Here is a 54856-nt window from a genome sequence, read left to right on the forward strand (position 1 = left end):
TGTTCAACAAGGCCACCAAGCAGGCCGGCGCCGCCGGCGGCAAGGGCAGCATGGACCCCGCCGAGGGCCAGAAGCTGCTCGACTACATCGCCGAGATCGACAAGATCTTCTGGGAGACCAAGGCCGCTGCCTGACGAAGGCCCCCCCGTCACTGCCGGGCCCCGCGACCGCGGGTGCCCGGCAGTGCCGTCTCCGGGCAGCGCGCCACGCCGTCCCCGGGAGCGCTGACTGCCAGCCCGGTAGCCTCGGTGCGCGATGCGCATCGACCGGGCCGGCTGGCCCTTCCTCGCCGTTCCGTCGGTCACCGCGGCGGCGCTGTCCGCCGTGGGCCGCGCCACCGGGTCCCGGCCGGTCCGGCTGGCGGCGTGGCCGTTCCTGGCCCTCACCGGTTACATGGCGGTGTTCTTCCGCGACCCGGAGCGGCGGTGCGACACCGTGCCACCGCCGGACGACGAGGTCCTCTCCCCCGCCGACGGCGTGGTGATGGTGGCCGGGGAGCCCCAGCCCGGCGTCGCCCCCGAAGGCGACTGGCAGCAGGTCAGCGTCTTCCTCTCCGTCGTCGACGTGCACGTCAACCGCTCCCCCTACCGGGGCCGGGTGACGTCGGTCAGCTACCGGCCGGGCAGCTTCCTGGCCGCGTACCGCAAGGAGAGCGCGCACCGGAACGAGCGCAGCGAGCTGTGGCTCGCCGACGGCGAGCGCACGGTGGTGTTCCGGCAGATCGTCGGGGTGCTCGCCCGGCGGATCGTCACCCGGGTGCGAGAGGGTCAGCAGGTGGCCACCGGAGAACGGATCGGGCTGATGAAGTTCGGGTCGCGGATGGACGTCTTCGTGCCGCGCGAGTGCACGGTCACCGTCACCGAGGGGCAGCGGGTGCGCGGCGGCGAGACCGTCATCGCACGCTGGTCCCCTCCCGCCTGACATGCCTCCGGTGTCCGGCAGGCGGACGACGACGGTCGAGTTCGTCCGCGGTTCGATGCGCGGTGGACGGCGGCGGGCCCGGGCCTGGCTGCCCAGCCTGTTCACCCTGGCCAACATGCTGTGCGGCTTCGGCGCCATCCTGGTCTCCTTCCGCGGGGAGTACCGGCTGGCCTGCCTGCTGGTGGGGCTGTCGGTGGTCTTCGACATCGCCGACGGCGCGGTCGCCCGGCTGGTCGGCGCCGTGTCACCGTTCGGCCTGCAGTTCGACTCGCTGGCCGACCTGGTCTCCTTCGGCCTGGCCCCGTCGCTGGTCGTCTTCGCGCTCTTCTCCGACGGCCGCGACCAGTGGGACCCGCTGGGCTGGCTCGCCTGCTTCCTCTGGGTGGCGTGCGCCGCGATCCGGCTGGCGCGGTTCAACACCACGATCGACCCCACGGCGGACAAGCGGTACTTCACCGGGCTGCCCAGTCCCGGGGCGGCCGGCGTCGTGCTGGCCAGCGTGTTCGCCTTCGCCGACGCCATGCAGGGGCGCGACCGGCTGTGGGTGCTGCTGGTCCTGGTCGTCCCCGGCCTGCTGATGATCAGCAACGTCCGCTACCGGTCCTTCCGCTCGCTGGTGAGCCCGAAGAGCGGCAAGCCCTACGGTGTGGTCATCGCCGCGCTGCTGGTCGTCGCCGGGATGTCCACCGTGCCGGTGGTCACCGGCTGCGTGCTGGCCTACGGCTACCTGCTGTCCCCGCTGGTGATGCCGGTGGTCATGCCGCTGGGACGGCTCGTGCCGGACCGGGTGAAGGAGGCGCTGTCGTGACCGGGGTGCTGCCGTCGTGAGCGTGCGCCGCATCGAGCCCGACGACGTCCCGACCGTGCTGGGGCTGATCCGGGAGCTGGCCGCGTACGAGCAGGCCGAGCACGAGGCGCAGATGACCGCCGAGCAGCTGCACGGCGCCCTGTTCGGGGAGTCCCCGGCGCTGTTCGGGCACGTGGCGCTCGCCCCCGACGGCGCCGTGGCCGGCTTCGCGCTGTGGTTCCTCACCTTCTCCACCTGGCGCGGCACCCACGGCGTCCACCTGGAGGACCTCTACGTCCGCCCGGAGCACCGCGGCACGGGCCTGGGGCGCGAGCTGCTGCGCACGCTGGCCGAGGTCTGCGTAGAGCGCGGGTACGCGCGGCTGGAGTGGTCGGTGCTGGACTGGAACGCGCCGTCGATCGCGTTCTACAGAGCGGCCGGGGCCGTGCCGATGGACGAGTGGACGGTCTACCGGTTGACCGACGAGGCGCTCGGCTCCTTCGCCGCCGCCCGCCGGTGACCACCCCGACGGACGAGGAGGACGGCGTGACGACCGAGCGCAGCGAGTCCCTGTGCTGGCTGACCGACATGGACGGCGTGCTGGTGCACGAGGGCAACGCCCTGCCCGGTGCCGCGGAGTTCCTCCAGCGGCTGCGGGACCGGGAGCGGCGCTTCCTGGTGCTGACCAACAACTCGATCTTCACCCCGCGCGACCTGTCGGCGCGACTGGCCCGCAGCGGGCTGACCGTGCCGGAGGAGTTCATCTGGACGTCGGCGCTGGCGACGGCGGACTTCCTCTCCTCACAGCTGCCCGGCGGCTCGGCCTACGTGATCGGCGAGGCCGGGCTCACCACGGCGCTGTACGAGGCCGGCTACGTGCTGACCGACACCGACCCGGACTACGTGGTGCTGGGCGAGACCCGCACGTACTCCTTCGAGGCGATCACCCGGGCGATCCGGCTGGTCGGTGACGGGGCGCGGTTCATCGCGACCAACCCGGACGTGACCGGGCCGTCGCCCGAGGGCCCGCTCCCGGCCACCGGGTCGGTCGCGGCCATGATCACCAAGGCGACCGGCGCGGAGCCGTACTTCGTCGGGAAGCCCAACCCGATGATGTTCCGCAGTGCGATGAACCGGATCGAGGCCCACTCGGAGTCGACCACGATGGTCGGCGACCGGATGGACACCGATGTCGTGGCCGGCATCGAGGCCGGGCTGGACACCGTGCTGGTGCTCACCGGGTCGACCAAGGAGTCCGACGTGGCCCGCTTCCCGTTCCGCCCGGGCCGGGTGCTCCCCTCGATCGCCGAGGTCATCGACCTGGTCTAGTCCGGGGTCCCGGGGCCCACCCCCTCAGCGGTCCAGGAACGCCAGCCGGGCCTCGGGGGTGGCCAGCAGGTACAGCTCCAGCGCCACCAGGGCGAGCAGCGGCACCCCCACCAGCGGCTGGTCGGCCTGGAAGGCGGCGGTGTAGCCGATGACCCCCAGCAGCAGCTGCAGCACGATCACCGGCCCCCGCGCCCACCCGGCCACCCGCCACAGCCCGACGGCGGCAGCCCCCAGCAGCCCGGCGCCCAGCCCCACGTAGACGACCTCGGCCAGCGCCCGCGCCACGCTGCTCGGCTCCCCGGCGACGGCCAGGAAGAGCAGCAACAGGGCGAGAGCGGTCAGCCCCGCCGCCTCGACGGCCACCACCAGTGCGGCCCGGCGGACCGCGGGGGGCGCCTCGGGGCGGGCGCGCGCGGGCTTCGGCGCCGGCGGCTGCGCGGCGCCGCCGAGCAGCCCCTCGGCTCGGGGGCGCCGACGGCCGGGGGCGTTCGACTCCTCGCCAGACACGGCCCAGAGGCTACGCCGGGAGCCACCGGGCGAGTTGCCGGAGGACGCCGGAACGCGGCTGGCTATCTTGAGCCCATGCGTGCGCTGCTGGTGGCGAACCCGGCGGCGACGACCACCACCCGCAAGGTGCGGGACGTCCTGGTCCGGGCGCTGTCCAGCCAGCTCCAGGTGGAGGTCGTGGAGACCGCCCACCGCGGGCACGGACGCGAACTCGCGGCCCAGGCCGCGGCCGACGGCATCGACGTGGTGGTCACCCTGGGCGGCGACGGGACGGTCAACGAGGCGGTCAACGGCCTGCTCAGCACCGGTCCGGGCGACCGGGTACCCACCCTCGCCGTCGTCCCGGGCGGCTCGACCAACGTCTTCGCCCGGGCGCTGGGCCGTTCCCGCGACCCGGTCGAGGCCACCGGGGAGATCCTCGACTCGCTGCGCGCCGGACGGACCCGGCTGGTCTCCCTCGGCACCGCCTCGGCCCGGGTGACGGGCGAGGACGCCGCGGCGAGCCAGGACCGGAGCACCGGCCCGGAGGAGTGGACCGACCCGCGCTGGTTCGTGTTCGCCGCCGGCATGGGCTTCGACGCCGACGTGATCTCCCGCGTGGAGGCGCAGCGGGCCCGTGGTCGCCGGTCCAGCGGAGCGTTGTACGTCCGCGCCGGTCTCGACGCCTTCGTCGTCGGCCGCGACCGGCGCCGCCCCCCGCTGACCCTCACGGTGCCGGGTGAGCCGCCCGTCGACGGGCTGTTCCTGGCACTGCTGTCCAACGTGAGCCCGTGGACCTACCTGGGTTCCCGGCCGGTCAACCCGAGCCCGGAGGCGTCCTTCGACACCGGCCTGGACGTCTTCGCCATGGGGCGGGTCGGCGTGGTCCGGATGCTGCACCACGTCCGCCAGGTGATGGCTGCGCGGCCCGACGCCCGGGGTCGCGGCGTGCACCGCTGGCACGACCTCCCCGAGCTGACCCTGACCGCGACCCGCCCCCAGGGGTGGCAGCTGGACGGCGACCACCTCGGCACCACGACCGGGTTGCGGGTGCGCTCGGTGCCCGCCGCGCTGCGCGTCGTCGTCTGACGAAGGACCTCGTCCCTCCCCACCACTCGCTCCGCTCGCGGCGGGCCCCGGGAACGAGGCCGCTCCAGCACCTCACCCCCGCTCGCGGCGGGCCGGGAGGGCGGCCGGACAGCACGAGTGGCGAGGGCCGCACACCCGTGGTGAGCTTCCTCACGAGCACCGGTGAACAGGGTGGAGTCTGCTTGACAGCCCGGCGTCTCGTGAAACCATCACAAGCAAGCAACCTGCCGGTAACAAGGCAGGCGGTCGCCGTTCACGGCGCCGGACCACCGGTGCGTTGATCTGCGGGGGCGGTCTTCAGGGCCGGCGATCGGCTGCCCACCGGTAGCACCCAGACGAGATCGAGGAGTACACAGCCATGGACTGGCGCCACCGCGCGCTCTGCCGGGACGAGGACCCGGAGCTCTTCTTCCCGATCGGGACGACGGGGCCTGCGCACGTCCAGATCGAGCAGGCCAAGGCTGTGTGCCGCCGTTGCCCGGTCGTGGAGTCGTGCCTGGAGTGGGCACTGAGCTCCGGCCAGGACTCCGGCGTCTGGGGCGGCCTGTCCGAGGACGAGCGCCGCGCCCTCAAGCGCCGCACCGCCCGCACGAGGGTCCGCACCGCCTGAGCACAGCCCCCAGCCGGGTCGACAGGGGCCGCTTCGCATCCGCGAGGCGGCCCCTGTCGCATCTGCTCACCGCCGCGGGCGGCCGGCGCCCGGCAGGCTGAGCACGACCTCGGTGCCCGGCCCACCGCCGGCAGGCGGCCCCATCTCCAGCGTGCCGTGCAGCTCGCTGGTGACCAGCGTGCGAACGATCTGCAGTCCCAGACCGGTGCTCGCGGCCGGGTCGAAGTCCAGGGGCAGGCCCCGCCCGTCGTCGTGCACCCGCACCTCGAGGTCGGCGCCGTCCCGGCGGGCGTGGAGCACGATCGTGCCGGGCGAGCCGTCCTCGAACGCGTGCTCGGCGGCGTTGTGCAGCAGCTCGGTCACCGCCATGACCAGCGGCGTCGCCGCGGCCGCGGGCAGCTCCCCCAGCCGGCCGTCGCGCTTGATCCGCGCCGCCGGCCCCACCGAGGTCACGTCGCCGAGCATCGGCAGGACCTGGTCGAGGACGTCGTCGACGTCCACGACGTCCTCCCGGCTCCCGGCCAGCGTCTCGTGCACCACCGCGATCGAGGCGACCCGGCGCACCGACTCCTGCAGCGCCGCCCGGGCGGCCGGCTCGGTCATCCGGCGGGCCTGCAGCCGCAGCAGCGCCGCGACGGTCTGCAGGTTGTTCTTCACCCGGTGGTGGATCTCCCGGATGGTGGCGTCCTTCGTCATCAGCGCGCGGTCCCGCCGGCGGACGTCGGTGACGTCGCGGACCAGCACCAGCGCGCCCTCCTCCGCTCCGGGGGCCTGCAGCGGCAGCGCGCGGACCAGCATCGTCGCCGCGTCGTTCTCCACGTCCATCGGATCGGGGAACCGGCCGGCCACCGCCGCGTTGATGCTCGCCGCCACCGCCTCGCCGGCCACCCGGTCGGCCGAGACGCCGCGGGTCACCTCGGCGAGGTCCGCGCCGACGACGTCGCCGATGACCCCCATCCGCCGGTAGGCCGACAGCGCGTTGGGGCTGGCGTAAACGGCGCGACCGGCCGCGTCCAGCCGGACCAGGCCATCGCCGACCCGGGGGCTCATCTCCGCGTCGTCGAGCATCCGCGGCGGGAACGTGCCGGCGGCCACCATCAGCGACAGGTCGGCGGCGATGTCGAGGTAGGTCAGCTCGAGCGTGGACGGCGCCCGGGTGACCGCGAGGTTGGTGTCCTTGGCCAGCACCGCGACCACCACGCCGTCGTGCCGGACGGGGATGACCTCACGCCGGCGCGGGGCGGTCCCCGACCAGTCCGGCTCCCCCTCGGTGACCGGGCGCCCGTCGGTGTGCGCCTGCACCAGCTGGGCGGCGTCGTCGCCGCTGAGCTCGGTGCCGATCAGGTCGTCGGGCTGGCTGGTGGGCGCGGTCAGCGGACGGACCTGGGCCACGCACCACCACGCGCCGTCCTGCAGGGGCACCCACAGCGTCAGGTCGGCGAACGCGAGGTCGGCCAGCAGCTGCCAGTCGGCGACCAGCCGGCGGGCGTGGTCGACCTGGGACGGGCTCGCCGCAGAGCTCCGGGTCAGTCGTTCGGACAGGCTGCTCATGGTGACCCGGAGCCTAGGCGTGGGCCGGGACGGACGGGCCACCTACCCTGCGCTGGTGACTCGCAGCGCCGCCGTCGACACCGGCCTCGCCCGCCCCGACGAGCACGACCGGATCGGCCGGCTCACCGCCGGTGTCTACACCGCGGAAGGGCTGGCCTCGCCCGAGTACGCCCAGCAGCTCGCCGACGTCGCCGGCCGGGCCGACCGGGCGGAGCTGCTCGTCGCCCGGGACGGCGACGGCGAGGTGGTGGGCAGCGTGGCCCTGGTGCTCACCGGCGACTTCGGCCAGGTCACCGAGTCCGAGGACGAGGCGGCCTTCCGGATGCTGGTGGTCGACCCCGCGGCGCGCGGCCGGGGAGTGGGCGAGGCGCTCGTCCAGGCCTGCCTGGACCGCGCCCGGGCGGCCGGCAAGCGGCGGATGCTGCTCACCACCGGGCCGCAGATGACGACGGCGCACCGCCTCTACGAGCGGCTGGGCTTCACCCGGCTGCCCTCGCGGGACTGGAGCCCGGTCCCCGGCATCGACCTGCGGGTGTACGCGCGGCAGCTGTGACGACCGACCGGGTGCCCAGGCCGCGGACCACCGCCCGGTTGACGCTGCTGCCGTGGCGGCTGGTGACCGACGCCCAGAAGGACGCCCTCGTCACGGCGTGGGACGACCCCGCGGTCTGGCGGTACGTCGGCGCGGGCCGCGACGGCTTCACCCGCGCCGACCTCGACGGCGCTCTGCAGCGGGCGGCCGAGCGGGCGCAGCTCGACGACGAGTTCCTCGTCGTCCGCACCTCCGACGGCGCCGTCCTCGGGACGTGCGGCCTGTACCCGGCGTCGGTCGACGGTGGCGACGCCGACGAGACCGACCTCGGCTACCGGTACGGCCGGCTGTCCTGGGGCCGGGGCTTCGGGCTCGAGGCGGCGGCCGAGGTGCTGCGCTGGGCCGTGGAGGAGCGCGGTCTGGAGCGGGTCGGCAGCAGCGTGCAGGCACCGAACGAGGCCAGCCACCGGATCCTGCGGCGTGGGGTTCACCCACACGGGGACGCGGCCGGTCCCAGGCGATCCCACGCGCACCGCGGACTGGTACGTCTGGACGATGCCGGGCCGATCGGGCTAGGCGACGACGGTGGCGATGAGGTCGCCCTCCTGAAGCACCTCACCCTCCACCACGTGCATCTCCTCGACCACGCCGGCCCGCTCGGTGAGCACCGGGATCTCCATCTTCATCGACTCCAGGATCACCAGCGTGTCCCCGGCCGCGACCTGCGCCCCAGGGGCCACCAGGACCTTCCAGACGCTGGAGACCATCTCGGCGTGGATCTCCTCGACCGCCACCGGCGCGCCTCCTCGTGTCGACGTCCCCACCGACCGGCGGGGACGACCATGAAAGCACGCCCGTCGGTCAGCTGCGGTCGGGCACCAGCGGGCCGGCGATCCGGTGCAGCACCTGGCAGACCGCGGCGCCGTCGTGCGGCACGCCGGTGTCCGGCAGGCCGGTGAGCACGTCGGCGACCGCCCGTGCCGCACCCGTGACCTCCGGCGCCGCCGAGCTGACCGTCGCCAGCAATGCGTCGTACCAGCCGTCCAGCCGGTCCCCGGGGTCGTAGCCGCGGACCGCGACCACCTCCCGGTCGGCACCCAGCACGCTCCCCGGCCGGAGCTCCGGCAGGCGCCCGGTGACCCGGCCGGCGACCCCCGGCGCGAGGGTGGCGCGCAGCTGGACGGCGACCGCCGGTCGGGCCTCGGCGGCGCCCCCCTCGTCGGACGCGCCGTCGACGGACGCGCCGTCGACGGCGCTGCGGAGCGAGAGCTCGACCGCGTCCACGCCGTGCGAGCGCTCCAGGACGGCCATGTCCAGGGAGAAGCCGGCGGCCACCTCGGCCAGCTCCCCGTCGGGGTCGATGCCCACGGTGACCAGTCCGCGCCAGCCCAGCTCGGGCAGCCGGCGCGCCGCGGCGGGCAGCGGGCCGAGCCCCTCCGCGGGGGTCCAGCTGACCCGCGGGGTGCCGCCGGCCCGGTCGCGCACCACCGGGGTGACGTACCGCAGCGCGTCCTCGGTCACCCAGGCGAGGAAGCCGCGCTCGCTGGCCGGCTCGACCCCGTCGCCCCCCAGCCGCTCGAGCACCTCCGCGTGCGGGCCGATCCAGGTGAGCCCCGCCTCGGCCACCGCGGCGGCGAGCCGGGCGTTGCCGGCCAGCGCGGGCGGGACCGGCAGCACGGCGCGCACCCGGGTCCGGCGGGCGGCCTCGACGATGCGCCGCACGTCGAGGTAGGAGTCGGCCGCGGGCGCGGGCCCGAGGAGCACCGACTCGTCGGCCATCCGGACGTGCCGGGCGTCCTGCTCGACCTCGGAGCAGACCGCGACCGCCTTGACCCCCAGCCGCGTGCAGGCCGCGATCACCGCGCACGCCGCCGGCCCCCGGCCGGCGACCAGCACGCTCTCCACCGCCGTCTGGGCCACCCCGTCCCCCGTCCCCGGCCTGCTGCCGGCGTCATCGCCACGACTCGTCGCCACCACGCGCCCCGGAGCCTGGCAGGTGCCGGCCGGGCACCGCACCACCGCACGGCGGCAGCCCGGAGCGTGAGATCCTCGTCCGGTCAGCTTGGCCGGTCCGGGTGCTCTCCGCACCCTGCACCCGGTCGGCGATCACCGGCCGGGGCAGCACCCCGGCGACCCGACCCGGAGTGAGGAGGCAGCGATGTCCAAGCGTGGACGCAAGCGGCGCGCCCGCAAGAAGAGCGGCGCCAACCACGGCAAGCGCCCCAACGCCTGACAAGGCGGACAGGGCCGAGGGGCGCCCCTCTCGCCTCAGGCGGAGGGGCGCTCCCCCGGGAGCTGCTCGGTGTAGGTCTCCACGCTGGACCGCTCGACGCGGACCTGCGTGCCGTCCTCCTCGAAGGAGACGGTGGTCAGCTGCACCTTGATCCGGTCCCGCAGGCCGGGCGGCGGGGCGTCCCCGCCGCAGCGGCGCCGCACCAGCGCCTTGAACTCCTGCTCGATGCCGAACTGCCGCAGGCAGGGCGAGCAGTCCTCGAGGTGCTCGGCGATCACCGACCGGCGGGCGTCGTCGGTCTCGTGGTCGAGGAACTCGAACACGTGCGAGAGGACGTCGTCACAGGAGGCGATCCCGACGTCGTCGTGCCCGCCGTGCTCTCCCGGTGTCCGGTGCGTTCCGTCGTGAGCGTCGGTGCTCATGAGCGGGTCGCCTCCTCCGTGGCCCCCGCGCGGACGAAGCCGCGCTCCCGGGCGTAGTCGGCCAGCAGCTTCTGCAGTCCGCGGCGACCGCGGTGCAGGCGGGACATCACCGTGCCGATGGGCGTGCCCATGATCTCGGCGATCTCCTTGTAGGCGAAGCCCTCGACGTCGGCGAGGTACACCGCCAGACGGAAGTCCTCCGGCAGCTGCTGGAGGGCGTCCTTGATGTCGGAGTCGGGCAGGTGGTCCAGCGCCTCGATCTCCGCCGAGCGCAACCCGCTGGAGGTGTGCTCCTCCGCGGCGTACAGCTGCCAGTCCTGCACCTGGTCGGTGGGGTACTGCTGCGGCTGCCGCTGCTTCTTGCGGTAGCTGTTGATGTAGGTGTTCGTCAGGATCCGGTACAGCCAGGCCTTGAGGTTCGTGCCCTCGGCGAACTGGTGGAACGCGGAGTAGGCCTTGACGAACGTCTCCTGGACCAGGTCCTCGGCGTCGGCCGGGTTGCGGGTCATCCGCAGGGCCGCCGGGTACAGCTGGTCGAGGTAGGGCAGGGCGTCACGCTCGAACCGGGCGTCACGCTGCGCCCGCGACTCCGCGAGCTCGCTCCGACTGCCGTCGGCGCGGGCCTCCGGCGTCTCCTCACGCTGGTCCGGCTGCGCTGCAGCCGCGCCCGCCTCGACGACGGGGTTCTCGACCGTGGGCTCCTCGGGCACCGACCGTCCTCTCTGCGGCGCCCGGGAACGGGGCACCACGTCGGACGATCCTAGCCGGGACCGGTCGGGACGGCCGGGGGGACGACGGGACGGGGCGGCGCTGCGCGCGGTCCGCGCCGCCGCGCCCGGGGCTGTGCTGCTCACGGCCGGTGCAACCGAGCACCCCCCGGGAGGATTCCCGCGACGGTGGTCACCGGGAACTCCGTCGTCCCGGCCGCCCCGGCGCTCTAGGGTCACCGGCTGTGGCGGCGACCCCGGCGGTACGGGCCCTGGAACGGGCGGAGGCGGCGTTCGCCCTGCACCAGTACGAACCGGCCGACGGTGCCGCTGGGCACGGTCACGGCGAGGTGGCGGTGGCCGCGCTCGGCGCCGACCCGGCCCGGGTGCTCAAGACCCTGGTGACCCGCGTCGACGGTGCGCTCACCGTCGCGGTCGTGCCGGTCAGCGGGCACCTGGACCTGAAGGCGCTGGCCGCCGCCGCCGGGGGCCGGAAGGCCGCGATGGCCGACCCGGTCGACGCCGAGCGGGCCACCGGCTACGTGCGTGGCGGGATCAGCCCGCTGGGCCAGCGCAAGGCGCTGCCCACGGTGGTCGACGACTCGGCGCTGGGCTTCGCCACGGTGCTGGTGAGCGCCGGCCGGCGCGGGCTGCAGGTGGAGCTGGCACCGGCGGACCTGGTGCGGCTCACCCGGGCCCGTACCGCGCCGATCGCGCGCCTGTGACCGACCCGCTCGGCGGCGGTGCGCCAGCGGGCGGTGCGCTCAGCGGGCGGTGGTCGCGTAGGGGGTGAGCAGCTGGTCGACCGGGGCGAAGTCGTCGGTGAGCACGCCGGCGTCGCCGATGAACCGGTCCAGCTCCTCCCCCGTCGCCACCTGCCAGGCCAGCTGCCGCTCGTCGAGAGCGGCGGCGATCCTCTCGACGGGCAGCGGCTGCTGCGAGGCGACGGCGACGACGTTCCCGCCGTCCTCCCCGGCCAGCACCGGGGCGCGGGCCAGCAGCGCGACGTGGCCGAACACCTCGCGCAGGGTCGCCAGCTCCGCGCGGACGAACCCCAGCGGCGGGTGGTCGATGAGGTTGACCGCGTAGACGCCGTCCTCGGCCAAGGCGTCGTCGACCAGGCGCAGCGCCTCGACCGTGGTCAGCTGCCAGGGCACCGAGAGACCGCCGAAGGCGTCGCCCACGACCAGGTCGCGCTGCCCGGCCCGCTCCTCCCCCAGGCCGACCCGGCCGTCCCCGACCCGCACCTGCAGCTCCGCGGACTGCTCCAGACCCAGCTCCTGCTCGTCGATGGCGACCACCCCCGGGTCGACCTCGAGCACCCGGCCGACCGTGCCCGGCCGGACCGCGGCGAGGTAGCGGGGCAGCGTGAGACCCCCGCCCCCGACGTGCAGCGCCGACAGCGGCTCTTCTGCCGGCGCCATCGCGTCGGTCACCGAGGCGATCGCCTGCACGTACTCGAACTCCAGGTAGGTGGGGTCGGCGAGGTCGACGTAGGAGTGCCGCAGCGTGTCCAGCTGCAGCACCCGGCCGGTGGGCCGCTCCGGGTCGGCGGTGACCCGCGCGCAGTGGTAGGCGGTCTCCCGCTCGCACGGGGTGGGGGCGACCGCGGCGAGCAGCGGCGCCGCCAGCGCCAGCACGACCAGCCCTGCAGGCACCCGCCCGGACCCGGCCGGCCCGCGGCGCCTCAGCAGCACCGCCAGGACGAGCCCGGCGACCACCACGACCAGCCCCGTGCCGACCAGGATGACGCTGCTGGGCAGCACGGCGACCAGCAGGAAGCCGGTGGCGAAGGTGGCCACGATCCCGCCGAGGGTGCCGATGCCGGACAGCTGCCCGACCACCGAGCCGGTCTGCGCGAGGCTGCCCAGCTGCAGCGCCACGACCATCGGCGGGACGGCGGACAGCAGCGCCGCCGGAACGACGACGGCGACCGCGGCCAGCAACAGCACGTTGCCCGCCGCAGCGCCGGTGAGCAGGTCACCGGCGAAGCGCACGAGGGGCAGCACCGCAACGATCAGGCCGCCACCGGCCACCATCAGCGGGGCGATCAGCCGGCGCGGATCGGTCCGGTCCGCCGCCGCACCGCCGGCCCAGGCGCCCACGGCGATGGCGGCCAGCGCGAAGCCGATCACCGCGGTGCTGGTCTGCAGCGTGATGCCGACGTAGGGGGCGATCAGCCGCAGCCCGACCACCTCGAGCACGAGCACCGCGCCGGAGGAGAGGAACGTGACCCCGGCGGCGACCCAGCCGGGCAGGGCGCGGGATGCCTCCGCGGTCCGGTCGGCGGCGGGTGGGGCGGACGGTTCGGCGCTCAGCGGGGCTCCTCGGCTGCGGGGCGGGAGAGGTGGCGGGTCAGAACAGGACGGGCTGGTCGGCCGGCTCGCTGACCGACTCGACCCGGGCGGTCAGCTGCGGGCCGTTGTGCGCGACGTTGCCGACGCCCGTGCCGACGGGGCGGATCTCCAGCCGCTCGACGAACTCCGGCGGGGTCGGGGCGGCCACCTCGGTGACGTCCTGACGCTCGGGGTCCAGCCACTCCGCCCACCGTTCGGGCGGCAGCACCAGCGGCATCCGCGGGTGCACCTCGGTCAGCGCGCCGACCGCCGGCGCCGTCACCACCGTGCAGGTGTAGAGCCGGTCCTCGCCGCGGCCCCAGACCTCCCACAGCCCGGCGAATGCCAGGCCCGCGCCGTCCTCCGGGGTCACGTAGTACGGCTGCTTGCCGGGCCGGTCGGCGCGCGGCGCCCACTCGTACCAGCCGTCGGCGGGTACCAGGCAGCGACGGCTCGCCGCGGCGGTGCGGAACGCCGGCTTCTCGGTCAACGACTCCACCCGGGCGTTGAGCATCCGGTTGCCGATCGTGACGTCCTTGGCCCAGGAGGGCACCAGCCCCCAGCGGACGACGCGCAGCTCCCGGTGCCCACCGCCGGTCAGCGCCCCCTCGGCGTCGCGTTCCTTCTTGTGCCGGACGACGTACACGTCCTTGGTCGGCGCGACGTTGTAGTCCGCGGGCAGCGCGGGCTGCCCCTCGGCGGCGACCGCCTCGAACTCGACCACCAGGTCCTCAGGACGCCGGCTGGCGGCGTAGCGACCACACATGACGACTCCTCCGCGCGCGCCGGCGGCACCGGCGACCAGCAGCGAGCCTAGGTGCGTCTTCCGTCCCGCGCCCCGACCCGTGCGCGCACCGCCCGTCGGCGGTAGGACGGGGAGGCACAGAGCCGACCCAGCGCGATGGAGGCACGACGACGTGACGACCCAGGCTCCGCCCACCGAGCACCCCAAGACCGCCAGCGACGCCGGCGACCGCCCGTACGCGACGATCGACCCGGCCACCGGACGCACCGAGCAGGAGTTCCCCTTCCTGGAGACCGCGGAGGTCGACGGCGTCGTCGAGCGGGCGCACGCCGCCTTCGGCGAGTGGCGCCGCCGTCCGGTCGCCGAGCGCGCCGCGATCGTGGGCCGCATCGGCGAGCTGATGCGCGAGCGGCGCGACGACCTGGGCGCCCTCATCACCAAGGAGATGGGCAAGCGCATCCAGGAGGCGACCGGCGAGGCGATGCTCGTCTCGATGATCTTCGACTGGTACGCCGAGAAGGGCCCGGGCTTCCTGACCCCCAAGCGCATCGACGTCATGGAGGGCGAGGCGGTCGTCGTCAACGAGCCGGTCGGCGTCCTGCTGGCCATCGAGCCGTGGAACTTCCCCCTCTACCAGGTTGCCCGCGTGGTGGCCCCCAACCTCGTGCTGGGCAACGTGGTGCTGCTCAAGCACGCGGAGAACAACCCGCAGACCGCCCTGGCCCTGGAGCAGCTCCTCCACGACGCCGGCGTCCCCGAGGGCGTCTACACCAACCTGTTCCTGCGGATCTCCGACGTCGAGCGGGTGATCGCCCACCCGCACGTGCAGGGCGTCACGCTCACCGGCAGCGCCCGCGCCGGCAGCAGCGTCGCCTCGCTGGCCGGCAAGCACCTGAAGAAGTCGGTGCTCGAGCTCGGCGGCAGCGACCCGTTCATCGTGCTCGACGCCCCCGACGTCTCGCAGACCGTCCAGGCGGCCACGATCTCCCGCACGCTCAACACCGGGCAGGCCTGCATCGCCGCCAAGCGGTTCATCGTGATGGACGACGTGTACGACGAGTTCGTCGCCGGCCTGACCGAGGCCTTCCGCGGGCTCCGGCCCGGCGACCCGGCGGACCCGGCGACCACGCTGGGCCCGCTGTCCTCCGAGCGGGCCGCGCAGGACTTCACCGCCCAGGTGCAGGACGCGATCGACAAGGGCGCCACGGTGCTCGTCGGCGGTGGCCGGCCGGAGCGGGAGGGTGCCTTCGTCAACGCGACCCTGCTGGCCGACGTCACCCCGGAGATGCGCGCCTACCGCGAGGAGCTGTTCGGCCCCGCCGCGGTCGTGTACCGCGTCTCCAGCGAGGACGAGGCGGTCCGGCTGGCCAACGACACCGAGTTCGGGCTGAGCGCGTCGGTGTTCTCCGCCGACGTCGAGCGGGCCCGCGCCGTCGCCGACCGGGTCGAGTCCGGGATGGTCTGGATCAACTCGCCGTCGGGCACCTCCCCGGAGCTGCCCTTCGGCGGGGTGAAGCGCTCCGGCTACGGCCGGGAGCTCTCCGAGCTGGGCATGTTCGAGTTCGCCAACCAGCGGCTGGTGCGCACCGTCGGCACGCCGAAGCCGGAGTCGGTCGAGGCCGAGGCCGGCTGACCGCGTGGTCCGGGGTGGCGGCCGCAGGCGCCGTCGCCCCGGACCCCCGTGCCCGGACAGGGCAGGATGAACGGCATGGCCGAGGTCTGGACGACGCCGCACCCCACCACCCCCGTCGACGCGGTCGTCGCGCTGCCCGGGTCGAAGTCGCTCACCGCCCGGGCCCTGGTGCTGGCCGCGCTGGCCGACGGCCCCAGCCGCCTGGTGCGCCCGCTGCGCGCCCGGGACACCGACCTGATGGCCGCCGGGCTGCGCGCGCTGGGCACCCGGGTCGAGGCGGACGGGGACGACTGGCTGGTCACCCCCGGCCACCTGCGCGGCCCCGCCGACGTCGACGCCGGGCTGGCCGGCACGGTGCTGCGCTTCCTGCCCCCGGTCGCCGCGCTGGCCACCGGCCCGGTGCGGCTGGACGGCGACCCGCGGCTGCGCGAGCGCCCCAACGCCGGCCTGATCGCCGGGCTGCGCGACCTCGGCGTGCGGATCGACGACGACGGACGGGGCCGCGCCCCGTTCACCGTGCACGGCACCGGCGCGGTCCGCGGCGGCACGGTGACCGTCGACGCCAGCGAGTCCAGCCAGGTGGTCTCCGGGCTGCTGCTGGCCGCCGCCCGGTACGACCAGGGGGTCGACCTGGCCGTCGCCGGGTCGCTGCCCTCGATGCCGCACGTGGAGATGACCGTGCGCACGCTGGCCGAGCACGGCGTCGACGTCGTCCCCACCGAACGCGGCTGGCGGGTCACCCCCGGCCCGATCGCCGCCCTCGACCGGGTGGTCGAGCCCGACCTGTCCAACGCCGCCCCCTTCCTCGCGGCGGCGCTGGTCACCGGCGGGCGGGTCACCGTGCGCGACTGGCCGGCCGAGACCACCCAGCCCGGCGCCCAGCTCGACCGGCTGTTCACCGCGATGGGCGCCGAGGTGGTGAGCACCGCCGACGGGCTGCAGGTCACCGGGAGCGGCCGGATCGCGCCGCTGGAGGCCGACCTGGGCGCCGTCGGCGAGCTGACCCCGGTGCTGGCGGCGCTGTGCGCGCTGGCCGACGGACCGTCCCGGCTGACCGGCATCGCGCACCTGCGCGGGCACGAGACCGACCGGCTGCAGGCCCTGGACGAGGTGCTCACCGCGGTCGGCGCCCGGGTCGAGCAGCTCCCCGACGGCCTGGTGATCACGCCCGGCCCCGGGCGGGCCGCGCAGGTGGACTCCTACGCCGACCACCGGATGGTGCACGCGGCCGCGGTGCTGGGGCTGGCCGTCGAGGGGGTCCGGGTCAGCGACCCGGGAGCGGTGAGCAAGACGCTGCCGGACTACCGGGAGCGGTGGGCCGCACTGCTGGACCAGCCGGCGGAGGTGGGGCGTTGAGCCGCCGGATGGACAAGCGGTCCGACGAGGACGACGTGCGGGTCCGGCCGACCCGGCACGGCTCCCGCCCGCGCACCCGCACCCGGCCGGCGCACGAGGACGCCGTCCCGGGGCTGGTGATCGCCGTCGACCGCGGCCGGATGCAGGTCCGGATCGAGGGCCCGGACGGAGCGCCGGTCGAGGTCACCGCCATGCGCGCCCGGGAGCTCGGCAAGCACGGTGTGGTGGTCGGCGACCGCGTGCGCATCGTCGGCGACACCTCGGGCCGGCCGGACACCCTGGCCCGGATCGTGGTCATCGAGGACCGGACGACGTCGCTGCGCCGGACCGCCGACGACACCGACCCGACCGAGCGCATCGTGGTGGCCAACGCCGAGCTGCTGGTGGTCGTCACCTCGGTCACCGACCCCGACCCGGCGCTGGGCTTCCTGGACCGCTGCCTGGTGGCCGCCTACGCCGGCGGGCTGGCGCCGCTGCTGTGCCTGACCAAGACCGACCTGGCCAGCCCGCAGCCGCTGCTCGACCGGTACGCCGGGCTGGAGGTCGAGGCGGTGCCGATGTCGCGGGAGGCGTCGCTGGACGAGCTGCTCGAGCGGCTGACCGGGCGGATGAGCGTGCTGGTCGGCCAGTCCGGAGTCGGCAAGTCGACCCTGGTCAACCGGCTGGTGCCGGACGCCTTCCGGGCCACCGGCGACGTCAGCAAGATCGGCAAGGGCCGGCACACGTCGTCCTCGGCGGTGCTGCTGGACCTCCCCGGCGGGGGCACCGTGATCGACACCCCGGGCATCCGGTCGCTGGGGCTGGCCCACGTCACCGCGCAGGACGTCCTCGCGGCCTTCGACGACCTGGCCGAGGCCGCCGTCGACTGCCCGCCGGCCTGCGGCCACACCGCCGAGGACCCGGAGTGCGCACTGGACGCCTGGGCCGCCGCCGGCCCGCCCGCCCGCGCCGAGCGGCTGGGCAGCTTCCGCCGGCTGATCACCGCCGTCGGTCAGCTCGGCCCCGGGCACTAGGGGCGCGGGAGCCGGCCGCTAGACCAGCCGGGCCGGCAGCGCCCGCTCGACCCAGCCGCCGGCACCGTCGGGCCGGACGTGCCACGCCTGCGCACCGGGCCGGACGGTGACCGCCTCGGCGAGGGCGGCGCCGATGTAGTGCAGGCCGACGCCGTCCTCGGTCGCGTACCCACCGGGCAGGGCCCCCTCGGCCACCAACCGGCGGTAGGCATCCCGGCGCGGCAGCCCGCCGTCGTCGTCGTGCACGTTGTTGCTGAACGGCAGCAGGCCCAGCCCCTCGCCCAGCGGGGCCAGCCGGCCCCCGAGCGCGTCGGTGGGGCCGCCCACGTGCCAGCACTGGCTGCCGGCCCCGGTGCCGGCCAGCACCACCCCGGCCTCCCAGCACTCCCGCAGCACCGCGGGGAGGTCGTGGGCGCGCCAGACGGCCAGCAGGTTGACCAGGCTGCCGCCCTCGACCAGCACGACGTCCTGGGTGAGCAGGTGCTGGCGCACGTCCGGCACGCTCGGCTGCGGGAACAGCCGCAGCGTGCTGAGCGTGACGTCGCCCCGGGCGCCGAAGACCCGGTCGTACACCTCGACCGCCGTCGGGTCGTCGCCGATCGCCGTCGGCACGTAGCAGACCCGCACCGGGCCCTCAGCGGTCCGCCGGTCCCGGCCCAGCCGCAGCACGTGCTCGATGAGCGGCTGGTTGCCGCGCTCACCCGGCCGGGGCGTGAGCACCCCGGAGAAGGCGAAGACCTGCCGTTGCACGCTGCTCCCCTCGTCCCGCCGGCGCCGTGCCGGAGCCGGGTCAGTCGTCGACGCCGTGGACGTAACCACCGCTGCGCCAGTAGACCCCGGCGGCGTCCCGGGACAGCAGCCCCTCGTCGACCAGGTACCGGCGCAGGGCGGCGACGTCAGGATGCCAGGCTGCCAGCAGGGCGTTCACCTCGCGCTCCGGGTACCGGACACCGGCCTCGAACACGTGCACCAGGTACGCCAGCACCACCCGCCGCTTGCCCTGCTGGGCCGGGACGGCGACCAGCCGGCCGTCGCGCACGAACGCGCGCAGCACGGCGTCCTCGGCCGGGTCCGCCGACAGCGGCTCCGGGGCGGGCTCGCGCTCGGCGGCGGCCCGCGCCGCCCTGCCGAAGCGGTCCTGGTGCAGCGCCAGCCGGTGGCCGTCGCGGCCGACCAGTCCGCCGCGGGCGAGCCGGCGGGCCGCCAGCGCCACCTCCTGCAGGGAGAGGCCGGTGGCCTCGGCCACCTGCTCGATCGTGCCGGCGCCCAGCGCGAGCGCGGCCACCACCTTGAGCCGGACCGGGTCGGCCAGCAGCCCGGCGATCGTCCGCGCCTCCATCCCCCGACCGTATCCGGGCCGCCGGTGCAGGCATCGACGCACCGGTCGCGGGGTAGCCGACCGGCCATGGTGAGCCCGATCGACATCCAGAAGGCCCTCGGCGGCATCGAGTACCCGGCGAAGAAGGAGGACGTGGTCAAGCACGCGGAGTCCCACGGCGGCGACGGCGAGGTGCTCGAGGCGCTGAAGAACATCGGGGACGGCGAGTACGACACCCCGGCTGCGGTGGAGAAGGCGGTCTTCAACAACTGATGAAGGACCCCCTTGCCCCCCGCCACTCGCGAGCTCGCGGCGGGACCCGGCAAGGGAGCCACGGCCGATCGGCACTGGTCCCGGCCCCGCGGGGCCGGGACCAGTAGGTTCGGGTGCCATGACACCGGGACAGCGCGGCTTCACCGAGGACATGCGCCTGGCGCACGTGCTCGCCGACCAGGCCGACGCGCTCAGCCTCGACCGGTTCCGGGCGCAGGACCTCCACGTGGAGACCAAGCCCGACCTGACCCCGGTCACCGACGCCGACCGGGCGGTCGAGGAGCAGCTGCGCGCCACCCTGTCCCGGGCCCGGACGCGCGACGCGGTGCTCGGCGAGGAGTTCGGCAGCACCGGCCGGGGTGACCGGCGCTGGGTGATCGACCCCATCGACGGCACGAAGAACTTCGTCCGTGGGGTCCCGGTGTGGGCGACGCTGATCGCGCTGCTGGAGGGCGACGTGCCGGTCGTCGGGCTGGTGTCGGCACCGGCGCTCAACCGGCGCTGGTGGGCCGCCGCGGGAGTGGGTGCCTGGACCGGTCGCCGGCTGGAGAACGCGACCCGCTGCACCGTCTCGCAGGTGGCCAGCCTGGCCGACGCCAGCCTCTCCTACTCCAGCCTCTCCGGCTGGGAGGAGCAGGGCCGCCTCGAGCCCTTCCTGGACCTCACCCGCTCGGTGTGGCGGACCCGCGCCTACGGCGACTTCTGGAGCTACATGATGGTCGCGGAGGGCGCCGTCGACGTGGCCTGCGAGCCCGAGGTGTCGCTGTGGGACCTCGCCGCGCTCGACGTGATCGTGCGGGAGGCCGGCGGCAGCTTCAGCGACCTCGACGGCGCCGCGGGTCCGGCCGGCGGCAGCGCGGTCGCCAGCAACGGCGTGCTGCACGCCGACGTGCTGACGGCGCTCGCCCCCCGCTGAGGGCGAGCGCCGCCAGGGGGCGCCGTCCCGGTCAGTGCGCCGAGCCGGTGCCCCCGGAACCGCCACGACCGCCCTGGATCCGACGGCGCACGTCGTCGATCCGGGCCCGGTTCTTCGGGTCGCTCGCCAACTGCTGGGCCTTCTCCGTCGCCTGACGGATCACCTGCTTGCCCTTCGGGCTGTTCGCGAACTGCACGACCTTGTTCATGATCGACGCCATGGCGCGTCACCCCTCCCGTCGTCGGGGAGCCCGGGTGCGGGCTCCCCGCTGCTGAGCCCAACGGTGCCCGGCGGGGAGCCGTTCCACGCCTGCGCAGCCGGGATCACCCGACCGCAGCGGCCCACCGTTCCCGCGCGGCCCGCAGCTGCCGCGCCGGGCCCGGCTCCACCACCGGCCCGAGCACGCGCTGCGGGGTGAGCTCCAGCCCGACGCCGCGGCCGGCGAGCACCGCGGCGCCGGCGGCCGACGCGCTGCGCACCTGCACGTGCTGCACGGGCCGGGCCAGCGCGTCGGCGATCAGCTGCTGCAGCCCGGCGTCGCGCGCACCACCGCCGGTGAGCACGACCGGGTCGGCGCCGTCCGGCGAGGTCCCGACCAGGTCGAGGGCGGCGCCGACGGCGAACACGACCCCCTCCAGGGCGGCGCGCGCCAGGTCGGCCCGGGTGGTGTCGGCCGACAGCCCGGTCCACCCGCCCCGCGCGGCCGGGCCGGCCACCCCACCCCGCTCGCCGGTGAGGAACGGGGTGAACACGACGCCACCGGCGCCCGGCGCCGCGGTGTCCAGGCTGCCCAGCAGCGCCGGCCAGTCCAGGCCGAGCACCTCCCGCACCCACGACCAGGCCGTGCCGGCGTTCTGCAGGGCCGCCATCGCGTACCAGCCGTCGTCCGGGTCGGCGAAGCAGTGCACGACGGGGTCGGCCACCGGCCAGGGCGCCACCCCCGGGCGCAGCACCTGGGCACCGGACCCGAGGTTCACCTGGACGCCACCGCTGCCGCCCGCGGCCAGCAGCGCCAGCGGGGTGTCGGCGCCGCCGACGACGACCGGCACCTCGCCGACCGGCAGGGACGCCGTCCCGAGGACCTGCGAGCCGGGACGGACGGCGGGCAGCAACCTCTCCGGCAAGCCGGCGGCGGCCACCGCGGCGCTCGACCAGCGCTCCCCGGGGACGTCCCACAGCAGGGTGGCCGAGGCGTCGGTCCGGTCGGTGACCGCGGGATCGGCGCCGGGCAGCAGCGCGGCGCGGACCGCGTCCTTGGGCAGCAGCGCGGCCGCGGCCCGGTCCAGCAGCTGGGGCCGCTCCCCGGCGAGCCAGGCCAGCAGCGGCCCGGTCATCCCGGGCGCGAGCGGGTTGGCCAGCGCCGCCCGGTCGGCGGCCGGGAGGGAGCGCCACCGGGACAGCTCCGCGGTGGCACGCTGGTCGGGCCAGAGCAGGGCCGGTGCCAGCGGACGCCCGCCGTCGTCGACCAGCACGGCACCGTGCATCTGTCCGGAGAGGCCCAGCGCGGCCACCGAACGCCCGGCCAGCCGGCCGGCGAGGGCGGTGAGCGCCTCCTCCACGGCGCCCCGCCAGACCACGACCTCGGTCTGCGCCCAGCCCGGCTGCGGCCGGTCGACGGCATAGCCGACCTCGCTCTCGGCGACGACGGCACCGGCCGGGTCGAGGGCGGCGACCTTGAGGCCGCTGGTGCCCAGGTCGGCGCCGACGACGACGGGGTCGCTGCTCACCGCCGCATCCTGTCCACCCGCCAGCCGGGCGCGCCAGCCGGGACGGGGCTCAGCGGGCGATGAGCTCGGCAGCAGGGTGAGATTTTCTGTGCGTAAGTCGCACGACAGCGCGTGACCTCCGCTGGGTCGAGGTGCAGGTCACGACCTGCCGGTGAGAAGTTCCTCCAGCACATCGGCGAGTTCGGCGACCGGACGTCGTCCGTCGAGTTCCAGGCTGGCACCTCGGCGCAGGAGCGGCTCGACCTCGTGCAGGTAGCGGGCCATCTCGGCCTGCTGCTCGATCGTCTTGCCGTAGGGGTTGTTCTCCCGGGTGCGCACCCGCTCCAGCAGCACGTCAAGCGGCGCGCTCAGGAGGACGACATGCTCGAAGCGGTTGTAGAAGCGGCCCTGGTTGTCCACCGTGCCGGAGACGACCACCTCGGGGTGCGTGGCCAGCAGCCGGTCCATGCGCTGTTCGTCCCAAGTGCCGTCGGGAAGCTCCCAACCGCCGTAGTCGGTGTCAACGGTCGGGTGACCTCGGCGCCCCAGCTCGGCCAAGAGCGTCGACTTCCCTGCGCCTGACATCCCCGTCACCAAGACTCGCGCCATCGCGAGCACCGTAGTCAGTTGGCCGGTGAGCACATGTGGGGTCCGCGGTGAGCGCCTCCTCCGCCCCCGACGATGTCAGCACTGCTGGGGGCTTACGCGCGTCTGTCACACCTTGCTGCCGAACTCAGCGGGCGATGAGCTCGCCGGTGGACACCAGTTCGTCAGCGACCTCGCGCAGCTTCACGTTCCGCCGCTGGGAGGCGTGCGTGAGCAGGGTGAACGCCTGCTCGGCGGTGATCTTGTGGCGCTCCATGAGGATGCCCTTGGCCTGCTCGATGACCGCCCGGGACGCCATCGCCCGGCGCATGTTCGCCGCGTCGTCGAGCGCCCGCGCGGTCGCATCGGCGTTGCCCACGGCGATCGCCACGAAGGCGGCGACGGCCTGGCCCAGCGCCACGTCGGCGTCGGTGAAGGCGCTCGTCCGGGTGGCGTAGTTGTTCAGGGCACCGATCCTGGCGCCCTGGTACGGCAGCGGGATGGACATCGAACTGCGGACCCCGAGTTCGGCGGCGTGCGCCGCGTAGCCCGGCCAGCGCTCCTCGGCCCGCATGTCCCCGACCACGAAGACCTCGCCGGCCAGGCCGGCGTCCAGGCAGGGCCCGTGGCCGCGCTGGTACTGCGACTCGTCGGCGTCCATCGCGAGCTGACCGTCGAAGGCCGCGGTGAAGGCGCGCTCGCCCCGGATCAGCGTGATGGAGGTCGCCTCGGTGCCGGGGATGGCCCGGCGGGCGACGCGGACCACCTCGTCGAGGACCTCGGACAGCTCCCGGCCGGCGAGCTCGATCCTGCCCAGGGCCTGGTGCAGGTCCCACGACGCCTCGTCCATGATGGGTGACTCCCCTTCGTCGGCGGCGCCACCGGCTTGATGACCGCTGTCGAGTGGCGAGCTCGACCCGGGCAGCGTATAGCGCTCCCCGCGTCGGCCCGGTCGTCCGGTCGCAGGTCGTGAGCGGCACCACGTCCTCTGCCGTACGGGGCCCGGTCTGATGGGATGGGCAGACCCGTCGGAGGCGCGATCCGCCACCGGCCCGAGCGCCGCAGGAGACCCCGTGCAGTACGCCGAGTCCGTCGTCGAGCTGATCGGCGGCACCCCGCTGGTCCGGTTGAACAAGGTGACCGAGCACCTGGGGCCCGACGCCCCGCTGGTCCTGGCCAAGGTGGAGTACGTCAACCCCGGCGGCTCGGTGAAGGACCGGATCGCGCTGCGGATGATCGAGGAGGCGGAGGCCTCCGGAGCACTGCGGCCCGGCGGCACGATCATCGAGCCGACCAGCGGCAACACCGGCATCGGCCTGGCCCTGGTGGGGCAGCAGCGCGGCTACAAGTGCGTCTTCGTCTGCCCGGACAAGGTCAGCCAGGAGAAGATCAACGTGCTCAAGGCCTACGGGGCCGAGGTGCACGTCTGTCCGACCGCCGTCGACCCGGCCGACCCGCGCTCCTACTACTCGGTCTCCGACCGGCTGGCGAAGGAGATCCCCGGCGGCTGGAAGCCCGACCAGTACGCCAACCCGGCCAACCCGCGCTCGCACTACGAGACGACCGGCCCGGAGATCTGGACCCAGACCGAGGGCCGGGTCACCCACTTCGTCACCGGGGCCGGCACCGGGGGCACCATCTCCGGCGTGGGCCGGTACCTCAAGGAGGCCTCCGGCGGCCGGGTCCAGGTGATCGGCGCGGACCCGGAGGGCTCGGTCTACTCCGGTGGCACCGGCCGGCCCTACCTCGTCGAGGGGGTGGGCGAGGACTTCTGGCCCGAGGCCTACGACCGGACCGTCGCCGACGAGATCGTCGCCGTCTCCGACGGGGACTCCTTCGCGATGACCCGGCGGCTCGCCCGCGAGGAGGGGCTCCTGGTCGGCGGATCGTGCGGCATGGCCGTGGCCGCCGCCCTGCGGGTGGCCGAGCGGCTGACGAAGGACGACGTCCTGGTGGTGCTGCTGCCCGACGGTGGGCGCGGCTACCTGAACAAGATCTTCAACGACGAGTGGATGGCCGACTACGGCTTCCTCACCGAGGCCGGTGGCGAGACCGTCGGCGAGCTGCTCGACGCCAAGTCCGGCAGCACCCCGACCCTGGTGCACACGCACCCGAACGAGACCGTCCGCGACGCGATCGACATCCTGCGGGAGTACGGCGTCAGCCAGCTCCCCGTCGTGCGGGCCGAGCCGCCGGTCACCGCCGGCGAGGTCGTCGGCTCGGTCGCGGAGAAGGCGCTGCTCGACGCGCTGTTCGCCGGCCGGGCGACGCTGGCCGACCCGGTCGAGCGGCACATGAGCGCACCGCTGCCGATCATCGGCTCGGGTGAGCCGGTGTCCGCCGCAGTGAGCGCGCTCGGCGAGGCCGACGCCCTGCTGGTGCACGTCGACGGCAAGCCGGCCGGCGTCGTCACCCGGCAGGACGTCCTCGGCCACCTCGTCGGGCTGCCGGCGCCTACGGTGCAGTCGTGACCGGTTTCAACACGCGCGCCATCCACGCCGGGCAGGAGCCCGACCCCGCCACCGGCGCGGTCATCCCGCCGCTGCACCTGACCACCACCTACAAGCAGGACGGCGTCGGTGGGCTGCGCGGCGGCTACGAGTACAGCCGCAGCGCCAACCCCACCCGGGACACCCTGCAGACGGCGCTGGCCGCGCTCGAGCAGGGCACCCGCGGGCTGGCGTTCGCCTCCGGGCTCGCTGCCGAGGACACCCTGCTGCGCACGGTCTGCCGGCCGGGCGACTCGATCGTGCTCGGGGGCGACGCCTACGGCGGCACCTACCGGCTCATCTCCCGGGTGCTCGCACCGTGGGGCGTCGGCCACCAGCCGGTCGACCTCAACGACCTGGGCGCCGTCCGCGAGGCCGTCGCGCCGGAGACAGTGCGGGTGGTCTGGTGCGAGACGCCGAGCAACCCGCTGCTCAACGTCTCCGACATCGCGGCGCTGGCCGAGATCGCGCACGCCTCGGGGACCCTGCTCGTCGTCGACAACACCTTCGCGAGCCCCTACCTCCAACAGCCGCTGACGCTGGGCGCTGACGTCGTCGTGCACTCCACGACGAAGTACCTGGGCGGTCACTCCGACATCGTCGGCGGCGCGCTGGTGGTCGCCGACGACGATCTCGGTGAGCGGCTTGCCTACCACCAGAACGCGATGGGTGCGGTCAACGGCCCCTTCGACGCCTGGCTGGTGCTGCGCAGCCTGAAGACCCTCGGCGTCCGGATGGACCGGCACAGCGCGAACGCCGGGCGGATCGCCGAGTGGCTGCTGGAGCACCCGGCGGTGGGCGACGTGCTGTACCCGGGGCTGCCGCAGCACCGCAACCACGAGATCGCGGCGAAGCAGATGTCCGGCTTCGGCGGGATGATCTCGTTCCGGCTGAAGGCCGGCGAGGAGGCGGCGCTGCGGGTGTGCGAGCGCGCGCAGCTGTTCACCCTGGCCGAGTCCCTCGGCGGCGTGGAGTCGCTGATCGAGCACCCGCACCGGATGACGCACGCCAGCGCCGCGGGTTCGCCGCTGGAGGTGCCGGCCGACCTGGTGCGCCTGTCGGTGGGCATCGAGGACGTGGACGACCTGCTCGCCGACCTGGACCAGGCACTGGCCTGACGTGAGCGCCGTCCGCGGTACCGGCGCGGTGACCGCGGACGGCTGCCCGGTCGAGGTCTACCGGGGACTGCCTGCGCTCGGCGAGCCGGGGCTCGTGCACTCATGGGCGGGGCCCGGTGCGAGTGTGCTCGACCTCGGGGCGGGGGCCGGCCGGATCGCCGACCCCCTCGTCGACCTCGGGCACGACGTGCTTGCCGTCGACGACTCCGCCGACATGCTGGCGCACGTGCGGCGGGCGCGGATCCACCAGGCCGAGATCACGGGTCTGGACCTGGAGGAGCGGTTCGGCGTCGTGCTGCTGGCCAGCCACCTGGTCAACACACCGGACGACGGCCTGCGGCACGGCCTGTTGGCGGCCGCAGGGCGGCACTTGTCCCCCACCGGTCGGCTGCTCGCCCAGTGGCACCCGCCGGCATGGTTCGACGGGCTGCGCACCGGCGAGGTGCACGACGGGCAGGTCGGTGCCGCCGACTCCCGGTTCACCGTCGCCGCACTCGCCGACGGACTGCTGACCGGCGAGGTGACGTACACGATCGACGGGGCCAGCTGGCGGCACCCCTTCCGGGCCCGCCGACTGGCGTTCGTCGACCTCGACGCCGCCTTGGCCCGCGCCGGACTGCAACGGGTCGAGCTGACCCCTTCTGACCCGGACTGGTTCGGCGCCGTCCGCGCCTGACGCGACGTGGCCCCGTGGTGCGTTCATCGTCGGTTCCCCGACCAGAGACCGACGACGAGCGCACAACGGCGGGTCAGCGCGGGGCGGTGAGGATGCGCGGGCCGTCCTCCGTGACCGCGACCGTGTGCTCGACGTGGGCGGCGCGGCTGCCGTCGGCGCTGCGCAGCGTCCAGCCGTCGGCGTCGACCCGGTAGTCGTCGCTGCCGCCGGCCAGGAACCACGGCTCGATCGCGATCACCAGGCCGGCCCGCAGCGGCAGCCCGCGGCCGGGCCGGCCCTCGTTGGGCACGTGCGGCGCCTCGTGCATGGTGCGGCCGACCCCGTGCCCGCCCTGGTCGGTGTTGATCCCGCACCCACCGGCCCGCCCGACGGCACCGATGGCGGCGGAGATGTCACCGACCTTGTTGCCGACGACGGCGGCGGCGATGCCCGCCTCCAGTGCCCGAGTGGTCGTGTCGACCAGCACGAGGTCCTCGGGGCGCGGCGTGCCGATCGGGTAGGTCCGCGCCGCGTCGCCCACCCAGCCGTCCAGCGTCGCGCCGGCGTCGACGCTGAGCAGGTCGCCGTCCGCCAGCTCCTGGGCGGTGGGGATGCCGTGCAGCGCCACGTCGTTGACCGACAGGCAGAGCACGCCGGGGAACGGCGGCGTGGTCGACAGCGGGGCGTAGCCCAGGAACGGCGACGTCGCCCCGGCGTCGGCGAGGACGTCGCGGGCGATCGCGTCCAGCTCGGTCAGCCGGACACCCGGGGCCGCCGCCGCCTGCACCGCCGCGTGCATGTCGGCGACCACCGCGCCGGCGGCGCGCATGGCGTCGATCTCCCCCGGCGTCCGCAGCTCGATCATCTGGAGTTCCTTCCGGTATTGGTATCCCGGTATTACTATCACGGCCATGGTTCGCCCGCCGCTGACCCTCGAGGAGCGTGAGCGCGGCCGCCGGCTGGGGGCGCTGCTCCGCGAGGCCCGGGGCGACCGCTCCCCCGCCGAGGTCGCCGCTGCCTCCGGGGTGAGCCCGGAGGCGTTGCGGAAGATCGAGTCCGGCCGGGTGCCGACGCCGGCGTTCTTCACCGTCGCCGCGCTGGCCGGCGCCCTCGACCTGCCGCTCGACACCCTCATCGCGGCGCTGCAGTCCCCGGCCGAGGGTGCCGCGCTCACCGCCTGACTGCTCGGGTAGACCTGGGGCGTGCACCGCGTCAGCGTCGTCATCGCCACCCGCGACCGGCGGGAGTCCCTGCTGCGGTCACTCGCGCACCTCGATGTCGGCGGGCAGCCGATCGTGGTGGTCGACAACGCGTCGTCCGACGGCACTGGAGCGGCCGTCCGTGAGACGCACCCGCGGGTCGGCGTCGTGGAGCTACCGGCGAACGCCGGCGCGGTCGCCCGCACCGACGGCGTCCGGCGGGCGACCACGCCCTACGTGGCCTTCGCCGACGACGACTCGTGGTGGGAGCCCGGGGCGCTGCAGCGGGCCGCCGAGCTGCTCGACGCCCACCCGCAGGTCGCGGTGCTGGTCGGCCGCGTCCGCTTGGCCGCGGACGGCTCCGACGACCGGGTGTCGGTCAAGCACCGGGCCGCCGTGCTGGGCCGCTCCCCCGGCGCACCCGGCCCGGACGTGCTCAGCTTCCCGGCCTTCGCCGCCGTCGTCCGCCGGGACGCCTACCTGGCCGTGGGCGGGTTCTCCCCGTTCCTGTTCTTCGGCGGCGAGGAGCACCTGCTCGCCTTCGACCTGGCCGCTGCCGGCTGGCTGCTCGCCTACGCCGACGACGTCGTCGCCTGGCACGACCCGGCCGGCCCGGACCAGCCCTCCCCGCAGCGGTGGGCGCTGCAGACCCGCAACGACGTGCTGGTCGACTGGCTGCGCCGGCCGCTGCCGGTGGCCCTCGCCTCCACCGCCCGGCTGGCCCGCCGCTCCCTGCGCGAGCCGGCCGCCCGCTCGGCGCTGGCCGGTGTGCTGCGGCGGCTGCCTGCCGCCCTGCGGCAGCGCCGGCCGGTGCCCGCCGAGCTGGAGCGGCGGTTCGCCGCCGCCCAGCGCCCCCTCAGCCCTGCAGCTGGCGGGTGAACCAGTCGCGGGCGGCCGCGTTGCCCTCGGCGCCGCGCCGCTGGGCCTCCGCGATCTCGCCGGTCAGCGTGCCCGAGAGAGCGTGCTCCAAGGCCGCGTCCAGCGTCACCGGGTCGATCTCGCCGGCCCGCAGCACGACCGGCCAGCCCAGCGACGCCGCCTGGGCGCTCACCTTCGCGCCCCCGACGATCGAGTCACAGGCGATCACCGGCGTCCCGTGCGCCAGTCCCAGGACCAGCGCGTGCAACCGCATGCTGAGCACCACGTCGGCCCGCCGGATCAGCGCCTCGACCTGGGAGGGGAAGCGTTCGTGCGGCTTCTCGAACAGATCCATGGTGAGCTCGAACCACGGGATCGCCCGGGCACCGAGCCAGCCCTCGATCGCCGCCCGCACCTCCCCGGCCCGGCTGCGGTCGCCGTACTCCTCCTGCGGCGGGGCGAAGGCCACGGCGATCACCGGGACGTCGGGCGTGGTCGTGCCGATCGCGAGGTCGGGCCGGGCGATGCCGGGGGCGTCGCGCTCCCAGACCCGGTCGAACAGCGCACGGCCGGCGTCGGAGACCACCGAGACGTTCACCGCCCAGCGCTGGGCCCCGGCGAAGGCGCTGGTCAGCTCGCGCAGCAGCGGGGTGTCCGACACCGGCCCGCTGACGAAGACCAGGTGCGTGTACTGCGCCGGGTCGACGTCACGCCAGTGCGGACCTCGCTGCAGGTAGGGCGCCCACGCCACGTCGTGGTCGACCCCGAGCTCACGGAGCCACCCGGTGACGACATCGGCCCCCAGCTCGTCACCGATGGTCGCGATGACCTCGTCGAAACTGAACCACCCGGCGACCAGGACGCGCATGCCCCCACCTTCTCAGGCGGCCCCGCCCTGGTTGCAGCCGGTCAGGACTCGGCGGCGACCAGGTCCCGGTACTCGGGGTGCCGCTCGATCCAGCCACGCACGAACGAGCACATCGGGACGACGGTCTGCCCCTTGCTGCGGACGTCGTCCAGCGCGGCCCGGACCAGCGTGCTGCCCAGCCCCGAGTTCTCCTCGCCGCTGTCGACCTCGGTGTGGGTGAACACCACCTGGTCGCCGCGACGCTGGTAGGCGGCGAGGCCCAGCAGGCGATCGCCGTCGCGGATCTCGTAGCGGCTGTCCTCGGGGGCGTCAGTGACGGTCGTCTCCATGCCCGGGACCAACTCCCCTGGCCGTGGTGCTGTTCCCCGGGGACGGCCCCCTTGCCGGGGCCCGCCGCGAGCTCGCGAGCGGTGGGGGGCAAGGGGGCCCTTCATCAGGACAGCCGGCGCGCCGCGGGGCCGGAGGTGACGGTGAGCGTGCCCGGCTCGGTGAGGCCCTGCTCGCGGCAGGCGGCGACGACGGCGTCGCTGACCGCCTGCGCGTCGCCGGGGTGGATCAGCGCGATCGCCGAGCCGCCGAACCCGCCGCCGACCATCCGTGCCCCCAGCGCGCCTGCCCCGCGGGCGGCCTCGACGACGACGTCGAGCTCCACCGCCGAGACCTCGTAGTCGTCGCGCAGCGAGGTGTGCGAGGCGTCCAGCAGCGGCCCGATCTCGGCCACCCGGCCGGCCCGGACCAGCTCGACGACCCGGTCGACCCGCTGGTTCTCCCCCACGACGTGCCGGGTGCGCGCCCGCAACCGCGCGTCGGTCAGCCGGTCGACGTCGGCCTCGGTGGCGTCGGAGAGCCACTCCAGGCCGAGCTGCCGGGCCGCCTCGTCGCAGTCGGCGCGCCGCTGGGCGTACTGACCGTCGGCGAGCGTGTGCTTCACCCGGGTGTCGATGACCATCAGCTCCAGCCCGGCCTCGGCGAGTCCGAGCTGCACGGGCTCGGTGCGGAAGTCGCGGGTGTGGATGAGCAGGGCCGAGCCCTCCTCGGCCAGCAGGGCGACGGTCTGGTCCATGCCGCCGGTGCCGGCGCCGACCACCTCGTTCTCCGCCCGGATGGCGGCCTGCACCAGCAGGTGGCGCAGCTCGGACGAGTCGGCCCGGCCGGCCAGCTCGGCCGCCGCGATCGCCACCGCGGCCTCCAGCGACGCGGAGCTGGACAGGCCCGCGCCCAGCGGCACGTCGCTGCTGACCGCCAGGTCCAGGCCCGGGACGTCGATCCCGGCCTGCTGCACCGCCCACAGGGTGCCCGCGGCGTAGCCGACCCAGCCCTCGACCTGACCCGGGCCCAGCGCGGCGAGCGTGCCCTCGAACGCCGGTGCCTCCGGGTCGGTGCTGATCAGCCGGACGACGTCGTCGTCCCGGCGGCGTGCGGCCGCGGCGGTGACCCGGGTCAGCGCCATCGGCAGGCAGCGGCCGCCGTTGTAGTCGACGTGCTCACCGATCAGGTTCACCCGGCCGGGCGCGGTCCAGACGCCGTCCGGCTCGACGGCGAAGGCGTCCCGGAGGGCCGTCACCGCGAGGTCGGCCTGCTCGTGGGTGGTCACGAGGCCACCTCGCGCAGCCGGTCGGCGATCCGCTCCGGCGTCGTGTCGTTGATCCAGGCGCCCATGCCCGACTCCGAGCCGGCCAGGTACTTCAGCTTGCCCGGCGCGCGCAGCAGCGAGAACAGCTGCAGGTGCAGCCGGCCGAGGTCGCGGTCCTCGCCGGTGGGCGCCTGGTGCCAGCCGGCGATGTAGGGCACCCGGTCGACACCGGGGTGGAACCGGTCGACCCGGCGCAGCAGCTCCTGGTAGACCACGGCCAGCTCGGCCTTCTCCGCGTCGTCCAGCGCCGCCAGGTCGGGGACGTCCCGGTGCGGGGCCAGGTGCACCTCCACCGGCCAGCGGGCGGCGCGGGGCACGTAGGCGGTCCAGTGCTCACCGGCCAGCACGACCCGCCGGCCCGCGGCCTGCTCGGCGTGCAGCACGTCGGCCAGCAGGTTGCCGCCGGTCGCCGCACGGTGTCGGCGCGCCTGCTCGACCAGCTGGCCGGCGCGCGGCGGGAGGAACGGGTAGGCGTAGATCTGCCCGTGCGGGTGGGTCAGCGTGACGCCGATCTCCTGGCCGCGGTTCTCGAAGACGAACACCTGGGCGATGCGCGGGTCGGCCGAGTGAGCCGCGGTCCGCTGCGCCCAGGCCTCCACCACGGTGCGCATCCGCCGGGCCGGCAGGTCGACGACGGAGGCCTCGTGGTCGCTGGAGAAGACCACGACGTCGCAGTGGCCGTACGCCGGCCCGTCGGCCGGGCCGAACGGCGGCGGGGCGGCGTCCGGGCCGACGGTCTCCGGCGCGAAGCTGGGGAACCGGTTGGCGAAGACGACGACGTCGTACTCGCTGTCGGGCACCTCGCTGGGGCGGGCCGGGTCGCGGGTGGGGTCGAGCGGGCAGTCCGCGGCCGCGGGCAGGAACGTCCGGTTCATCCGGTGGCCGGCGATGGTCACCCATTCCCCGGTGAGCACGTCGTAGCGCACCTCACCGGCGTGCGGGGACTCCTCGAGCGGTCGCTGGTCGACGGCCTCGTGCACGGGCCCGGCCCGGCGCTCGTCGTCGAAGTAGAGGATCGGGCGACCGTCGGCGAGCGTCCGCTCGGTCACCTGTCCGGTCCAGCTCTGCGGCGCCTCTGGCGACCCCGGTCCCATCGACTGCGTCCTCTCCGTCCCGGGCGGCCACCGGAGCCCGGGGAACCGGGTCGGCGCCGCCACACAGACCGAAGGCCCGGTCACCAGAACGGTGACCGGGCCTCCGGGTTGGTAGCGGGGACAGGATTTGAACCTGTGACCTCTGGGTTATGAGCCCAGCGAGCTACCGAGCTGCTCCACCCCGCGTCGGTGAGAACAGATTACCCCACCTCGCGACCGAGTGCGAACCGGGGGTCCCCGACCCGGCCGGAGCCCCGGGTCGACGAACCCGGCCCGCACATGACGGAGGGCCGGTCACCTGACGGTGACCGGCCCTCCGGACGAGTAGCGGGGGCAGGATTTGAACCTGCGACCTCTGGGTTATGAGCCCAGCGAGCTACCGAGCTGCTCCACCCCGCGTCGGTAGGACAACCATACCCCACGTCCCCGCGGCCCTGCCGAGGGGGGCTGCGCGGCACCCGAGGGCACCGCGCAGCTCCACCCGTCAGTCGGCCGGCGCGGCCGCCCCGGCGGCCTGCGCCGCCTGGTAGGCCTCGACCGCCGCCTGCAGGTCCGCCTGCGCCTGGCCGATCGCCGCGAAGTCGGCGTTGCGCTGGGCGTCCGCCAGCGCATCGATCGCCGCGTCGATGTCCGCCAGGGCGGACTCGACGGTCGCCGAACCGCCGTCGTCCTCCGCCGGCGGGCCGGCGCCCGGATCCGCCGGTTCCTCGGGTGCGGGCGCGTCGCCACCGGCCCCGTCGCTGTCCGGGGCGGCCTCCCCGGCGCCCTCACCGAAGACCTGGGTCAGCGCCTCGGCCAGGGTGTTCGCGTAGCCGATCCGGTCCTGGTAGTTCACCAGCACCTTCTGCAGCAGCGGGAACCCGCCGGCGCCGGTGCCCTGCACGTAGAGGGGTTCCACGTACACGAGCCCGGCGTCCCCGATGGGCAGCGTCAGCAGGTTGCCGAACACCGGCTCCGAGTTGTCGCTCTCGAACAAGGTGAGGTCCGGGCGCACCTGGTTGTTCGACCTGAAGGCGTTCTGCACCTGCAGCGGACCGCGGTAGGGCGTGTTGCCCGGCAGCCGCAGCACCTGGATCTCGCCGTAGGTCTCCGGCGCCGACGAGGCCGAGATGAACGCCGACAGGTTGTCCCGGTTGAAGGCGTTGAGCGCGCTGGTCAGCTGGAAGCTGGCCTGCTCGTCGCCCGGCCGCTGCGCCAGGATGTAGTACGGCGGCTGGGCCTCCTCCACCTCCCGGGTCGGATCGTTCGGCACCTGCCAGCGGTCGTTCTGGTTGTAGAAGTCGATCGGGTTGGCCACGTGGTACCGGGTCAGCACGTCCCGCTGGAGCTTGAACAGGTCCTCCGGGTACCGGACGTGGCTGATCAGCTCCTGCGACATCTCGCTGCGCGGCTGCACGGTGCCCGGGAAGGCCTTCATGTAGGTGGCGAGGACCGGGTCGTCCTCCTCCCACGCGTAGAGCGTGACCGTGCCGTCGTAGGCGTCGACGGTCGCCTTGACCGAGTTGCGGATGTAGTTGAACTGCTGGTCGGGCAGGGCCGTGGTGCCGACGCCGGTCAGCGCGTCGGTGGCCGCCTCGCCCAGCGACATCTGCTCGGCGTACGGGTAGGCGTCCGACGTCGTGTAGCCGTCGAGGATCCACTGCACCCGGCCGTCGATCACCGCCGGATAGGGGTCGCCGTCCACGGTGAGGAAGGGCGCGGCCTTCTCCACCCGCTGCAGCGGGTCACGGACGTAGAGCACCCTCGACTCGTCGTTGACCGCATCGGAGAGCAGGAAGTTCCGCTCGCGGTAGAAGATCGCGAAGGTCAGCTGGCGGAAGAAGCTGCCGATCGACACCCCGCCCTCACCGTCGTAGGTGGAGTTGATCTCGCGCTCGTCCGAGCCCCCCTCGGGCAGGTCGAACTCGCGCGGCTCGTCCGTGCCGCCCACCACCGAGTAGACGTCCTGCCCGCCGACGTTCATCAGCTCGCCGTAGTAGATGCGGGCCTGGTCGACGTCGATGTCACCGGTGGTCGGCAGGTTGCCGGTGGTGAAGTCCGGCTCGCCGCCCTCTTGCCCGGCGACGACCTGGTTGGCCGGGGCGGCCACGAAGCCGTTGCCGTGGGTGTAGACGGTGTGCCGGTTGATCCAGCTGCTCTGGTTCTCGCTCAGCCCCGCCTGGTCCAGCTCGCGGACGGCGACCACGTAGTCCTGCAGCTCGCCGTCGACGGTGTACCGGTCGATGTCCAGCTTCTCCGGGAAGCCGTAGACGTTGCGGATCTGCTGGCGGGCGGTGAACGTCGCGGAGAGGACGTTCGGGTCGAGCAGTCGGGCGTTGGAGATCGTCGGGGAGTCGGCCAGCTCCGCCAGCGCCGCCTCGGTGTCGGCGTTGTCGGTGACGTCGGCCTCACCGGCGTCACCGCCGGTGGTCTGGTCCTGGGCGTAGGGGACGTACTCGACGTCGCCGAGACCGTAGGCGTCCAGCGTCGACTCGATGGCGCGTTCGGTGTACTCCTGCTCGCGCTGGTCGGCCGAGGGCCGGACGACGAACTGCTGCACGATGGCCGGGTAGGCCACCCCGATCACCAGGCTGGCCACCAGCAGCAGCACCAGCGCGGCAGCCGGCAGCAGGGTGTTGCGCACCAGGATGTTGGCGAAGAAGGCGATGGCGCAGATCGCCGCCACGAAGACCAGGATGTTCTTCGCCGGCAGCAGCGCGTTCACGTCGGTGTAGGAGGCGCCGGTGAAGAAGTCGCCGCGGTTGGAGTAGACCAGCCCGTAGCGGTCCAGCCAGTAGGCGACCGCCTTCAGCGCGACGAACAGCCCGACCAGCACCGACAGCTGCACGCGGGCGGCGCCGCTGAGCTTCTGCCCCGGCGTCTGCAGCCGCAGGCCGCCGAAGACGTAGTGGGTGAGCACCGAGCCGATCAGCGCCAGCAGCACGATCGCGAACCCGAAGCCCAGCGCCAGCCGGTAGAAGGGGTAGTCGAAGACGAAGAACGAGATGTCCAGGCCGAACTGGGGGTCGACCCGGCCGAAGTCGGTCGCGTTGCGGAACTCCAGCCAGGTGCGCCAGCTGCCCTGCGCGGTGAGACCGGCGAAGAGGCCCAGCACCACGGCCAGGGCGGTCAGCAGCGTCTTGCGGCGCGGCTCGACCGACTGCCGGTAGCGCTCGAGGTTCTGCTGCTCCAGCGACATCGGCCGGAAGGTGGGCCGGAAGCGGTAGGCCAGGTGGACGGCCAGCGCGACCAGGCCGCCGGTGGCGACGCCCGCCACGGCGAACAGCAGCGCGCGGGTCTGGACCTCGGTCCAGAAGACCTCGGTGAAGTCGGTCTCGTCGAACCAGAGGTAGTCGACGTAGACGTTGGTCAGGGTGCCGGTGACGGTGAACAGCACCAGCAGGACGGCGACGACGCCGATGACCAGCTTGGCGCGCCGGGACAGCGTCGGCACCGGCACGGGGGGCCGCATGGCCACGGTCGGTCTCCTGTCTGTTGCGACGTTCTCGAAGAGCGGTGTTCTCGAGGAAGGGCTTGTCCGGGACCGGCTCGGCGCCGGTTCCAGGTCCGACCGTAGGGGCACCGGCAGCACCCGTGGGGCACCGGACACTCCTGGGTCGCATCCTCAACTGCTGCCGACCGCGCGGGGTTCCCGAGGCCCTCGGGAGGAGAAGGGTCGACGGTCGCCGCTGCCCGCGGTCAGCAGGGGTCGGGGGTGACGCCGGCCCGCAGGTCGGCCAGCGCCTGGAGCGCGTCGTCCAGGGTGGCCACCTCGGCCATCGGGAGACCGGGCTGGGCGTTGGCCAGCGCCTCGGCGCAGTTGGCGCTGGGCACCAGGAACAGCTCGGCACCGATCTCCCGGGCGGACACCAGCTTCAGCGGGATGCCGCCGATGGGCCCCACCGTGCCGTCGACGTCGATCGTCCCGGTGCCCGCCACCACGGCGCCGCCGGTGAGGTCGGTGTCCCCCACCAGGTCGATGATGCCGAGGCTGAGCATCAGGCCGGCCGACGGGCCACCGACGTCGTCCACCCGGATCTCCACGTCGAACGGCGCGTACGGGGTCTCCAGCACGCTGATGCCCAGCGCGGACCCCTCCCCCTCGGGGGCGGCGACCGTCGTGACGGTGCCGCTGGCGGCCTCGCCGAGCCGGGTGTAGTCGACCACGACCTCGGTGCCCGGCGGGATCGCGCCGAGCACCTCGGCGAGCGTCTCGAAGTCCGGGGTCGGCGTCCCGTCGACGGCCTGGACGGCGTCGCCGGCCTGCAGCGTCCCCTCCGCCGGCGAGCCGTCGATCAGCCCCTGGACGACGACCTCCTCCGGGTACCCCAGCTCCCCCAGGGCCGCGCCGCGGGCGGCCTGCTCGGAGGTGAGGAAGGCCTGCCGGTTCTGCTGGCGGGTCTCCTCCTCCGACTGGCCCGACGGGTACACCTGCTCGCGGGGCACCACGGTGACCTCGTCGTCGAACCAGCCCTGCACCGCACCGACCAGCGTCAGCGGCCCCGAGGGGACGCCGACGGTGGTCAGGTTCAGGTTGCCGGAGGTCTCGTTCGCCTCCCGGCCGGTCACGCTGATGATCGGCGTGCCGTCGATCTCGCCGAGCGTGTTGTACGTCGGCCCGGGCACCTGCGCGACGTAGGGCACCGGCAGCAGCGAGCCGAGGGCGCCGAACACGAGCAGCAACACCGACCCGGCGACCAGCACGGTGGTCCGACGGCTCACGTCTCCTCCTCGTCCGGCGCGACCACCGACCCTGGGCGCCTGTCGAACGGCGAGAGTAGGTGACCTGCCTGTCGTCGGCCGCGGAGCGCGCTCCGCCGAGAGCGCAACGCCCGGTCGCCGGGGAGGGCCCGCAGGCGCGCTGCGGACCGCCGTCCGCGTCTACGGTGGGGTCATGAGTGATCTCCCGTTCGGCTTCGGCGTCCCCGACCGCGACCCCGAGCGCCGGGGCGAGTCCGGCGGCCCGGGCGGCTCCGGCGGTGGCCCGGCCGGGAACGACCCGTTCGGCCTGGGGGCCCTCTTCGGCGCCGCCGGCGGCCCGGCCGACCTGATGGGCAAGATGCCGCTGTTCGCCGAGCTGCAGAAGCTGATGAACTGGTCCGGCGGCCCGGTGAACTGGGACCTGGCGCGGCAGGGGGCGATCAGCCAGCTGGCCCCGGGCCACCAGCCCACCTCCGCCGGTGAGCGTTCCGCGGTCACCGAGGCGCTCCGCCTGGCCGACCTCTGGCTGGACCAGGTCACCGAGCTGCCCTCGGGCGTCGACCGCGGCCTGGCCTGGTCGCGCGTGGAGTGGGTGGAGCAGACCCTGCCCGCGTGGGCCGCGCTCATCGACCCGCTGGCCGAGCGGGTGGTGGCCGCCATGACCAGCGCCCTGCCCGCCGAGGCCGCCTCGATCGCCGGCCCGCTGGCCGGGATCATGGGGCAGATGGGCGGCGTCATGTTCGGCGCCCAGGTCGGCCAGGCGCTGGCCCGCCTCGCCGACGAGGTCACCACCAGCACCGACGTCGGGCTGCCCCTGGGCCCGCAGGGCGCCGGCGTGCTGGTGCCGCAGAACGTCGCCGCCTTCGGCGCCGGACTGGACCGTCCCGAGGACGAGGTCCGGCTCTTCCTCGCGCTGCGCGAGGCCGCCCACCAGCGGCTGTTCGCGCACGTCCCGTGGCTGCGCCAGCAGCTCACCGACGCCGTGCACGCCTACGCCCGGGGCATCCACGTCGACCGCGAGGCGATCGAGCGGAGCATCCAGGACGCCATGGGCGGCATGGAGGGCGGCCTGGACCCCAGCGATCCGGAGAGCATCCAGCGGCTGCTGGGCAGCGGGGTGCTGGAGCCGGAGGAGACCCCCGAACAGCAGATGGCCCTGCGTCGGCTGGAGACCCTGCTGGCCCTGGTCGAGGGCTGGGTGGACAGCGTGGTCGCTGCCGCGGCCGCCGAGCGGCTGCCCGGGCACTCCGCGCTGGCCGAGACGATGCGCCGTCGCCGGGCCTCCGGTGGCCCGGCCGAGCAGACCTTCGCCACCCTGGTCGGGCTGGAGCTGCGCCCGCGCCGGCTGCGCGACGCCAGCACGGTGTGGGGCGCCATGGCCCAGCAGCACGGCAGCGGGGAGCGTGACCGGCTCTGGTCGCACCCGGACTTGCTGCCGACGTCGGACGACCTGGACGAGCCGCTGGACTTCGTCGCCCGCCAGGGCGCGGCAGATCCCTTCGCCGAGCTCACCGACGGGGTTGGCGGGCAGGACCGGGACGCGGCTCCCGACGGCGGCGACGAGCCGGGCGCCGGGGACGGCGACACCCCCCGCAGCTGACAGAGCAGCCCCGGCCGCGAGCGCGGCGACGTGCTGGAACGGCCCCGCCGCAGGTGCCCGCCGCGAGCGTGCGAGCGGTGGGGGTCGGCCCCGTCCCGAGGCTCGCCCCGAGCCTGCGAGGGGTGAGGAGGACGGGGTCCTTCCACCTTCTTCAGTCGATGGCGCCGGGCTCCAGGTCGTCGTCGGGCGCGGCGGGCGAGGTGCGCCCGCCGTGCTCGACGCCCTCGAGGAACCCCAGCGCCCGCTCGGCCCGCGGATAGGCGTGCACGAGCGCCCAGAACCGCTGGTCGTGGTTGGGCTCGAGCAGGTGGGCGAGTTCGTGGACGAGCACGTAGTCCACGACGAACTCCGGCATGCCCCGCAGCCGGCTGGACAGCCGGATCGTGCGGTCGGCCGGGGTGCACGACCCCCACCGCCGGTTCTGGTTGTCGACCCAGCGCACGCTGGCCGGGACGGCCCGTCCGCCCAGGTGGGCCTCGGCGAGCTGCCGGGCGCGGGCCATCAGGTCGTCGTCCGAGCCGAGGGTGCGCTTGCGCCGCTCCTCGCGGGTCTGCAGCTTGGCCACCATCTGGTCCACCCAGCGGCGCTCCTCGGCCGCGGTGAACGCGGCCGGGATCAGCACGACGGTGCGGCCGTTCTCCCGGTAGGCGGTCACGGTGCGCCGACGCCGAGCGCTGCGGCGCACCTCGACGGGCCCGCTCATCGCGGTCAGCGCCGGAGCGGCGGAGGTCGAGGCGGCCGCGCGGCGCTCGGGTCGCTGGTGCACGGACGCACGGTAGCCGTCGGCAGCGGGTGCGCCCAGCCGGCCGACACCCGGTGGTGGACAGGTCCACACGGTCAGTGGACAGGCACCGCCCGCGGGTCCCCCGAACGGTGGAACGACTTTCCGTCCTCCACAGCCCGGGGAGGACGTCGGTGCAGGTGGACGGCCCGCCGGCCCCCTTGCCCCCGGGCTGCCCACGGACCGTTCCCCCGGCAGTGCACAGCGACACCCCGCCGGGTCCCCACCGTGTCCACAGCGCCGTCCACAGGGTGTGGGCGAGCTGCGTTGACGGTGCCCCCGGCGGACCCTAACGTCGCTGGCGACGAGGCCCCCGGGGAATCGCCGGTCTGCACGGGGAAGGCAGATCGGGGTGCACCCGGGGGTCTCGTGACGTCCGTGCCTGTGGACGACGCCGGCGCCGCGGTGGCCGCCGCTGGCACCCTCCTGCCGGTGACCGAGACCCCGCACCCTCTGCTCCCCGCCACCACCCCGGTGACGTGCCCGGACGACGGCACGGTGCAGGTGGGCGGGGTCGACGGGCGCGACGGTGTGCGGGTGTGGCCGGCGGGCCCCGAGCTCGCCCGGCTGCTCGCCGGCGTCGACGGCCGGCGACCCGAACGCACGCTGCGCGGCGACTGGTCCGCGGCCGGGCTCGCGGACGACGTCGTCGCGGACCTGCTGGCCGGGCTGCGGGGCGCCGGGCTGCTGCACGACGTCACCGCCGGCGACCTGCTGGCCACCGACCCCGGCCCCGCGGCCGCCGCCCGCGCCGGGCTGGAGCTGCCCACGGTCGCCGCGGGCGGCTGGCGGATCCGGCGGCAGAGCGCCGTGGTCGTCGACGGCGCGACCCGGGTCGGCACCCCGCTCGCGGCCCTGCTGGCCGCCAGCGGCGTGGGCCGGGTCTCCGTCCGCGACCGTGGCCTGACCACGGCCGGGGACCCGGTCGTCGGCGGTGTCGCCACCGGCGACGAGGGCCGGCCGCGGGTGCTGGCGGCCGCCGATGCGGTCCGGCGTGCCAGCCCGCTGACCGACCTGCGCCCGCTCCCTCCGGAACAGCGCCCCGACCTGGTGGTGCTGTGCCGCCCCTGGGCGGCCGTCGACCCGCTGACCGCCGCACTGCACCGCGACGGGCTGCCGCACCTGATCGCGACGGTGCGCGGGGACACCGGGGTGGTCGGTCCCCTGGTGGTCCCGGGCGCGAGCAGCTGCCTGCGCTGCGCCGACGCGTGGCGCCGGGACGACGACCCTGCCTGGCCGGCCGTCGCCGCCCAGCTCGCTGCCGCGGACCCCGGACCGGCCGGCAGCACGCTCACCTGCCTGGCCACCGCGGTGACCGCCGCCGTGCAGGCGCTCGCCCACCTCGACGGCGGCGACCGGGCCCCGGGAGTGCTGGGCGCCGCGCTGGAGCTGCGGCCACCGTCGCTCGAACCCCGGCTGCGACGCTGGCCCGCGCACCCGGACTGCGGCTGCGGGGCCGCGGCACAGGGCGGAGGAACGGCGGAGAGGGGACAATGGAGTGGTGAGTGACACCGGGCGGGACATCCCACGGGGGGCGGTGTCCCGAACGGCCCGGCTGGCAGCCCTGCCGCTCGGTGCCGCCGGGCGGGCCACCCTCGGCATCGGCAAGCGGCTCTCCGGCCGGCCGGCCGAGGAGGTCGACGCCGAGCTCCAGCAGCGCACCGCGGAGCAGCTCTTCGCCGTCCTCGGGCAGCTGAAGGGCGGTGCGATGAAGCTCGGCCAGCAGCTGTCGATCTTCGAGGCCGCCGTGCCCGACGAGATGGCCGGACCCTACCGCGAGGCCCTGGTCAAGCTGCAGGAGGCGGCGCCGCCGATGCCGGTGCGCACCGTGCACGCGGTGCTTGCCCAGCAGCTGGGTGGCCGGTGGCGCGAGCGCTTCCGGGAGTTCGACGACACCCCGGCCGCGGCGGCCAGCATCGGCCAGGTCCACCGGGCGACCTGGCGCGACGGCCGGGACGTCGCGGTCAAGATCCAGTACCCGGGCGCTGGGACGGCCCTGATGGCCGACCTCAACCAGCTCGCGCGCTTCGCCCGGTTGTTCGCGGTGCTGTTCCCGGGCATGGAGGTCAAGCCGCTGATCGCCGAGCTCAAGGCCCGGGCGGAGGAGGAGCTGGACTACGGCCTGGAGGCCGACGCCCAGCGTGGCTTCGCCGCCGCCTACGCCGACGACGACCAGATCGTCATCCCGAGGGTCGTGGCCAGCGCGCCGAAGGTGATCGTCTCGGAGTGGCTCGAGGGCACCCCGCTGTCCCGGGTCATCGCCGGGGGCAGCCGCGAGCAGCGCGACCGCGCCGGCCTGCTCATGGCGGTGCTGCACTTCTCCGGTCCGCAGCGGGCCGGGTTGCTGCACGCCGACCCGCACCCGGGCAACTACCGGCTGCTGCCCGACGGCCGGCTGGGGGTCATCGACTTCGGTGCCACGGCCCGGCTGCCCGGGGGGCTCCCCGAGCCGATCGGCCGCCTGGTGCGCTGGGCGCTGGCGGGTCGGGCCGAGGACGTGCTGGCCGACCTGCGCACCGAGGGGTTCGTGCGGCCGAACGTCGAGGTCGACGCCCAGAGCGTGCTCGACTTCGTGCTGCCGTTCCTGGAGCCGATCGCGGTGCCGTCCTTCCAGTTCACGCGCGCGTGGATGCAGGAGCAGGCCGTGCGGATCGGGGATCCGCGCAGCGACGCCAGCCGGCTGGGGCGCCAGCTGAACCTGCCGCCGGCCTACCTGCTGATCCACCGGGTGACCATCGGGTCGATCGGCGTCCTCTGCCAGCTCGACGCGCAGGCGCCCTACCGGGGCGTGTGCGAGGAGTGGTTGCCGGGCTTCGCCGGCTGAGCCACCGGCCCCCGCGGGCCCGGGCGCGGAGGCGGAGGTCCGCCGCCGCACCCGGGCGGAGCAGGGGTGACCGGAGCGGGCTCACCAGACGGCCGCCCCGGCCCGGGCAGCGCGGCGGGTGGCCCGCTCCGCCCGGCGGTGGGAGCGCCGGGCGGTGATGATCCGCCGGGCGCGAGCCGACCGGTCGGCGTCGGCCAGTCGTTGCCGTACCTGGTCACGCGCCAGGTCGGGGTCCATCAGGAACATCGTGGGTCCTCCGGGTGTGGGGGCGCCGTGCGGCGCCGGTGGGTGGTGCACCGGGTGGCCGGCCGGCCGCCGTCCGGGCGTCGGACGGCAGCCGGCCGGGTGCTGCGGTGCGCGGGGCTCATGCCGCCGCCTCCGCCCGGACCTTCGGGGGGCGCCCTCGCGGCCGCTTGCGGGCGATCACGACACCGCGGTCGAAGATCTCCCCGCCCCAGACGCCCCAGGGCTCGGCCCGGTCGAGGGCGCCGGCCAGGCAGGAGGCCCGGACGGGGCACTCGACGCAGCGCTTCTTGGCCTCCTCCAGCTGGGCCGGTGTCTCGGCGAACCACAGGTCCGGGTCAGACGACGCCCGGCAGGGCAGCGTCCGACGCGGCGCCGGGGTGAGCCCGGTGGTGGACGGGTGCGTGCGGTCGATCCCTCGCCGGCGGTGGGTCGTCGCGGGCTCGATCGTGGTCGGCACGACCGCTCCTCCTCTTCCTCGGTCGGTACGACCGGTCGACGGGGTCCCGCCGACCGGTGGTCGGGGTGGGTCCGCGAGGTCTCGAGAAAGACGAAGGCCGCGGATCCCGGTTTCCGGGTTCCGCGGCCTCGAGGAGGACCTGCCGAGCGGGCTAGCTCGGCGGGTCTTCCGGGGGCAGGTCACCCGGGGTGGTGCTGGTGGTGCGCTGCGCGGGGACGCCGGTGGCGGCGAGGCCCGTGCGGGTGGGGTCGATCAGGTGCGCACCGGCGCCGTAGGGCGCACCGGTGGCCTCGAGCGCGGCGTCGGTGGCGGGGTACAGGCTCCGCAGCCGGACGGCGGTCGGGGCGATGGGCAGACCGGTCCCCTGGAACGGGGCGGCGGTGGGCGCCATCAGGACGACCCGCTCGGTCCAGGGACGCGGGGACGGGGCGCTCGGGCACGTGGCGGCAGCCGGCTCGGGGGCCACGACGCCCAGGCCGGTCACGACGAAGTCGGTGCTGTTCACGGGGCCCCTCCTCTCCGGGGTCGGAGCGCGGCCTGCCGGCCGGGCTCCCTGCGGGTGCTGCGGTGTTCTGCAGTGGTGGTGTCTGCAGCGGTGCTGAGTGCGTCCTGGGTCACCCCCAGGTGGTGCAGCGAAGGCTAGGGGGTGGCCGAGCGACGGGTCAACCGAATTAACGGTGAACCGCGAGAAGGTGTGTTCGCCCTGGTCAGCCGGGTGGTCAGCCGTCGATGGCCGCGAGCACCCCGGCCCCGTAGAGCTCGAGCTTCCGGGCGCCGACGCCGGGCAGCGCGGAGAGCTCCCGCAGCGACGTCGGCCGGGTCTCGGCGATCGCCTGCAGGGTGGCGTCGGTGAACACGACGTAGGCCGGGACGGATGCCTCCTGGGCGGTGCTGCTGCGCCAGGCACGCAGCCGCTCGAACCGCTCGCCGGCCTCTCCCTCCAGCACCACCTTGGGCCGCTTGGCCGGGCGCCGGGGAGCCGCAGCGGCGTCCGGGGCCAGCCCGTCGAGGAACCGGCTGCGCGGCCGCGCCCGGCGGCCACCGGGGTTGCGCGCCAGCGACCAGGAGAGGGTCAGCTGCTCGCGGGCCCGGGTGACCGCGACGTAGAGCAGCCGCCGCTCCTCCTCGACCGCCTCCGGGCGCGACTGCGACTGGGCGATCGGCACGACGCCGTCGACCAGGCCGACGACGAAGACCGCGTCCCACTCCAGGCCCTTGGCCGCGTGCATCGACGCAAGCGTCACGCCCTGCACGGTCGGCGCGTGCTGGGCGTTGGCGCGCTCGGCGAGGTGGGCGACGAACCCGGCCAGGTCCAGGGTGGGCTGCTCGGCGACCAGGTCGACGGCGAGGTCGACCAGCGCGGCGAGGGACTGCCACCGGTCGCGGGCCGCCCCGCCCGGGGGCGGCTGGTGCTCGGCCCACCCGACGGAGGCCAGCACGTCCCGCACGGTGGGCACCAACGCACCCTCCTCGTGCCCGCCGGCGGCCGCCCCGCGCAGCAGCAGGACCGCCTCCCGCACCTCGGGTCGCTCGAAGAACCGCTCGCCGCCCTTGAGCACGTACGGCACGCCGACGTCGGCCAGCGCGGACTCGTAGACCTGGGACTGGGCGTTGATCCGGAACAGGACGGCGATCTCGCTGGCCGGCAGCCCGCTGTCGATGAGCGCCCGGCACGCCTTCGCCACCGCCGCGGCCTCGGCCGGCTCGTCGGGGTGCTCGACGAACCGCGGGACCGGTCCCTCCGGGCGCTGGCCGAGCAGGCGGAGACCGGGCAGCCCCTTCCGCGGCGGTGCCTGGCCGATGAGCTTGTTGGCCAGGCCGACCACCTGCGGGGTGGAGCGGTAGTCCCGCTCGAGCTTGACCACCTCGGCGTCGCCGTAGCGGTCGGCGAAGCCCAGCAGGTACTCCGGGTCGGCCCCGGTGAAGGAGTAGATCGTCTGGTTGGGGTCGCCGACCACGCAGACCTCGGCGCGGCCACCGAGCCAGGCGTCGAGCAACCGCTGCTGCAGCGGGTTGACGTCCTGGTACTCGTCGACGACGAAGTGCCGGTACTGCGCCCGCACCTCCCGGGCGACGTCCGGGTGCTCCTCGATGGCGTAGGCGGTGACCAGCAGCAGGTCCTCGAAGTCCAGCGTGCCGTCGCGCTGCTTGGCCGCCTCGTAGCTGCGGTAGACCTCGGCGACGGTGGCCGCGTCGAAGGGCAGCTCCCGCCCGGCGGCCGCGGCCCGGGCCGGGTAGTCCTCCGGGGTGGCCAGCGTCGTCTTGGCCCACTCGATCTCGCTGGCGAGGTCGCGGAGGCTGGTGCGGTCGGTGGTGAGCCGGTTGCGGGTGGCGGCGCCGGCGACGACCCGCAGCTTGTTCTCGACCAGCTCGGGCATGGGACCACCGAGGACCCGGGGGGCGAAGTAGCGCAGCTGGCGCATCGCCGCGGCGTGGAAGGTGCGTGCCTGCACCCCGCCGACCCCCAGCTGCTGCAGCCGCCCACGCAGCTCGCCGGCGGCCCGGGCGGTGAAGGTCACCGCGAGGACCTGTTCCGGGACGAACTCCCCCAGGTGGACGCCGTAGGCGATCCGGTGGGTGATGGTGCGGGTCTTGCCGGTGCCCGCACCCGCCAGGATGCAGACCGGCCCGCGCACCGCCGCCGCGGCGGCCCGCTGCTGCTCGTCCAGCCCGGCGAGCACCGCCTCCGCGCCGGCCGACCCCCCTCGCACGCCGCCCCCTGCCACCTGGTCGTCTGCTGTCCGCGGCATCCCCACGGCCCCGAGTCTCCCAGCCGGGGACGACAGGTCGGGGAAGCATCCCCAGGACGCAGGCGTTGCCCGTCCGGCAGACTCCCCGGGTCGGGCCGCCCGCCCCGGGTGGCCGTCCGGGGCACGAACGAGGGAGGATCCACCCGATGAGCGCTCCGGCACCCACAGTGACGATGTACACCACCAACTGGTGCGGCTACTGCGTCCGGCTGAAGAAGCTGATGCAGCTCGAGGGGATCGAGTACGCCGAGGTCAACATCGAGACCGACGAGAAGGCCGCGGAGCTGGTCATGCAGGCCAACGGCGGCAACCGCACCGTGCCCACGCTGGTCTTCGCCGACGGTTCGGCGCTGACCAACCCGAGCATCGAGCAGGTCAAGGGCCAGCTCGCCCAGCTCCCCGGCGCGTGATCCCCGACCCGCGGCTCTCCGGGGGCGGCGCCGACCGTCCCGCGGGGGGTCGCGGGACCGAGCCCGCGGCCGCCCAGCCGGCCGCCGGTGCGGACTCCTGCCCCATGTCCGCGGCCCGCAGCACCTCGATCGTGGTGCCGCCGGACGCGCTGCGCACGTCCGACGGTTCACCGGCCGTGCTGCTGACCCGCACGACGGCGGGCTGGACCGTCCTGCGGCCCCAGCCCGGCGGCGGTCGGCCCGCCGCGGGCGAGGGCGACGCGGGGCTGCCGCTGGTCGAGGCGATGACCCTCGCCGACCTGGTGGCCGGGGAGCTGGGCGTCCAGCCCGAGCCCGACCGTCGGTCCCGACGGGCGGCCCGGTCCGGCGCGACGTCGCCGGCCGCCGAGGACGGTGCGCCGAGCGAGGAGCTGCTGGCCCTGCGGCGGACCGTCGCCCAGCTGGAGCACGCCCTGGCCGCCCGGGTCTCGATCGAGCGGGCCATCGGGGTGCTCGCCGAGCGCCACGACACCCCACCGCGGGAGGCCTTCGAGCAGCTGCGCCGGCAGGCCCGGAGCTCGGGCCGCTCGGCCCAGGACCTGGCCCTGGAGGTGCTGGCCACCCTGGCGCCGGAGGCGAGCGCTGACCGGCCGACGCCCGGGCTGGGCTCCGCCGGTGACGACCGCCGCGTGCCGGGAGCGTCGAGCTGACCGCTCCGCTCCCGCTCTCCCCCGATGCGCTGGCCGACCGGCTGGCAGAGCTGCTGGCGCCACTCCCACCCCAGCCCGGTGCCGCTGCCCTGCGGGTCGCCGTCGACGGACCTGACCTGCCCGGCGCCGCCGGTGGGGTGACCGGACCGGAGGCGCTGGCCCGGGCGGTCGCCGAGCGGTTGCCCGGCCGCAGCCGCGCCGCCGAGGTGGTGCCGGCCGAGGGGTTCTACCGCCCGGCGTCCCTGCGGTTCGAGCACGGTCGCACCGACCCCGACGCCCGGTACACCGACTGGCTGGACGCCGGCGCGCTGGCGCGGGAGGTGCTGGACCGCTGCGGCCCCGGTGGCCCGGGCGAGTACCTGCCGGCGCTGTGGGACCTGGCCCGGGACCGGGCGGCGCGGGCGAGCTACCGGCCGGCTCCGCCCGGCGGCGTCCTGCTGGTGCCCGGATCTCTGCTGCAGGGGCTGGGGCTGGCCTTCGACGTCGTCGTCCACCTGCGGGTCGGCCCGGCCGCCCGCCGGCGCCGGGTGCCGGCCGAGCGAGCATGGGAGCTGCCCGCCTTCGACCGCTACGACGACGAGGTCGACCCGACGGCGCTGGCCGACGCGGTCGTGCTCGCCGACCACGCGGACCGGCCCGCCCTCGTCCTGCAGGGGCCGTTCCTCAGCTGATCTCGCCGGCCACCCAGCGGTCGATGATGTGCCGCGCGATGGAGACCGTGGGCGGCAGCGCCTGCGGGCCGGTACCCGAGCGCAGCTCGTCCCGGCTGAACCAGCGGGCCTCCTCGATCTCGTCGTGGTCGATGCGCAGCTCGGTGTCGACCGCCCGGGCCACGTAGCCCAGCATCAGCGACTGCGGGAACGGCCAGGGCTGGCTGGAGACGTACCGCACGTCGGTGACCCGGATCCCGACCTCCTCGGCGACCTCGCGGGCCACCGCCGCCTCCGCGGACTCCCCCGGCTCGACGAAGCCGGCCAGGATGGAGAACCGCCCGGCCGGCCAGACGGCCTGCCGGCCGAGCACACACCGGTCCCCGCCGTCGTGCACCAGCATGATCACCGCCGGGTCGGTACGCGGGAACACCTCACGGCCGTTCTCCGGGTCGCGCTGCACCCAGCCGGCGCGCTCGACGGTGGTGCGGGCGCCGGTCATGGGCGAGAAGCGGTTGCGCTCGTGCCACTCGATGATGCCCACGGCCTGCGCGAGCAGGCCGGCGTCGAGGTCGCCCAGCTCGCCCCCCACCTCGCGGAGACCGGCCCAGCGGTCGACCTGCCGGCCGTCGAGCGCGGGAGGGCGGGGGGTCCGCAGCGCGGCGTACGGGACGCCGTCGGCCTCGCCGAGGTAGATCGCACCCTCCGGCATCGCCGGCTGCTCGTCGTAGACCAGCGCCGTCCGGCCGTCGGCGTCGCGGACCGGGACGGCGCGCTGGTCGTCGACGAGCAGCACCCGGACCGGCCGCCCCTGGGCCGGGTCGGGCAGGAGCCGGGACAGGTGCCCGCGGTCGTGCGCCGCGCGGGAGAGCAGCGGCACGTCGGTGACCTCGCCGGCGTACCGGTCGTCGGGCCAGAACCGGCGGACGTCGGGCGGCGGGTTGTCGGCCGGGGTGCTCCCGCCGGGCGGGACGCTCACTCCCCGGCCTGCGCCGCCGGTGCGGTGGCCGCGTCGACCTGGACCGGGCCGACCGCGCCGAGCGGGTCGGCGACCCGCTCGGCGTCCCCGACCACGACCGCGGTGAGCGCGGTCGGCGCGAGCCACCGGCGGGCGGCCTCGGTGACCTCGTCGACCCCGACGGCGGCCAGCGCCCGCTGGTGGTCGGTCAGCCACTCCGCGGACAGCCCGGACCCGAACAGCGCCGAGAGCGTGCTGGCCAGGCCGGCGTGGGTGGCGGTGCCCAGCGCGAGGGTGCCCAGCAGGTAGCGGCGGGCGGAGTCGAGCTCGGCCTCGGTGACCGGGGTCAGCGCCATGCGCCCGAGCTCGTACAGCGTCTCCAGCAGCGCCGGGCCGGTGACCTCGGTGGCGACGTCGGCGTCGACCAGGAAGGAGGAGCCGGCGACCAGGTGCTCCACCGAGCTGCGCGGGCTGTAGGTGTAGCCGCGCCGCTCGCGGAGGTTCTCCACCAGCCGGGAGGAGAAGTAGCCGCCGAACACCATGCTGGCCAGCCGGACGGCGGGCAGCTGCGGGTCGGTGCGGCCGGGGGCCGGGCCACCGAGACGGATGTTGGACTGCACGGCGCCGGCCCGGTGCACCAGCTGCAGCGGGCCCGGCGCGGTGACCGGCGCGGGGGGCGCGGTGACGGCGACGCCCTCGGCGGTCCAGCCGGCCAGGGCGGCGCCCACCGCATCGGTCGCCGCCGCCGGGTCGACGTCGCCGACCAGGACCAGCGTGCTGCCCGCCGGCAGCACCCGGTCACGGTGCAGCTTGCGCAGCGCAGCCGGGGTGACCGCCCCCACCAGCTCTGCCGAGGGCAGCTGCTGGGCGTAGGGGTGCGCGCCGTAGCGGCGCTCGGCCAGGGCGGTGCGGGCGATCAGCCCGGGCTGCGAGCGGGCGATGCGCAGCCGCTCACCGACCCGGGACCGCTCGGCCTCCACCTGGCGCGCCGGGTAGGTGGCCGTGCCGAGCAGCTCGGCGAGGACGCCCAGCACCTCGCCCAGGCCACCGGGGAGCATCGTCGTGGCGAACAGCAGGCGGTCGGCGTCGGCGGAGACCGACAGCTCGGCGCCCTGCGCCTGCAGCAGCTGGGCGAGCTCGAGCTCGTCGTGTCGCGCGGTGCCCAGCAGCACCGCGCCGCCGAGGACGGCGGTGCGGGCGGCGTGGACGGCGGCGGTGCGCGGGGTCGCGGCGGCGAAGGGCACCCGCAGCCGGAGCTCGACCAGCGGCACGCCGGGGCGCGGGACGACGACCAGGCGCAGGCCGTTGGGCATCGCCGTCTCGTGCACCTGCGGGACCGGCATCGGCCGGGGGTCACCCAGCGGCGGCACCAGCACCGGGGCGCTCATCGGGCACCGCCCGCGCGCAGCTCGAGCACCGCGGCGGTGTCCGGGGAGAGGCCCCGCGCGGCCGTCTGCACCTGCTCGGGGGTGACCGCGGCGAGCCGGGCGGCCAGCTCGCCGGCCAGCTCGGCGCGTCCGTGGATCAGCTCCGCGGCCGCGAAGCCGAGGGTGCGGCCGAGCACGGAGTCGGCCTGCTGGAGCAGCTGGGCCTCGGCCCGGGCGGTCACCCGGGCGAGCTCCTCGGCGGGGACGCCGTCGGTGGCCACCTTCTCGACCTCCTCGTGGACGGCGCGCAGCACCGTGTCGGTCGGCACCTCCGCCGGGTGGTGGACCTGGGTGACCAGCAGGGTGGCGTCACGGACGTCGAACGGGTCACCGAACAGACCCAGGTAGCTGCTCTGGCCGACCGCGAGCTGGTCGGTGTGCAGCAGCCGGCGCTCCAGCCGGGAGGCGTCGCCCTCGCTGAGCAGCTCGGTGAGCAGCACGGTGCCGAGGTAGGTGTCCAGGTCGTTGACGGGGTCGGGCACCCGCCAGCCGATCGCGACCGCGGGGGCCGGGGCCAACGGGTCCTCGACCACACCGCGGCGGACGGCGGTCGGCGAGGGCTCGCCGGTGTTGGGCATCGGCGGGGCCGGGCGGGCGGGCACCTGGTCGAACCAGCGGCGCACCAGCTGCTCGGTCTCGGCGACGTCGAGGTCGCCGCCGATGCAGAGCACCGCGTTGGCCGGGGCGTAGTAGCGGTCGAAGAAGTCCTGCGCGTCGTCGACGGTGGAGGACTCCAGGTCGACGAAGGAGCCGTAGCCGTCGTGGGTGTTGGCGAAGGTCTCGAACGAGATCGGCGGCAGCTGCAGCCACGGGAAGGCGCCGTAGGGGCGGTTGAGCACGTTGACCCGGATCTCCTCCTTCACCACGTCGATCTGGTTGCGGAGGTTCTCCGGGGTGATCGCCGGGGCGGCCATCCGGTCGGCCTCGAGGAAGAGCGCGCGCTCGAGCGCCTCGGCCGGCAGGGCCTGGAAGTAGTTCGTGTAGTCCTGGTGCGTGGAGCCGTTGAAGGTGCCACCGGCGGCCTGCACCAGCCGGGCGTGCTCCATCTTCGGGACGTTCGCCGACCCCTGGAACATCATGTGCTCGAACAGGTGGGCGAAGCCGGTGCGGCCCGGCGGCTCGGACCGCATGCCGACGTCGTAGAAGACGCTGACGGCGACGACGGGGACACTCCGGTCGGGCGCCAGGACCACGCGCAGCCCGTTGTCGAGCGTGAACCGCTCGACCGGGTGGCGCAGGACCAGGTCACCCTGAGCTGCTGTCACGCGACCGACCCTAACCGTGCGCTCGGCGTCCCTCCGGACCGCACCGCCTCCAGGTGCCGTTCCCGGCCTGGGCTGAGCCGTTGCCGGCCCTCCGCCGCGGAGCCCTCCGGGCCCACTCGCCGGCCCGACCTCGCTCCCGCTCGGGCGTCCGTACCAGGCCCACCCGGCTTCTCACAACACCTCGACGGACTCCAGCACGCGGTCGATGACGCCGTAGAGCTCGGCGTGGGTGTTCGGGACCGAGACGTACAGCAGCGCCGGCGCCTCCCGGCCGACGTCGATGAGCAGCAGGGCCGCGCGCTCACCGGAGGCGTCGTAGCCCTCGACGTCCCAGGTGAGGTCGAACTCGTACACCCAGGCCTGCGCACCGTCGACGGTGACCGCCTCGTCCCGGCGCACGCTGCGCTCGTTGGGTCCCGGGTAGTGGACCTCCCGGACGACGTCGGCGATCCTCGTGGTGGTGCTCTGCAGGCTGTCCGGCCCGCTCCAGCCGAACGCCGTCACCAACGGCCCGGAGGTGCACTGGGCGATGAAGGAGTCGAAGCCGTCGGGCAGCTCCTCCTGGGTGACGAAGTACTGCCCGGCGGTGGCGGTGGTCTCCAGCTGGTCGCCGCGGTCCCACTCGAACCAGCCGTCGCCGAGCCAGGGGTAGGAGATGCCGGCGACCTCGTCGATCACCCGCACCGTGCCCGGCGGGAACGGGGTGCCCGGCTCGCTGCTGGGCCGGGCGACCGGGGTGGCCCGCTCGTCGTCCCCGGAGCTCCCCACGAGCACCCCGACGAGCACGACGAGGGCGACCACCAGCAGGGCACCGAGCCCGATCAGCAGTGGCCGGCGTGACCGGGGGGCGGGCTCGGGCGGCCCAGCGCCCCACGCCTCCCAGGCCGGTTCCGCAGCCGGCCGGGTGGGCGCCTCGAACGGCTGACCGACCTGGACGCCGGGGCCGGCCGGGGTGGTGACGTCGGACCAGCCGGCGCCGTCCCACCACCGGACGAGCCCCGGCCCGCCGTCCGGGTCGGGGTACCAGCCGGGCGGGGCGACTCCGCCGGGTGCGGTCACGTCAGCACCTCAGCGGGGGACGGTCGCCAGCTCGCGCCACAGGTGGGCGGCGGCCTCCGCGCCCCGGTGCAGCATCGGCAGCAGCACCCGCTCGTTGGGCGAGTGGATCCGGTCGGTGGGCAGCCCGGCACCGAGGAACACCAGCGGCGCGCCCAGCTGCTCGACCAGGTCGGCCTCGGGGCCGCTGCCGCCCTCCTTCATGAACAGCACCTGGTCGGGGGCGCTGTCCCAGGCCTGCGCGATCGCCGAGAGCAGCGCGTCCATGTACGGGGAGTCCAGGTCGCTGGCGCAGGGGGCGACACCGCCGGGCGGGGCGTGCACCTCGGCCTCGACGCCGTCCGGGAGGTGCTGCTCGACCCAGGCGCGCACCTGGTCGGCGATCTCCTCCGGCCGCTGGTCGGCGACCAGCCGGAAGGTGAGCTTGGCGTGCGCCTCGGCCGGGATGATCGTCTTGTGGCCGGGGCCGGTGTAGCCGCCCCACATGCCGTTGACCTCCGCCGTCGGCCGGGCGCCGATGCGCTCCTGGGTGCTGAAGCCGGCCTCACCGGTGGTGGTCCGGGAGGCGGCCGGGCCGGCCAGCCACGCGGCCTCGTCGAAGGGCACCCGGCCCATGAGCTCCCGCTCGCGGTCCGACAGCGGGCGCACCTTGTCGTAGAACCCGGGGAGGGTGACCCGGCCCTGGTCGTCGTGCAGCGCGCTGATCAGCTGGGCCATCGCGTGCAGCGGGTTGGGGACGGCGCCGCCGAAGGAGCCGGAGTGCAGGTCGACGGCCGGGCCGCGGAGGGTGATCTCGGCGTCGGCCAGCCCGCGCATGGAGGTGACGGCGCTGGGCAGGTGGGGGGCGGCCATGCCGGTGTCGCTGACCACGACGACGTCGCAGTCGAGCCGGTCGCGCCGCTGCCGGAGGAGCTCGGCGAAGTGCGGGGAGCCGGACTCCTCCTCGCCCTCGATGACCAGCTTGACGGTCACCGCGGGGGTGTCGCGGCCGGTGGCGGCGAGGTGGGCGCGGATGCCGAGCAGGTGGAAGGCGACGTTGCCCTTGTCGTCGATGGCGCCGCGGGCGTGCAGCTCCGGGCCGTCGGGACCCTCGACCCGGGTGGGCTCGAACGGCGGGTGCTCCCACAGCTCCAGCGGGTCGACCGGCTGGACGTCGTGGTGCCCGTAGACGAGCGCCACCGGGGCGCCGGCGTCGGCCGAGGGCCACTCGGCGAAGACGGCCGGGGCGCCGGGGGTCTCCCAGATCTCGACGGTCGGGAAGCCGGTGCGGCGCAGCGCCTCGGCCAGCCACTCGGCGCTGGCCCGCACGTCGCCGGCGTGGGCCGGGTCGGCGGAGATCGAGGGGATCCGCAGCCACGCGTCGAGGTCGGCGTGCAGGTCCTCGAGGTGGGCGGTGACGAAGTCGCGTTCGGCGCTGCTGCTCACCGTCGAACGGTAACGCGGCGCGCTGAGCCGCCCGGCGCGGTGGCGGCTACGTTGCGTGCATGCCGGTGGGGATGCTGCAGGTGGACGTGGGTGACCTGACGTTCGACGTCCGGACCGACGGACCGGACGACGGGCTGCCGGTGCTGCTGCTGCACGGCTTCCCGGAGACGTCGCTGTCCTGGTCGGCGGTGACACCGCTGCTGGCCCAGGCCGGGCTGCGCACCTTCGCCCCGGACCAGCTGGGCTACTCCCCCGGGGCCCGGCCGCTGGACGTCGACTCGTACGCGCTGCCCAACCTGGTGCAGGTGACCGCCGACCTGATGACGGCGCTGGACGTGCCGGTGGCGCACGTGGTCGGCCACGACTGGGGCGCGAACGTGGCGTGGGCGCTGGCCGCCTGGCATCCCGACCGGGTGGCGTCGCTGACCGCGGTCTCGGTGCCGCACCCGACGGCGTTCACCCTCGCCTACCGCGCGGACCGGGAGCAGAAGGAGCGGTCGGGCTACATCCGGCTGTTCCGGACGCCCGGGGAGGCGGAGGAGACGCTGCTCGCCGACGGCGCGCGGCGGCTGCGCCGGCTGCTGGAGGCGCCCGGGGTGCCGGCCGAGGCGGTCGACGCCTACGTCGACCAGCTGTCGGCGCCGGGCGCGCTGACCGCCGCGCTGAACTGGTACCGGGCGATGGACGCCAGCACCCGGGTGGAGCCGGTGGAGGTGCCGACGACGTTCGTGTGGAGCGACGGCGACGTGGCGATCGGACGTACCGCCGCCGAGGCGTGCGCGGACCAGGTGACCGGTGACTACCGGTTCGTGGAGCTGCCCGGGGTCACCCACTGGGTGCCCGAGCAGGCACCGGCGGCGCTGGCCGGGGCGATCATCGAGCGGGTGCTCGCCGGTGCTGCCTTCGACCCCGCCCGCGGCCACCACCAGGCCCCGCCCAGCTGACCGCCGTCGCCCCGTCCGGGCCGGGAATGCGGTTGGCATGGTCGCCGCCCGGCGGCGACCATGCGGGCCATGACGGCCCGCATCTCCCACACCACGTTCGACGCGCTCGACGCGTACGCGCAGTCCCGGTTCTGGGGGCAGGTGCTGGGCTTCGCCGAGGACCCGGCCGACCCGAACGAGCCGGGGGACGAGCAGTGCATGATCTCCTCCCCCGACGGCAGCACCCGGCTGC

59 protein-coding genes, 2 tRNA genes and 1 pseudogene (1 of these 62 cut by a window edge) are annotated in these 54856 nt (G+C 75.0%); 29 read left to right on the plus strand and 33 right to left on the minus strand.

Annotation, left to right across the window (positions count from 1 at the left end; genetic code table 11):
* The 5 genes from ACI795_RS15575 to ACI795_RS15595 form a co-directional block, all read left to right on the plus strand.
* Window positions 1-134: superoxide dismutase [Ni] (locus ACI795_RS15575; protein ID WP_457076512.1), on the plus strand; the 134-nt coding region annotated here is incomplete at its 5' end.
* Window positions 135-255: 121 nt separating this feature from the next.
* Window positions 256-921: a phosphatidylserine decarboxylase gene (locus ACI795_RS15580; RefSeq protein WP_457076445.1), complete on the plus strand. Its 666-nt coding sequence runs from the start codon at window positions 256-258 to the stop codon at window positions 919-921.
* A gap of 1 nt (window position 922) precedes the next feature.
* Entirely contained in the window at window positions 923-1729 is an 807-nt protein-coding gene (pssA, locus tag ACI795_RS15585) for a CDP-diacylglycerol--serine O-phosphatidyltransferase (protein WP_457076446.1), read from the plus strand.
* Between the two features lie 16 nt (window positions 1730-1745).
* Window positions 1746-2228 (plus strand): N-acetyltransferase family protein, encoded by a 483-nt coding sequence (locus ACI795_RS15590; RefSeq protein ID WP_457076447.1) that lies wholly within the window; start codon window positions 1746-1748, stop codon window positions 2226-2228.
* Between the two features lie 26 nt (window positions 2229-2254).
* Entirely contained in the window at window positions 2255-3037 is a 783-nt protein-coding gene (locus ACI795_RS15595) for an HAD-IIA family hydrolase (RefSeq protein ID WP_457076448.1), read from the plus strand.
* Window positions 3038-3061: 24 nt separating this feature from the next.
* Here the strand turns inward: ACI795_RS15595 and ACI795_RS15600 are convergent, their stop codons facing one another.
* Entirely contained in the window at window positions 3062-3544 is a 483-nt protein-coding gene (locus ACI795_RS15600; RefSeq protein ID WP_457076449.1) for a hypothetical protein, read from the minus strand.
* A 75-nt stretch (window positions 3545-3619) separates the two neighbouring features.
* On the opposite strand from ACI795_RS15600, the gene ACI795_RS15605 reads away from it, so the two are divergent.
* A complete protein-coding gene (locus ACI795_RS15605) occupies window positions 3620-4612 on the plus strand; it encodes a diacylglycerol/lipid kinase family protein (protein WP_457076450.1) in 993 nt (330 codons plus the stop codon).
* A 358-nt stretch (window positions 4613-4970) separates the two neighbouring features.
* The gene (locus ACI795_RS15610) at window positions 4971-5222 is read left to right on the plus strand and encodes a WhiB family transcriptional regulator (protein ID WP_457076451.1); all 252 of its coding nucleotides are present in this window, start codon (window positions 4971-4973) and stop codon (window positions 5220-5222) included.
* A gap of 66 nt (window positions 5223-5288) precedes the next feature.
* Here ACI795_RS15610 and ACI795_RS15615 read toward each other — a convergent pair whose 3' ends face one another.
* A complete protein-coding gene (locus ACI795_RS15615; protein WP_457076452.1) occupies window positions 5289-6773 on the minus strand; it encodes a sensor histidine kinase in 1485 nt (494 codons plus the stop codon).
* 55 nt (window positions 6774-6828) lie between these two features.
* Here ACI795_RS15615 and ACI795_RS15620 point away from each other — a divergent pair, with 55 nt between their 5' ends.
* Window positions 6829-7326 (plus strand): GNAT family N-acetyltransferase, encoded by a 498-nt coding sequence (locus ACI795_RS15620; protein ID WP_457076453.1) that lies wholly within the window; start codon window positions 6829-6831, stop codon window positions 7324-7326.
* 11 nt (window positions 7327-7337) lie between these two features.
* Window positions 7338-7775 (plus strand): annotated as a pseudogene (locus ACI795_RS15625) (GNAT family N-acetyltransferase); the annotation flags it as partial.
* Window positions 7776-7877: 102 nt separating this feature from the next.
* Here the strand turns inward: ACI795_RS15625 and ACI795_RS15630 are convergent.
* Window positions 7878-8099: a biotin/lipoyl-binding carrier protein gene (locus ACI795_RS15630; protein ID WP_457076454.1), complete on the minus strand. Its 222-nt coding sequence runs from the start codon at window positions 8097-8099 to the stop codon at window positions 7878-7880.
* A 67-nt stretch (window positions 8100-8166) separates the two neighbouring features.
* Entirely contained in the window at window positions 8167-9225 is a 1059-nt protein-coding gene (locus tag ACI795_RS15635; RefSeq protein ID WP_457076455.1) for a biotin carboxylase N-terminal domain-containing protein, read from the minus strand.
* A gap of 238 nt (window positions 9226-9463) precedes the next feature.
* On the opposite strand from ACI795_RS15635, the gene ACI795_RS15640 reads away from it, so the two are divergent.
* Window positions 9464-9538, plus strand: a complete 75-nt coding sequence (locus ACI795_RS15640) for a 50S ribosomal protein bL37 (RefSeq protein ID WP_014742531.1) — start codon at window positions 9464-9466, stop codon at window positions 9536-9538.
* Between the two features lie 35 nt (window positions 9539-9573).
* Here ACI795_RS15640 and rsrA read toward each other — a convergent pair whose 3' ends face one another.
* Together rsrA and ACI795_RS15650 are read right to left on the minus strand one after the other, a co-directional pair.
* Entirely contained in the window at window positions 9574-9960 is a 387-nt protein-coding gene (gene rsrA, locus ACI795_RS15645; RefSeq protein ID WP_457076456.1) for a mycothiol system anti-sigma-R factor, read from the minus strand.
* A complete protein-coding gene (locus tag ACI795_RS15650) occupies window positions 9957-10670 on the minus strand; it encodes a sigma-70 family RNA polymerase sigma factor (protein ID WP_457076457.1) in 714 nt (237 codons plus the stop codon). The genes rsrA and ACI795_RS15650 overlap by 4 nt, the downstream gene beginning before the upstream one ends.
* Before the next feature lie 242 nt (window positions 10671-10912).
* Here ACI795_RS15650 and ybaK point away from each other — a divergent pair, with 242 nt between their 5' ends.
* A complete protein-coding gene (gene ybaK / locus ACI795_RS15655) occupies window positions 10913-11392 on the plus strand; it encodes a Cys-tRNA(Pro) deacylase (protein ID WP_457076458.1) in 480 nt (159 codons plus the stop codon).
* A gap of 39 nt (window positions 11393-11431) precedes the next feature.
* On the opposite strand, the gene ACI795_RS15660 is transcribed toward ybaK, so the two are convergent.
* Window positions 11432-12877 (minus strand): fused MFS/spermidine synthase, encoded by a 1446-nt coding sequence (locus ACI795_RS15660; RefSeq protein WP_457076459.1) that lies wholly within the window; start codon window positions 12875-12877, stop codon window positions 11432-11434.
* A gap of 145 nt (window positions 12878-13022) precedes the next feature.
* On the minus strand, window positions 13023-13769 hold the full coding sequence (locus tag ACI795_RS15665) for an SOS response-associated peptidase (protein WP_457076460.1): 747 nt from the start codon (window positions 13767-13769) through the stop codon (window positions 13023-13025).
* A 151-nt stretch (window positions 13770-13920) separates the two neighbouring features.
* Here ACI795_RS15665 and ACI795_RS15670 point away from each other — a divergent pair, with 151 nt between their 5' ends.
* The 3 genes from ACI795_RS15670 to rsgA all read left to right on the plus strand — a co-directional run bounded on the left by ACI795_RS15670 (window position 13921) and on the right by rsgA (window position 17750).
* Window positions 13921-15381 (plus strand): NAD-dependent succinate-semialdehyde dehydrogenase, encoded by a 1461-nt coding sequence (locus tag ACI795_RS15670; protein WP_457076461.1) that lies wholly within the window; start codon window positions 13921-13923, stop codon window positions 15379-15381.
* Window positions 15382-15456: 75 nt separating this feature from the next.
* Complete coding sequence (aroA, locus tag ACI795_RS15675; RefSeq protein WP_457076462.1) at window positions 15457-16737, plus strand: 3-phosphoshikimate 1-carboxyvinyltransferase; 1281 nt, start codon at window positions 15457-15459, stop codon at window positions 16735-16737.
* Complete coding sequence (rsgA, locus tag ACI795_RS15680; RefSeq protein WP_457076463.1) at window positions 16734-17750, plus strand: ribosome small subunit-dependent GTPase A; 1017 nt, start codon at window positions 16734-16736, stop codon at window positions 17748-17750. Before aroA ends, rsgA begins: the two co-directional genes overlap by 4 nt.
* An 18-nt stretch (window positions 17751-17768) precedes the next feature.
* On the opposite strand, the gene ACI795_RS15685 is transcribed toward rsgA, so the two are convergent.
* Window positions 17769-18500 (minus strand): Type 1 glutamine amidotransferase-like domain-containing protein, encoded by a 732-nt coding sequence (locus tag ACI795_RS15685; RefSeq protein ID WP_457076464.1) that lies wholly within the window; start codon window positions 18498-18500, stop codon window positions 17769-17771.
* Between the two features lie 40 nt (window positions 18501-18540).
* Window positions 18541-19089: a DUF2087 domain-containing protein gene (locus tag ACI795_RS15690; protein WP_457076465.1), complete on the minus strand. Its 549-nt coding sequence runs from the start codon at window positions 19087-19089 to the stop codon at window positions 18541-18543.
* Between the two features lie 66 nt (window positions 19090-19155).
* Between ACI795_RS15690 and ACI795_RS15695 the strand changes: the two genes are divergently transcribed.
* Window positions 19156-19341, plus strand: a complete 186-nt coding sequence (locus ACI795_RS15695; protein WP_457076466.1) for a DUF2795 domain-containing protein — start codon at window positions 19156-19158, stop codon at window positions 19339-19341.
* Between the two features lie 118 nt (window positions 19342-19459).
* Complete coding sequence (hisN, locus tag ACI795_RS15700; RefSeq protein WP_457076467.1) at window positions 19460-20257, plus strand: histidinol-phosphatase; 798 nt, start codon at window positions 19460-19462, stop codon at window positions 20255-20257.
* 31 nt (window positions 20258-20288) lie between these two features.
* On the opposite strand, the gene ACI795_RS15705 is transcribed toward hisN, so the two are convergent.
* The 4 genes from ACI795_RS15705 to ACI795_RS15720 form a co-directional block, all read right to left on the minus strand.
* A complete protein-coding gene (locus ACI795_RS15705) occupies window positions 20289-20477 on the minus strand; it encodes a hypothetical protein (RefSeq protein ID WP_457076468.1) in 189 nt (62 codons plus the stop codon).
* Window positions 20478-20580: 103 nt separating this feature from the next.
* Window positions 20581-21984, minus strand: coding sequence for an FGGY family carbohydrate kinase (locus tag ACI795_RS15710; protein ID WP_457076469.1), 1404 nt, complete (start codon window positions 21982-21984; stop codon window positions 20581-20583).
* Between the two features lie 138 nt (window positions 21985-22122).
* Window positions 22123-22572, minus strand: a complete 450-nt coding sequence (locus ACI795_RS15715) for an AAA family ATPase (RefSeq protein WP_457076470.1) — start codon at window positions 22570-22572, stop codon at window positions 22123-22125.
* Window positions 22573-22696: 124 nt separating this feature from the next.
* The gene (locus ACI795_RS15720; RefSeq protein WP_457076471.1) at window positions 22697-23398 is read right to left on the minus strand and encodes a GAF and ANTAR domain-containing protein; all 702 of its coding nucleotides are present in this window, start codon (window positions 23396-23398) and stop codon (window positions 22697-22699) included.
* 223 nt (window positions 23399-23621) lie between these two features.
* Here ACI795_RS15720 and ACI795_RS15725 point away from each other — a divergent pair, with 223 nt between their 5' ends.
* The 3 genes from ACI795_RS15725 to ACI795_RS15735 are packed head-to-tail and all read left to right on the plus strand — an operon-like array spanning window position 23622 to window position 26831.
* Complete coding sequence (locus ACI795_RS15725; RefSeq protein WP_457076472.1) at window positions 23622-25019, plus strand: cystathionine beta-synthase; 1398 nt, start codon at window positions 23622-23624, stop codon at window positions 25017-25019.
* Window positions 25016-26155, plus strand: coding sequence for a cystathionine gamma-synthase (locus ACI795_RS15730; protein ID WP_457076473.1), 1140 nt, complete (start codon window positions 25016-25018; stop codon window positions 26153-26155). Before ACI795_RS15725 ends, ACI795_RS15730 begins: the two co-directional genes overlap by 4 nt.
* A gap of 1 nt (window position 26156) precedes the next feature.
* Entirely contained in the window at window positions 26157-26831 is a 675-nt protein-coding gene (locus ACI795_RS15735; RefSeq protein ID WP_457076474.1) for a class I SAM-dependent methyltransferase, read from the plus strand.
* A gap of 73 nt (window positions 26832-26904) precedes the next feature.
* On the opposite strand, the gene map is transcribed toward ACI795_RS15735, so the two are convergent.
* Window positions 26905-27675, minus strand: coding sequence for a type I methionyl aminopeptidase (gene map, locus ACI795_RS15740; RefSeq protein ID WP_457076475.1), 771 nt, complete (start codon window positions 27673-27675; stop codon window positions 26905-26907).
* A 46-nt stretch (window positions 27676-27721) separates the two neighbouring features.
* Here map and ACI795_RS15745 point away from each other — a divergent pair, with 46 nt between their 5' ends.
* On the plus strand, window positions 27722-27991 hold the full coding sequence (locus ACI795_RS15745) for a helix-turn-helix domain-containing protein (RefSeq protein WP_457076476.1): 270 nt from the start codon (window positions 27722-27724) through the stop codon (window positions 27989-27991).
* 21 nt (window positions 27992-28012) lie between these two features.
* Window positions 28013-28888, plus strand: coding sequence for a glycosyltransferase family 2 protein (locus ACI795_RS15750; protein WP_457076477.1), 876 nt, complete (start codon window positions 28013-28015; stop codon window positions 28886-28888).
* On the opposite strand, the gene ACI795_RS15755 is transcribed toward ACI795_RS15750, so the two are convergent.
* The 8 genes from ACI795_RS15755 to ACI795_RS15790 form a co-directional block, all read right to left on the minus strand.
* Entirely contained in the window at window positions 28866-29735 is an 870-nt protein-coding gene (locus tag ACI795_RS15755) for a polysaccharide pyruvyl transferase family protein (protein WP_457076478.1), read from the minus strand. The genes ACI795_RS15750 and ACI795_RS15755 overlap by 23 nt on opposite strands.
* A gap of 41 nt (window positions 29736-29776) precedes the next feature.
* Complete coding sequence (locus tag ACI795_RS15760; RefSeq protein ID WP_457076479.1) at window positions 29777-30064, minus strand: GNAT family N-acetyltransferase; 288 nt, start codon at window positions 30062-30064, stop codon at window positions 29777-29779.
* Window positions 30065-30168: 104 nt separating this feature from the next.
* Entirely contained in the window at window positions 30169-31329 is a 1161-nt protein-coding gene (galK, locus tag ACI795_RS15765) for a galactokinase (protein ID WP_457076480.1), read from the minus strand.
* Window positions 31326-32417, minus strand: a complete 1092-nt coding sequence (galT, locus tag ACI795_RS15770; RefSeq protein WP_457076481.1) for a galactose-1-phosphate uridylyltransferase — start codon at window positions 32415-32417, stop codon at window positions 31326-31328. Before galT ends, galK begins: the two co-directional genes overlap by 4 nt.
* Window positions 32418-32571: 154 nt before the next feature.
* Window positions 32572-32648, minus strand: a tRNA-Met gene (locus ACI795_RS15775).
* A 139-nt stretch (window positions 32649-32787) separates the two neighbouring features.
* A tRNA-Met gene (locus ACI795_RS15780) sits at window positions 32788-32861 on the minus strand.
* Window positions 32862-32946: 85 nt separating this feature from the next.
* Window positions 32947-35913: a UPF0182 family membrane protein gene (locus tag ACI795_RS15785; protein ID WP_457076514.1), complete on the minus strand. Its 2967-nt coding sequence runs from the start codon at window positions 35911-35913 to the stop codon at window positions 32947-32949.
* A gap of 227 nt (window positions 35914-36140) precedes the next feature.
* The gene (locus tag ACI795_RS15790; protein WP_457076482.1) at window positions 36141-37163 is read right to left on the minus strand and encodes a YlbL family protein; all 1023 of its coding nucleotides are present in this window, start codon (window positions 37161-37163) and stop codon (window positions 36141-36143) included.
* 172 nt (window positions 37164-37335) lie between these two features.
* Here ACI795_RS15790 and ACI795_RS15795 point away from each other — a divergent pair, with 172 nt between their 5' ends.
* The gene (locus ACI795_RS15795) at window positions 37336-38742 is read left to right on the plus strand and encodes a zinc-dependent metalloprotease (RefSeq protein ID WP_457076483.1); all 1407 of its coding nucleotides are present in this window, start codon (window positions 37336-37338) and stop codon (window positions 38740-38742) included.
* A gap of 151 nt (window positions 38743-38893) precedes the next feature.
* Here the strand turns inward: ACI795_RS15795 and ACI795_RS15800 are convergent, their stop codons facing one another.
* Window positions 38894-39508: a M48 metallopeptidase family protein gene (locus ACI795_RS15800; protein WP_457076484.1), complete on the minus strand. Its 615-nt coding sequence runs from the start codon at window positions 39506-39508 to the stop codon at window positions 38894-38896.
* A 447-nt stretch (window positions 39509-39955) separates the two neighbouring features.
* Here ACI795_RS15800 and ACI795_RS15805 point away from each other — a divergent pair, with 447 nt between their 5' ends.
* Both ACI795_RS15805 and ACI795_RS15810 read left to right on the plus strand, forming a co-directional pair.
* The gene (locus tag ACI795_RS15805; protein ID WP_457076485.1) at window positions 39956-41032 is read left to right on the plus strand and encodes a ThiF family adenylyltransferase; all 1077 of its coding nucleotides are present in this window, start codon (window positions 39956-39958) and stop codon (window positions 41030-41032) included.
* Complete coding sequence (locus ACI795_RS15810; RefSeq protein ID WP_457076486.1) at window positions 41025-42347, plus strand: ABC1 kinase family protein; 1323 nt, start codon at window positions 41025-41027, stop codon at window positions 42345-42347. The genes ACI795_RS15805 and ACI795_RS15810 overlap by 8 nt, the downstream gene beginning before the upstream one ends.
* A gap of 81 nt (window positions 42348-42428) precedes the next feature.
* Here ACI795_RS15810 and ACI795_RS15815 read toward each other — a convergent pair whose 3' ends face one another.
* From ACI795_RS15815 to ACI795_RS15830, 4 genes are all read right to left on the minus strand, one after another.
* Window positions 42429-42593: a hypothetical protein gene (locus ACI795_RS15815; protein ID WP_457076487.1), complete on the minus strand. Its 165-nt coding sequence runs from the start codon at window positions 42591-42593 to the stop codon at window positions 42429-42431.
* 118 nt (window positions 42594-42711) lie between these two features.
* Window positions 42712-43050: a WhiB family transcriptional regulator gene (locus ACI795_RS15820; RefSeq protein ID WP_457076488.1), complete on the minus strand. Its 339-nt coding sequence runs from the start codon at window positions 43048-43050 to the stop codon at window positions 42712-42714.
* A 151-nt stretch (window positions 43051-43201) separates the two neighbouring features.
* On the minus strand, window positions 43202-43555 hold the full coding sequence (locus tag ACI795_RS15825) for a hypothetical protein (protein ID WP_457076489.1): 354 nt from the start codon (window positions 43553-43555) through the stop codon (window positions 43202-43204).
* A gap of 214 nt (window positions 43556-43769) precedes the next feature.
* Window positions 43770-45761 (minus strand): ATP-dependent DNA helicase UvrD2, encoded by a 1992-nt coding sequence (locus tag ACI795_RS15830; RefSeq protein ID WP_457076490.1) that lies wholly within the window; start codon window positions 45759-45761, stop codon window positions 43770-43772.
* 185 nt (window positions 45762-45946) lie between these two features.
* Between ACI795_RS15830 and ACI795_RS15835 the strand changes: the two genes are divergently transcribed.
* From ACI795_RS15835 to ACI795_RS15845, 3 genes are all read left to right on the plus strand, one after another.
* Entirely contained in the window at window positions 45947-46210 is a 264-nt protein-coding gene (locus ACI795_RS15835) for a mycoredoxin (protein WP_457076491.1), read from the plus strand.
* A 104-nt stretch (window positions 46211-46314) separates the two neighbouring features.
* Window positions 46315-46899, plus strand: a complete 585-nt coding sequence (locus ACI795_RS15840) for an ANTAR domain-containing protein (protein ID WP_457076492.1) — start codon at window positions 46315-46317, stop codon at window positions 46897-46899.
* 137 nt (window positions 46900-47036) lie between these two features.
* Window positions 47037-47570: a uridine kinase gene (locus tag ACI795_RS15845; protein WP_457076493.1), complete on the plus strand. Its 534-nt coding sequence runs from the start codon at window positions 47037-47039 to the stop codon at window positions 47568-47570.
* Here the strand turns inward: ACI795_RS15845 and nudC are convergent.
* The 5 genes from nudC to ACI795_RS15870 form a co-directional block, all read right to left on the minus strand.
* Complete coding sequence (nudC, locus tag ACI795_RS15850; protein WP_457076494.1) at window positions 47563-48528, minus strand: NAD(+) diphosphatase; 966 nt, start codon at window positions 48526-48528, stop codon at window positions 47563-47565. The genes ACI795_RS15845 and nudC overlap by 8 nt on opposite strands.
* Window positions 48525-49895, minus strand: coding sequence for a M16 family metallopeptidase (locus ACI795_RS15855; RefSeq protein WP_457076495.1), 1371 nt, complete (start codon window positions 49893-49895; stop codon window positions 48525-48527). The genes nudC and ACI795_RS15855 overlap by 4 nt, the downstream gene beginning before the upstream one ends.
* Entirely contained in the window at window positions 49892-51199 is a 1308-nt protein-coding gene (locus ACI795_RS15860; RefSeq protein ID WP_457076496.1) for a M16 family metallopeptidase, read from the minus strand. The genes ACI795_RS15855 and ACI795_RS15860 overlap by 4 nt, the downstream gene beginning before the upstream one ends.
* 171 nt (window positions 51200-51370) lie before the next feature.
* Window positions 51371-52258, minus strand: a complete 888-nt coding sequence (locus tag ACI795_RS15865) for a DUF2510 domain-containing protein (RefSeq protein WP_457076497.1) — start codon at window positions 52256-52258, stop codon at window positions 51371-51373.
* A 9-nt stretch (window positions 52259-52267) separates the two neighbouring features.
* Window positions 52268-53680 carry a dipeptidase gene (locus ACI795_RS15870; protein WP_457076498.1) on the minus strand — a complete coding sequence of 471 codons (1413 nt, stop codon included), beginning with the start codon at window positions 53678-53680 and terminating at the stop codon, window positions 52268-52270.
* Between the two features lie 59 nt (window positions 53681-53739).
* Between ACI795_RS15870 and ACI795_RS15875 the strand changes: the two genes are divergently transcribed.
* Both ACI795_RS15875 and ACI795_RS15880 read left to right on the plus strand, forming a co-directional pair.
* Entirely contained in the window at window positions 53740-54624 is an 885-nt protein-coding gene (locus tag ACI795_RS15875) for an alpha/beta fold hydrolase (protein ID WP_457076499.1), read from the plus strand.
* Between the two features lie 69 nt (window positions 54625-54693).
* A protein-coding gene (locus tag ACI795_RS15880) for a VOC family protein (protein ID WP_457076500.1) crosses the window boundary here: on the plus strand, window positions 54694-54856 show its beginning. The gene runs 218 nt beyond the window's last position; 163 of the gene's 381 nt are visible here — the first part of the coding sequence; it begins with the start codon at window positions 54694-54696; its stop codon lies off the right edge, out of view.

This window comes from Modestobacter sp. SYSU DS0290 (assembly GCF_054050955.1).

What these genes read in the sequence shown, in the direction of transcription:
- aroA (WP_457076462.1), top strand. Translation starts at nt 15,457, where the DNA reads ATGGCCGAGGTCTGGACGACGCCGCACCCCACCACCCCCGTCGACGCG.
- ACI795_RS15875 (WP_457076499.1), top strand. Translation starts at nt 53,740, where the DNA reads ATGCCGGTGGGGATGCTGCAGGTGGACGTGGGTGACCTGACGTTCGAC.
- ACI795_RS15720 (WP_457076471.1), bottom strand. Translation starts at nt 23,398, where the DNA reads ATGGACGAGGCGTCGTGGGACCTGCACCAGGCCCTGGGCAGGATCGAG.
- ACI795_RS15760 (WP_457076479.1), bottom strand. Translation starts at nt 30,064, where the DNA reads ATGGAGACGACCGTCACTGACGCCCCCGAGGACAGCCGCTACGAGATC.
- map (WP_457076475.1), bottom strand. Translation starts at nt 27,675, where the DNA reads ATGATCGAGCTGCGGACGCCGGGGGAGATCGACGCCATGCGCGCCGCC.
- ACI795_RS15715 (WP_457076470.1), bottom strand. Translation starts at nt 22,572, where the DNA reads ATGGCGCGAGTCTTGGTGACGGGGATGTCAGGCGCAGGGAAGTCGACG.
- ACI795_RS15835 (WP_457076491.1), top strand. Translation starts at nt 45,947, where the DNA reads ATGAGCGCTCCGGCACCCACAGTGACGATGTACACCACCAACTGGTGC.
- ACI795_RS15855 (WP_457076495.1), bottom strand. Translation starts at nt 49,895, where the DNA reads ATGAGCGCCCCGGTGCTGGTGCCGCCGCTGGGTGACCCCCGGCCGATG.
- ACI795_RS15815 (WP_457076487.1), bottom strand. Translation starts at nt 42,593, where the DNA reads ATGTTCCTGATGGACCCCGACCTGGCGCGTGACCAGGTACGGCAACGA.
- ACI795_RS15695 (WP_457076466.1), top strand. Translation starts at nt 19,156, where the DNA reads ATGGTGAGCCCGATCGACATCCAGAAGGCCCTCGGCGGCATCGAGTAC.
- ACI795_RS15665 (WP_457076460.1), bottom strand. Translation starts at nt 13,769, where the DNA reads ATGTGTGGTCGCTACGCCGCCAGCCGGCGTCCTGAGGACCTGGTGGTC.
- ACI795_RS15605 (WP_457076450.1), top strand. Translation starts at nt 3,620, where the DNA reads ATGCGTGCGCTGCTGGTGGCGAACCCGGCGGCGACGACCACCACCCGC.
- ACI795_RS15705 (WP_457076468.1), bottom strand. Translation starts at nt 20,477, where the DNA reads ATGGCGTCGATCATGAACAAGGTCGTGCAGTTCGCGAACAGCCCGAAG.
- ACI795_RS15615 (WP_457076452.1), bottom strand. Translation starts at nt 6,773, where the DNA reads ATGAGCAGCCTGTCCGAACGACTGACCCGGAGCTCTGCGGCGAGCCCG.
- ACI795_RS15785 (WP_457076514.1), bottom strand. Translation starts at nt 35,913, where the DNA reads ATGCGGCCCCCCGTGCCGGTGCCGACGCTGTCCCGGCGCGCCAAGCTG.
- ACI795_RS15840 (WP_457076492.1), top strand. Translation starts at nt 46,315, where the DNA reads ATGTCCGCGGCCCGCAGCACCTCGATCGTGGTGCCGCCGGACGCGCTG.
- ACI795_RS15580 (WP_457076445.1), top strand. Translation starts at nt 256, where the DNA reads ATGCGCATCGACCGGGCCGGCTGGCCCTTCCTCGCCGTTCCGTCGGTC.
- pssA (WP_457076446.1), top strand. Translation starts at nt 923, where the DNA reads ATGCCTCCGGTGTCCGGCAGGCGGACGACGACGGTCGAGTTCGTCCGC.
- ACI795_RS15610 (WP_457076451.1), top strand. Translation starts at nt 4,971, where the DNA reads ATGGACTGGCGCCACCGCGCGCTCTGCCGGGACGAGGACCCGGAGCTC.
- ACI795_RS15690 (WP_457076465.1), bottom strand. Translation starts at nt 19,089, where the DNA reads ATGGAGGCGCGGACGATCGCCGGGCTGCTGGCCGACCCGGTCCGGCTC.
- rsrA (WP_457076456.1), bottom strand. Translation starts at nt 9,960, where the DNA reads ATGAGCACCGACGCTCACGACGGAACGCACCGGACACCGGGAGAGCAC.
- hisN (WP_457076467.1), top strand. Translation starts at nt 19,460, where the DNA reads ATGACACCGGGACAGCGCGGCTTCACCGAGGACATGCGCCTGGCGCAC.
- ACI795_RS15755 (WP_457076478.1), bottom strand. Translation starts at nt 29,735, where the DNA reads ATGCGCGTCCTGGTCGCCGGGTGGTTCAGTTTCGACGAGGTCATCGCG.
- ACI795_RS15745 (WP_457076476.1), top strand. Translation starts at nt 27,722, where the DNA reads ATGGTTCGCCCGCCGCTGACCCTCGAGGAGCGTGAGCGCGGCCGCCGG.
- ACI795_RS15795 (WP_457076483.1), top strand. Translation starts at nt 37,336, where the DNA reads ATGAGTGATCTCCCGTTCGGCTTCGGCGTCCCCGACCGCGACCCCGAG.